Here is a 55,801-nt window from a genome sequence, read left to right as displayed (position 1 = left end):
CTTCGAGCGCGTCGTCTGTGACGCAGGGGACCATCGGATGCACGTCGGGGCGCGCGCCACGGATAACCTGGCTCCCATGATCCTGCGTATGTCCCAGCTCTTCGTCCGCACATTGCGCGACGACCCGAACGACGCCGAGGTGCCGAGTCACCGGCTGCTGGTGCGTGCGGGCTACATCCGCCGGGCCGCGCCCGGCATCTACACCTGGCTCCCGCTGGGCCTGCGGGTGTACCGCAACGTGGAGCGGATCGTGCGCGAGGAGATGGACGCGATGGGCGCCCAGGAGCTGCAGTTCCCGGCGCTGCTGCCCCGCGAGCCCTACGAGGCGACCGGCCGGTGGACCGAGTACGGCGACGGGCTCTTCCGCCTCCAGGACCGCAAGGGCGCGGACTACCTGCTGGGCCCGACCCACGAGGAGATGTTCACCCTCGTCGTCAAGGACCTCTACTCGTCGTACAAGGACCTGCCCGTCTGGCTCTACCAGATCCAGACCAAGTACCGCGACGAGGCGCGTCCCCGCGCCGGTCTGATGCGCGGGCGCGAGTTCGTGATGAAGGACTCCTACTCCTTCGACACCACCGACGCCGGCCTCGAGGCCTCCTACAACGCCCACCGCGAGGCCTACGTCAAGACCTTCGACCGGCTCGGCTTCGACTACGTGATCGTCAAGGCCACCAGCGGCGCGATGGGTGGCTCGCGCTCGGAGGAGTTCCTGGCCCGCTCGACGGTCGGCGAGGACACGTTCGTGCAGTGCACCACGTGCGACTACGCCGCCAACGTGGAGGCGGTGACCGTCCCCGCCCCCGCCCCCCGCGGCTACGACGACGTCCCGGCCGCGCACGCCGAGCAGACGCCGGACACGCCGACGATCGACACGCTGGTGGACCACCTCAACGAGAAGTTCCCCCGCGACGACCGGCCCTGGGCGGCCGGCGACACGCTGAAGAACGTCCTCGTCGTGCTCAAGCACCCCGACGGGACCCGCGAGCCGCTGGCCATCGGGCTGCCCGGCGACCGCGAGGTCGACCAGAAGCGGCTCGAGGGCCAGCTCGAGCCGATCGAGGTCGAGGCGATGGACGAGACGGAGCTGCGCAAGCACCCCGAGCTGGTCAAGGGCTACATCGGCCCCCGCGCGCTCGGCGAGGAGTCGCCCTCGGGCATCCGCTACCTCGTCGACCCGCGCGTGGTCGAGGGCACTCGCTGGGTCACCGGCGCCGACGTGGCCGGGCAGCACGTGCTCGACCTCGTCGCCGGGCGCGACTTCACCCCGGACGGCACCATCGAGGCCGCCGAGGTCCGCGACGGCGACGCGTGCCCGCAGTGCGCCCCGGAGGGCCGCCAGGGCACCCTGGAGACCGCTCGCGGCATCGAGATGGGCCACATCTTCCAGCTCGGCCGCAAGTACGCCGAGGCGCTGGGCCTCAAGGTGCTCGACGAGAACGGCAAGCTGGTCACCGTCACCATGGGCTCCTACGGCATCGGCGTGTCCCGGGCAGTGCCGGTGATCGCCGAGGACAACCACGACGAGCTGGGCCTGTGCTGGCCGCGCGAGGTCGCGCCGGCCCAGGTGCACCTGGTCGCCGCCGGCAAGGACCCCGCGCTGTTCGCCGAGGGCGAGCGGATCGCCGCCGAGCTGAGCGCGGCGGGCGTGGACGTCATCTTCGACGACCGGACCGGCAAGGTCAGCCCGGGCGTCAAGTTCAAGGACGCCGAGCTCATCGGCGTTCCCACCATCGCGGTGGTCGGCAAGGGCCTCGCGGATGGCACCGTCGAGGTCAAGGACCGTCGGAGCGGGGAGCGTCTCGACGTCCCCGTCGCCGATGTCGTCGCCCATCTCATGTCCGTCGTCCGGCCCTGATCCTCGGGTCACCCATCTCACGGGAGCACGTATGTCACGCATCAGCTGTCCGTCGCTGGCCACCAAGGTCACGACCCCCGAGGCCGCGGCCGAGTTCATCCACCATGGCAACTCCGTGGGGATCAGCGGCTTCACCGGAGCCGGTTACCCCAAGGCGATCCCGCAGGCGCTGGCCCGCCGGATCGAGGCGGCGCACGCGCGCGGCGAGGAGTTCACCATCGGGCTGTGGTCCGGTGCGTCGACCGCCCCCGAGGTGGACGGTGTGCTCGCCTCGGTGCACGGGCTGGACAAGCGGCTGCCCTACAACTCCGACCCCACGCTGCGGGCGCTGATCAACTCCGGTGAGGTCGACTACGTCGACACCCACCTGAGCCACTCGGCCCAGCACATGTGGTTCGGCTTCTACGGCCCGCTCGACGTGGCGGTCGTGGAGGTCACCGCGATCCTGCCCAACGGCCTGCTGGTGCCCAGCAGCTCGATCGGCAACAACAAGACCTGGCTCGACCGCGCGGACCGCGTGATCCTCGAGGTCAACAGCTGGCAGCCCCGTGAGTTCGAGGGCTTCCACGACGTCTACTACGGGGCGGCGCTGCCCCCGCACCGCAGCCCGATCCACCTGACCCAGCCGATGCAGCGGATCGGCGACCCGTACCTGCGCGTCGACCCGTCCAAGGTGGTCGCGGTGGTGGAGACCAACAGCCCCGACCGGAACACCCCGCTGACCCCGCCGGACGCCCTGTCCGAGGCGATGGCCGACCACCTTGTCGACTTCCTGCGTCACGAGGTCGCCGCGGGCCGGATGCCGCGCAACCTGCTGCCCCTGCAGAGCGGGGTGGGCAACGTCGCCAACGCGGTGATGGCCGGGCTGGAGGTGAGCGAGTTCGACAACATGATCGCCTTCACCGAGGTGATCCAGGACGGTCTGCTCGACCTGCTCGACAGCGGCAAGCTGGTCGGCGTCTCCGCGACGTCGTTCGGCCTCTCGCCCAACGGCGTGCAGCGCTTCCTCTCCGAGGTGAGCTCGTACAAGGGCCGGATCCTGCTGCGCAGCGAGGAGATCTCCAACCACCCCGAGCTGGTCCGCCGTCTCGGCGTGGTGGCGATCAACGGGATGATCGAGGCCGACATCTACGGCAACGTGAACTCCACCCACATCATGGGCTCGAGCATCATGAACGGGATCGGGGGCAGCGGCGACTTCGCCCGCAACGCCTTCTTGAACTTCTTCGTCTCGCCGTCCACCGCGAAGAACGGGGCGATCTCGGCGATCGTGCCGATGGTCAGCCACGTCGACCACACCGAGCACGACGTGCACGTGCTGGTGACCGAGCAGGGGCTCGCCGACCTGCGCGGGCTCTCGCCGACCGACCGGGCCGACCGGGTCATCGCCAACTGCGCGCACCCGGACTTCCGCGACCAGCTCCAGGACTACGTCGACCGCGCCAAGGCCGCGCGACCGACCGCGCGCCACACGCCGCACCTGCTCGACGAGGCGCTCAGCTGGCACAGCCGGTTCCTCGAGACGGGTCACATGTGAGCGGTCCGGACGTCGAGGCGGTCATCTTCGACTGGGGCGGCACGCTCACCCGCTGGAGCGACGTGGACTTCCACGCCGAGTCGCTGGCACTGGCCCAGGCCGTGGTCGGTACCGACCACGACCTGGACTCCGCGAGCAGACGCCTGCATGCCGCGGGAGACGCGGTCTGGGGGCGCTCGCGCGACCACCAGCGCAGCGCCACCGTCGCGGATCTGTTCGACGAGGCGGGGCTGGAGCACGACCCGGAGCTGCTGCACGCCTACTACGAGTTCTGGGAGCCGCACACGGCGACCGACCCCGACGTGCGGCCGGTCTTCGAGGCGCTGCGCGAGCGCGGCGTCAAGGTGGGCGTGCTGTCGAACACCATCTGGCCGCGGGAGTGGCATCGGGGGTTCTTCGAGCGAGACGGCGTCCTCGACCTGATCGACGGCGACGTCTACACCAGCGAGATCGAGTGGACCAAGCCGTCTCCGCGGGCGTTCGGCGCGGCGATGGAGGCCGTGGGCGCCCGTGACCCCGGTCGCTGCGTCTACGTGGGCGACCGGCTCTTCGACGACGTCTGGGGGGCGAAGAACGCCGGGCTGCGCGCCATCCACGTGCCGCACAGCCGCATCCCTGCCCAGCAGGTGGGCCACACCGAGGGCGAGCCAGACGCGGTGGCGCACCGCCTTCTCGATGTTCTCGACATCGTGGCCGGCTGGTCGCGTCGGGGCTGAGGGCGTCCACCGCGGCCGGGCGAACTCCTGCAACTTGCTGCATTGCAAGGACATGCAGTCTGTAAGTGCTGGCCTTCTGTCGCTCCGTATTGCATTGTTTTGCACGGCAGGTTGTTCGGGCAACCCGCCGCAGTTGAACCGGTGACCGGCGTCTGCGCCGCCGATCACCACCAGGTGCCGCGCTGACCGGCTCCGTCTCATGGTCCGCGAACACGTCCACTCGGGGAAGATCTCGGGACTTCCTTGGATGTCGTGTTCGCGGACCGAGGCCATTTCGGGGCAACTCGGGTCGGCGGCCCACCTCACCCGCTCTGCGGTCTGGGCCGGCTGGCGGCCTCGCTCCTCGGCCCTTCGGCTTCCGTACGTCCCCCTGCGGTGGGGGCTGGCACCGCCACGGGTAGCGACTGCGCCGGGCTGGACGGTGTCTGTGTGCCGGGGCTGTTCCGCTGGCCGCGTGGCCGCGTAGGCGGCGCCTCGCCCTCATCGTCCGCTGGCCGCGTGGGGGAGTGCTTGGCGCGCGTTCCTCCAGGTGGTGCCCGCGCGTGCCGCTGGCCCCGCCGGGCGGTGCCTGGGCGGGGTGCGGGACGGAGCAGCTACTGGTCGGGTGGCGGCAGGTCGGTTGACGTCGCGGCGGGTTGCTGAGGCGGGTGCGGATCGTCCGGGTGCTGCGGGGTGTGCCGTCGGCGGTCCCGGGAGACGTCGAGGGTGCCGGTGTGGTCGCGCAGGTACTGGTAACCCTGAGGGCTGGTCCAGAGGTAGCAGCCCTTGTCGAGGTGCGTGTAAGTCCAGGGGCTGTGGGTCTTGTGACGGTGATGTCGTCGGCAGAGCGGGGCGAGGTTGCATGAGCAGGTGGTGCCGCCGGTGGCGTGGTCTTGGATGTGGTCGCAGTCGGCGCGGTGCTGCTCGGGGGTGAGCCTTCGGGCGGGTCGGGTGCACCAGGGGAACACGCAGGTGTGCTCGATCAGCGTGAGGCGTTCGACGAGGCGGTCGGGGGTCTCGTAGGCGTTGACGTGGACGTGGTCCTCGAGGTCGATGACCGGCTTGATGGTGATCTGGGTGTCGGGGGTGGCGCACCAGTCGCGGACCTGGTCGGCGGAGACGAAGGAGGCGGTGTTCTCCACGCGGGCCAGGTGTACGCCGGTGTCGTCGAGGCCTCGGGCGCGTAGCGCGTCGTGGGAGAGGTGGACGTAGAGCACGACCTGACGCGGTCGTCGGGCCGCTGCATTCGACCGGGGGGCGGCAGTACCCGCGTCATGCGGGTTGTGCGGTTGATCGGAAGCACCTGGTGCGTCGGATCCACCGCACTGACCTGCGCCCGGCCCTTCGCCTGCGCCCAGGTCGAGGGCGAGTTGACGCCGGGCGAGGTCCCCGGCGGCCTTCGCCCGCCGCACCCCGAGCGGGTCCACCGAGCCCAGCGCCTGCTGCTGCGCCGCACCGGCGGCGACGGCGGCGTCGAGGTCGAGCGCGTCGGCGAGGTCGAGCTCCCCGCGCACGGTCATGGTGCCGTCGTAGGAGACCTGGTCGGTGTCGATGTCGAAGCACCGCCCGTCCGCAGCGGCCCGGCGCCGTTGCTCGGCCTCCTCGGGCTGGAACCGGACCCGCGCCTCTTCGATGAGCCGGTCCAGGGCGGCGAGACCGATCTTGTGTGCGACTGCGGCGACGTGGGTGTCCACGAACCCCGCACCCGCTGGCACCAGGCTCATCGTGGCGTCCGCGATGCGCCGGGCTTTCCACGCCACGAGATCACCGCTGACGACCTGCGCCCAGACCTTGGGGAGGCGGTGGCGCAGCTCCAGGGCCTGCCCGACATACCGGCGCCCGGCGTCGGTGGACATGCCGATCGCGAGGGCGAACTCGGTGACCGCGAACTCCGCCACCAAGGGCGCCCCGGGTCCGGCGACGGGGATCCCGTGGTCGCCGTACGGCCCGTGGATGACCGCGGCCGCTTCCAGGGACTCCACCGAGTGCATCGCGGCCCAGTCCACCGCCAGCTGCAGCTGCTCGGCCTCCGCGCGGTCCGCGGTGGTGCGCCGTACTCGCGCGGCGTCCAGCACCGCACGGGCGGTGTCAGGAGTCGCGGTCCGGGTCATGGATCCACTCAAGCAGGCGCCACCGACAGTCCTGCCCCCAGAAACCGCCACGACACGCGGACTGTGGAGAACTCATTCGAGTTGATCCTGAGGACGCCCCCTCGCGCTCGCCCCTCGGCGATCCGAGTCCAGCTCCGCCGGCGCCCGGACTACTTCGAGGGCTCGGGGACGGTGCAGTCGACCTTGGGGTTCACCCCGAGGTAGTTCAGCGGCCCGGCCACGATGGTGAGGACGGTGTCACTGGTGGTCTTGCAGTTCACCTTGCGATCGTCGGAGAAGTAGTCCCGCTGGTAGGCGGCCAGGGCGCCGATCACCAGCCAGACCACGATCAGGGCGCTGAGCAGACTGCTGACGGCTTTCATGGAACGTCTCCTGTCACTGTGCGGGTCTGTGCCGGGACCCGATACCCCGTTCTGCGGACCGCAGTCACCGGGCGGGCGAGCTCACTCGCCGGGGAAGTCCTGGGGCGCCCCGCCCAGGCGGACCCGGCGCACGGCGGCGTCCACCAGCGCCGAGACGGCCCAGGCCCGCTGCGCGCCGACGCTGTTCGCGACCAGTGCGGCGTACGTCGCGGCGCAGCCGTCCTCGATCTCGATGGCCGCCTCGCGGCGCTGCTGGGAGGTGCGCAGCGGGGCGGGGATCTCGTAGGCCGAGGCGGCCGCGACCGGCTCCTGGCCCAGGTCGCGCAGCGCCCGGGAGAGCTCGTCGCGCCGGGAGCGGTGCAGGGCGTAGCCCCGCGTCAGCTCCGCGTTCAGCTCCGCCTCCGCCGAGGCCGACGTCCGTGCGCCCAGCACCGCGTAGAGCCACGCCGCGGCGTGCTCCGCGGCCAGCGTGCGCTGCAGGGCCTCCGGCGTGCTCACGAGGTCTCCGCCGATCCCGGCGAGGCCGGCAGCGCGACTGGAAGAGCCGCCAGGTGCTGGGCCACCGAGGCCGCCATCATCGCGAGCAGCCGGGCGAAGGTGCCGCTGTCGGCCTGCTCGGCGAGCGAGCCGAGGTCGCTCTGCAGCGCCTGCTCGCGGCGCCGCAGGCCGGCCCAGGCCCGGGCGGGGTCGGCCGGGCTGGTGGCGCTGGCAGGCGGCGCGGGGTCGGGGACCGCCTCGCTGAGCAGGTCGCGGTGGGCCTGCTGGGCCTGGGTCAGGGGGGCGAGCAGGCCCGCGGCTGAGCGGTGGCGCGCGGCAACCGCCACGACGAGGGCGAGGGCGGCGTCGATGCGCTCGAGCGCCTGGGCGGCCAGGCTCTCGTCGAGGACGGCCTCGTCGGAGGGGGAGCTGTCGGGGGACGGTGAGCCGGAGGGCTCGGGGCTGGCGCCCGGGGTGTCGCAGGCCGTGAGTGCCGTGACGCCGACCGCGAGTACGCCGCCGCGCAGCGCCGCCCGGCGGGTCGTCTCGCGCCGTCCCCATGGGACCAGGTCGTGCGCCGGGCGGGCGAGGTCGGTGCTGGACACGCCGACGACCCTATCGCCGCGCGTCGGGACGGCGCCGACGACGCCGCCGGGACGCGCAAACGGCGATGGTCGGGAAGGCCTTCGCAACGGCTAAGGTGGAGGCTCTACAACAGCACAAGGAGGTAGCTATCCCCGTGAGTACCGCCCGTCAGGACGCCACCCGGGACCGCATCGAGTCCGAGCTCTCCGGACCCCTCAGTGCGCTGGGTCTCGATGTCGAGGCCGTCGAGATCACGCCCGCCGGCAAGCGCCGCGTGCTGCGCGTCGCCGTGGACACCGATGGGGGTGTGACCCTCGACGACGTCGCGGACGCGACCCGTGCCATCTCCGAGGTGCTGGACGAATCCGACGTGATGGGGGAGATGCCCTACACGCTCGAGGTCACCTCGCGCGGCGTCGACCGCCCCCTCACCCTGCCGCGCCACTGGCGCCGCAACGCCGACCGGCTGGTCAAGGTCACCCTCCTCGAGGAAGGTGAGCTCACCGGTCGCATCACCACCAGCGACGAGACCTCCGTCACCCTCGACATCGACGGGGAGAGCCACGAGATCGCCTACCGCGACATCGCCAAGGCCCTCGTCCAGGTCGAGTTCAACCGCAAGGCCCGAAAGGACGACGACGCCTGATGGACATCGACCTGAGCATCCTGCGCATGCTCGAGCGCGAGAAGGAGATCTCCTTCGACGTGCTCGTCGAGGCGATCGAGCAGGCCCTCCTCACGGCCTACCACAAGTCCCCGGGAGCCCGAGCCCGGGCGCGGGTCGAGCTCGACCGCAAGTCGGGCCACGTCACGGTGATGGCCACCGAGGTCGACGACGACGGCAACGAGATCGGCGAGTTCGAGGACACCCCGGCCGGCTTCGGTCGGATCGCGGCGACGACGGCCAAGCAGATCATGCTGCAGCGCCTGCGCGATGCCGAGGACGAGCTCAAGTTCGGCGAGTTCTCCGGACGCGAGGGCGACGTGATGTCCGGCGTGATCCAGCAGGGCCGCAACCCCGACGACGTGCTGGTCGACCTGGGCCGGCTCGAGGCGCTGCTGCCCGTGGGCGAGCGGGTCCCCGGCGAGAAGTACGAGCACGGCAGCCGGATCAAGTGCCTGGTGGTCTCGGTGCGCAAGGGGATGCGCGGCCCCCAGGTCACGCTCTCGCGCTCGCACCCCAACCTGGTCAAGAAGCTGTTCGCCCTCGAGGTGCCCGAGATCGCCGACGGCACCGTCGAGATCACCGCCATCGCTCGTGAGGCGGGACACCGCACCAAGATCGCGGTGCGCTCCACGATCCCCGGCGTGAACGCCAAGGGTGCCTGCATCGGCCCGATGGGCCAGCGGGTCCGCAACGTGATGGCCGAGTTGCACGGCGAGAAGATCGACATCGTCGACTGGTCGCAGGACCCCGCCCAGATGGTGGCCCACGCGCTGTCGCCCGCCCAGGTGCGCTCGGTCGAGATCGTGGACCTGGCGGCCCGCTCCGCGCGCGTCGTGGTGCCGGACTTCCAGCTGTCGCTGGCGATCGGCAAGGAGGGCCAGAACGCCCGCCTGGCGGCGCGGCTGACCGGCTGGCGCATCGACATCCGCTCCGACGAGGCGCCGGCGCCACGCTGAGTGCGCCGCGGCCACATCGGGCCGCCCGGTTCGGTGAACGACGCCCGAAGGAGTAGTGTTGTTGCCAGTGGCACGCGAACTCACCCCTCCCGCACGCCCCGATCACCGCCGTACGCCCGCTGGCTCATCGCCCGCTGGTGGCGGGGGACCGGTCAGGACGTGCGTCGGGTGTCGGGAGCGGGCCACGAAGAGCGAGTTGTTGCGAGTGGTCGCTGGCTCGGACGCCTGGGGCTCACCAGCCCTGGTGCCCGATCCCGGGGCCACTGCACGCGGCCGAGGGGCGCATCTGCATCCCCGCGCCGAGTGCTTCGACCTCGCGGTGCGGCGCAAGGCATTCCCTCGGGCCCTTCGGGTCCAGGGAGCGCTCAGTGCCGAGCCGGTGAGGGCCTACCTCGACTCGCTCCGCGTGTTGATAAGCCAGCGTGACGAAGACCATGCGTTGACTCGCAGAGTCGCTGACATGACCGACGTGTGACCTACAGGAACTGGAGCAGCAGCTCATGAGCACTCGATGAGTACTTCCCGATGAGCATGCACAACCACTAACGGTCCGCAGCACCCCTTGAGACGGGGCTCGGGCCAGAAGGAGCAGCGTGGCTAAGACCCGAGTCCACGAACTCGCAAAAGAGTTCGGCGTCGAGAGCAAGTTCGTTCTCGAGAAGCTCAAGGAGATGGGGGAGTTCGTCAAGTCGGCATCGTCGACGGTCGAGCCCCCGGTCGAGATGCGTTTCAAGAAGCAGTTCGGCGAGCAGTTGAAGACTGCTGCGCCGGCACAGGCAGCCGACCAGGCCGCCCCTACAGCACCCAGCACGAGCGCCCCCAAGGCGCCGGGCACTCCCGGCCCGCGTCCCGGCCCCAAGCGGGCCGCGGCACCGGCACCCGAGGCCCCGGCAGCCGTCGAGGTCCCGGCAGCGCCGCAGGCTCCGGCAGCGCCGGCCCCCGCGCCTGCTGCCCAGGCTCCGGCCGCAGCTCCCGCACCGGAGGCGCCCGCCGCTCGCGCGGCTCAGCCCCCGGCCGGTGCGCCGCGCCCCGGTCCCAAGCCCGGTCCCCGCACGCCCTCGGCTCCCGAGCCGCAGGCGGCTCCCGAGGCTCCGGCAGCTCCGGCCGCTCCGGCCGCTCGAGCCGGTGGCCCGACGCCGAAGGCGCCCGCGCCCAAGTCGCCGGCACCCCGACCGGTGGGCCGTCCCGGCTCGCCGCGCCCGGGCAACAACCCCTTCTCGCCCAGCCAGGGCATGGGACGTCGACCGTCCGCTCCGCGTGACGGTGGCGCGCCCGGCGCCGGCGCCGGTGCTCCCGCAGGCGCTCCCGGCGCCTCCGGTGGCGACCAGCGTCCGCCGCGTCCGCCGTCGGCACGCGACGGTGGCGCCCCCGGGCGTCCCGGCATGCCGCGCCCCAACCCGGCGATGATGCCGAAGTCCCCGGCCGCCTTCGGTGCCGGCCCCGGCGGCCGCGCCAGCGGTCCGGGTCGTCCCGGCGCCCCCGCCCGCGGTGGTGCCGGTCGTCCCGGCGCGCCCGGTCGCGGTGGCCCCGGCGGTGCCCCCGGTGGTCCCGGCGGCTTCGCCGGTCGCCCCGGCGGCGGTGGCCGCCCCGGCGGCGGTCGTCCCGGTCAGCGCGGTACCACGCAGGGTGCCTTCGGGCGTCCCGGTGGCCCCTCGCGTCGTGGTCGCAAGTCGAAGCGCGCGCGTCGTCAGGAGTTCGAGGCCATGCAGGCGCCCACCATCGGTGGTGTGCGCGTCCGCAAGGGCAACGGCGAGACCGTGCGTCTGGCCCGCGGCTCCTCGCTGACCGACTTCGCCGAGAAGATCGGCGTGGACGCGGCAGCGCTGGTCCAGATGCTGTTCAGCCTGGGCGAGATGGTCACCGCGACCGAGTCGGTCAACGACGAGACGTTCGAGCTGCTCGGCGAGGAGCTCAACTACGACGTCGTGGTGATCTCTCCCGAGGACGAGGACCGCGAGCTCCTGGAGTCCTTCGACCTCGAGTTCGGTGAGGACGAGGGCGACGAGTCCGACCTGTCGGCGCGTCCGCCGGTCGTCACGGTCATGGGCCACGTCGACCACGGAAAGACCAAGCTCCTCGACGCCCTGCGCAGCGCCAACGTGGCGGCGAAGGAGGCCGGTGGCATCACCCAGCACATCGGTGCCTACCAGGTCGCCACCGAGGTCGACGGCGACGAGCGTCTGATCACGTTCATCGACACCCCGGGTCACGAGGCCTTCACCTCGATGCGTGCCCGTGGTGCGCAGGCCACCGACATCGCGGTCCTGGTGGTCGCGGCCGACGACGGCGTCATGCCGCAGACGATCGAGGCGCTCAACCACGCCAAGGCCGCCGGCGTGCCGATCGTGGTCGCGGTCAACAAGATCGACAAGCCCGACGCGGACCCGACCAAGGTCCGTGGCCAGCTCACCGAGTACGGCCTGGTCCCCGAGGAGTACGGCGGCGACACGATGTTCGTCGACGTCTCCGCGAAGTCCGAGCTCAACCTCGACAAGCTGCTCGAGGCGATCGTGCTCACCGCCGACGCGTCCCTGGACCTGCGGGCCAACCCCAACCAGGACGCTCAGGGTCTGGTCATCGAGGCGCACCTGGACCGCGGTCGCGGCCCGGTCGCCACGATCCTGGTCCAGCGCGGCACGCTGCGCGTCGGTCAGTCCATCGTCGCGGGTCCTGCCTACGGCCGGGTCCGGGCGATGCTCGACGAGCACGGCGACAACATCACCGAGGCCGACCCGTCGCGCCCGGCGATGGTCCTGGGTCTCACCGCGGTTCCGGGTGCGGGCCAGAACTTCATCGTCGTCGACGACGACCGGATGGCACGCCAGATCGCCGAGAAGCGCGAGTCGCGTGAGCGGGCGGCCATGCAGGCCAAGCGCCGCGTGCGTCGTACGCTCGAGGACTTCATGGCCTCCATGGAGAAGGGCGAGACGCAGGAGCTCAACCTGATCCTGAAGGGCGACGTGTCCGGCTCGGTCGAGGCCCTCGAGGACTCGCTGGCCCAGATCGACGTCGGCGACGAGGTCAGCCTGCGGGTCATCGACCGCGGTGTCGGTGCGATCACCGAGACCAACGTCGACCTCGCCGCCGCCTCCGACGCCATCATCATCGGCTTCAACGTCCGGCCCCAGGGCAAGGCGAGCCAGATGGCCGACAAGGAAGGTGTCGAGATCCGCTACTACTCGGTCATCTACCAGGCGATCGAGGAGATCGAGGCGGCGCTCAAGGGCATGCTCAAGCCGGAGTACGAAGAGGCGGTGCTCGGCCAGGCCGAGATCCGCAACATCTTCCGCTCCAGCAAGATCGGCAACATCGCCGGCTGCATGGTCACCTCGGGCACGATCCGGCGCAACGCCAAGGCGCGTGTGCTCCGCGACGGCGCCGTGGTGGCCGACAACCTCGACCTCGCCTCGCTCAAGCGGGAGAAGGACGACGCGTCGGAGGTCCGCGAGGGCTTCGAGTGCGGTCTGGTGCTGAAGAACTACCAGAACATCCAGATCGGGGATGTTGTGGAGTCCTTCGAGATGCGCGAGATCCCGCGCAGCTGATCCAGGCAACGCGGCCGGGCGTCCCCCTTCGGGGGCGCCCGGCCGTTCTGCGCATAATGGCGGGGGCGTGACCACGCGCCCCGCCCCACGTTCGAACCAGGGAGAAGTCATGGCCAGCCCACGTGTCCGCAAGATCGCGGACCGGATCCAGGTGATCGTCGCGGAGATGCTCGAGCGGCGGATCAAGGACCCGCGGCTCGGGTTCGTCACCATCACCGACGTCCGGCTGACAGGTGACAGCCAGCACGCGACCGTCTACTACACCGTGCTCGGCGACGAGGACGACGTCACCGCGAGCGCGGCCGCCCTGGAGTCGGCCAAGGGCGTCCTGCGCGCCGAGGTCGGCAAGCAGCTCGGTATGCGCACCGTGCCCACGCTCACCTTCGTCCACGACGCGCTGCCCGAGAACGCGCGTCAGATCGAGGACCTGCTGGCCAAGGTGCGTGAGTCGGACGCGGCCGTGGCCGCCGCCCGCGAGGGCGCCCAGCCGGCCGGCGAGGCGGACCCCTACCGCAAGCCGCACGAGGAGGACCAGCTCGAGGACGAGCCGGACCCCTCGCCCGAGGACGCCGCCGAGGGCACCCGCGGGGCGTGAACGCCCCTTCGCCCTCGGGCCTCGTCGTCGTCGACAAGCCCGGCGCCCTCACCTCCCACGACGTGGTCGCCCGGGTGCGCCGCCTGGCGGGCACCCGCAAGGTCGGTCACGCGGGCACGCTCGACCCGATGGCCACCGGGGTGCTCGTCCTCGGCGTCAACCGCGCCACGCGGCTGCTGGGCCACCTGATGCTCACCGAGAAGGCGTACGCCGCCACGATCCGGCTCGGGGTCAGCACCGTCACCGACGACGCCGAGGGCGACGTCCTCGCGCGGTCCGCAGCCGAGCACCTCGGCGACGACGAGATCGCGCAGGCCCTGCAGCGCTTCGTCGGCGACATCGAGCAGGTCCCGACCGCGGTCTCGGCGATCAAGGTCGACGGCAAGCGTGCCTACCAGCGGGTGCGCGAGGGCGAGCAGGTCCAGCTCAAGGCCCGCCCGGTGACGGTCCACGAGCTCACCGCCGGCGTCCCGCGCCGCGGGGACGGCGTCGTCGACGTGGACGTCGAGCTGCGCTGCTCCAGCGGCACCTACGTCCGGGCACTGGCCCGCGACCTCGGCTCGGCCCTGGGCGTCGGCGGGCACCTCACCGCGCTGCGCCGCACGGCGGTGGGCGGGTTCTCCCTCGACGTGGCCAGCAGCCTCGAGCAGCTGGCCGAGGAGTTCACGATGATCCCGATCGCCCAGGCCGCGCGCGCCAGCTTCACGTCGTACGACCTGGGGGAGGAGCAGGCGGCCGACGTGCGCGTCGGCCGGGCCCTGGAGCTGGAGCTGCCCGACCGGCCGACGGCGCTGTTCGACCCCTCCGGGGAGTTCCTGGCCCTCTACGAGCAGCGCGGCGCGCAGGCACGTGCCGTCGCCGTCTTCGTCTGAAGGCGCACTCCATGCCCGCCAGCGCAGCCGCTGTGAAAGGCTGACCCGCGATGATCCAGCAGCACAGGAAGGCCGGTGGGCCGATGCGCGTGTGGCGCTCCCTCGACCAGGTACCGGCCGATCTCGGTCGCACCGTGGTCACCATCGGCAACTTCGACGGTGTCCACCTCGGTCACCAGCACGTCGTACGCCGCTCGCGCGAGGTCGCCGACGCCCTCGGCGTCGAGGGCGTGGTGGCGGTGACCTTCGACCCGCACCCGATCGCGGTGCTGCGTCCCGAGCACGCGCCCCCCACACTCACCACGATCGACACCCGACTCGACCTGCTCGCCCGAGCCGGTGTCGACGACGCCCTGGTCGTGCCGTTCGACCGCGACATCGCCAGCTGGGCGCCCGAGGAGTTCATCCAGCGGATCGTGGTCGAGGCGCTGCACGCGCGCGCCGTGGTCGTCGGAGCCAACTTCCGCTACGGCAAGCGGGCCGCCGGCGACGTGGCGCTGCTCCAGCGGGTCGGCGCCGACAGCGACTTCGTCGCGGAGGGGATCGCCCTGGACGGCGGACCGCAGGTGTGGTCCTCGACCTACGTGCGCAACTGCCTGGCCGCCGGTGACGTCGAGGGCGCGGCCGAGGCGCTGGGGCGCAACTTCTCGGTGCGCGGAGCCGTGATCCGCGGCGACCAGCGCGGACGCGGGCTGGGCTACCCCACGGCCAACGTGCCGACCAGCGGGATGGCAGCAGCCCCCGCCGACGGTGTCTACGCCGGCTGGATGCGCCGCCTCGACACCGGCGAGGTGCTGCCGGCGGCGATCAGCGTGGGCACCAACCCCACCTTCGACGGAGAGCGGGAGCGGCGGGTGGAGTCCTACGTGCTCGACCGCACCGACCTGGAGCTGTACGGCGTCGAGGTCGAGGTCTCCTTCGTCGCCCGGCTGCGGGGGATGGTCCGCTTCGCCGACGTCGAGGCGCTCGTCGAGCGGATGGGCGACGACGTCGCCCGGGCCCGAGAGCTGCTCGGGTCGTGAGCTCGCGGATCCACGAGGCCGACACCCTGCGCTCGACCGAGGCCTGGTTCCTGCGCAACGGGCTGCCCTACTTCGTGCCCGCCGAGCGCGAGGCCGCGCGTGCGGCCCTGCATCCGCGCAAGACGCTGCCGCTGGTGCTGCTGGTCGGCCTGGTGGCCGCGGGGGCCGGGTGGGCCCTGGCCTGGGTCTCGGAGGATCTCGCCTTCGCCCCCGCCACGCTGTTCTCGATCGGGGTGGCGGCGGCCGGGTTCTACGGCGTCACCGCGCTGCGGGCGCGACCGCTGCTGGGCTGGGCGCTGGGCCGCACCATGTCCAGCCTGCGGATGCTGATGCCGATGGTGGTCCGGGCGCTGCCGCTGCTGCTGCTGTTCGTGACGTTCCTGTTCATCAACGCGGAGGTCTGGGAGGTCGCCGCCAGCTGGACCGGCGGCGTGCTGTGGCTGACCGTGCTGCTCTTCTGCCTGATGGGCGCCGGCTTCCTGCTCGGTCGGCTGCCCGAGGAGGTGGACCGCACCGACGACTCCGTCGACGACCGCCTGCTGCTCACGGCGTGCACCGGCACCCCGCTGGAGGCCGCCGCGCGTGACCTGGTCGCCGATCCCGACAGCGACCCCGCGTCGTACGCGACCGTGACCGGCTACGAGCGCTGGAACCTGATCCTGGTGCTGATGATCGTCCAGGCCGTGCAGGTGCTGCTGCTGGTGCTCTCGGTGTTCGCGTTCCTGATGGCGTTCGGCTCGCTGGCGATGACCAACGACGTGGTGCTCGTCTGGGCCGACGAGGCCGCCGGCGACGTCGGGCACCTCCCGGGCCTGCCGAACACCTCGCTCCCGCTGCTGAAGGTGGCCACCTTCCTGTCCGCCTTCTCCGGGCTGTACTTCACGGTCTCGGCGCTCACCGACGAGACCTACCGCGCCCAGTTCTTCTCCGGCGTGCTGCGCGAGATGGAGCGCGCCGTCGGAGTGCGGGCGGTCTACCGGGCGCTGCGCGCGCACAGCGGGCAGACGCTGTAGGGCGCCGCCCGCTGCGGTGGGTGGTGAGAGCCGTTGGCGGGGCTCAGGCGTCGAGGTCCTGCTCGACCATCGCGGCGATCTTGTCGACCGCCGTCTGGTCGTCGCCGGAGACCTCGACCTCGGCCCCGTTCCCGGCGCCCAGGGTCATGATCATCAGCGCCGAGCTCGCGTCCACGGGGTCCCCGCCGGGCATCGAGATGAACACGTCGCTGCCGAGCTCCCCGGCCGCCTCGGAGATGAGCGAGGCGGGACGGGCGTGCAGGCCGACGGCGGATCCGACGATGACGGTCTTGCTGGGCATGTGAGCTCCTTCGAGGGGGTGGGGTGCGTGGCTGGGCTGCTCAGAGGGCAACGGGAGTCGCGGCCTTCGTGTCGGCGTACTCGTCGGCCGGGGTGCGGCCGAAGCTCTTCAGCACGATCACGGCGAGGGCGGCGACCAGCACGCCGGCGGCCAGCGAGATCAGGTAGCCCAGCACGTTGTCGACGGCGAAGAGCACGAACACACCGCCGTGCGGAGCCCGCAGCGCCACGTCGAACGCCTGGGACAGTCCACCGGTGACGCCGCTGCCGAGCATGATCGCCGGGATCACCCGCAGCGGGTCGGCCGCGGCGAACGGGATGGCGCCCTCGGTGATGAAGGAGGCGCCCATCAGCCAGGCCGCCTTGCCGTTCTCCCGCTCGGCCGGGGTGAAGAGCTTGGGACGCAGCACGGTGGCCAGCGCCAGGGCCAGCGGCGGGACCATGCCGGCGAGCATCACCGAGGCCATGATCTTCAGCTCGGGAGCGTCGGTGGCGGTGGCCGCGGCGCCCAGCCCGGCGGTGGCGAAGCCGTAGGCCGTCTTGTTCAACGGCCCACCCATGTCGAAGGCCATCATCAGTCCGAGCACGACGCCGAGGATGATCGCGGAGCCGCCGCTCATCGAGTTGAGGCCGTCGGAGAGCGCCTTGGTCAGTGCGGTGAGCGGCTTGCCGAGGACCGCCAGCATGACCACGCCGGAGATCAGCGTGGCGCCCAGCGGGATCACCAGGACCGGCATCAGGCCGCGCGCCCAGACCGGGACCTTCCACGAGGAGATCCAGTAGGCGACGAAGCCGGCGAGCACACCGCCGACCAGGCCGCCCAGGAATCCGGAGTTGAGGGTGTCGGTGGCGATCCAGCCCATCACGAAGCCCGGCGCGATGCCCGGCCGGTCGGCCATCGCGTAGGCGATGTAGCCGGCCAGGGCGGGGACGAGGAAGGTGAAGGCCGCCTGCCCGAGCACCAGCAGGAGCGCCCCGATGTAGGTCAGCAGCGGTCCGCGGGCCAGCTCGGACTGGTCGAGGTCGTACGCCGAGGGGTCGGGCAGGTCGAAGATCGTGGAGTTGGTGACGATGTGCTTGGCGACGTTGACCTCCTCCCCGTTGAAGGTGCCGGCGAAGTTGATCGCGTAGCCACCGAACAGGAAGCCGAGCGCGATCAGCAGGCCGCCGGCGGCCACGAACGGGATCATGTAGGAGACGCCGGTCATCAGCACCCGGCGGACCCGCGCCCCCCAGGACTCGCCGGCCCCGGCCGTGCTGGCCTCCTCGGCGCTGCCCTCGACGCGCGGCGCCGAGGGGTCGTCGACGGCCCGCAGCGCCTCGGCGATCATCTGGTCGGCCTCGTCGATCGGGCGCTTCACGCCGGAGCGGACCACGGGCAGCCCCGCGAACCGGCCGCGGTCGCGCACCCCGACGTCCACCGCGAAGATGGCCGCCCCGGCTCGGGCGATCACGTCGGCGGGCAGCGGCGAGGCGCCGGCCGAGCCCTGGGTCTCCACCGCGATCTCCACTCCGGCGCGCTGGGCGGCGGCCTCGAGGGCCTCGGCGGCCATGTAGGTGTGGGCGATGCCGGTCGGGCACGAGGTGACCGCGACCAGGCTGGGCCGCTCGGCCCCGGCGTCGCCCGCAGCGTGAGCCGGCGTTGTGGGGCTGGCGCCGGTGGCCGGGGGCGCGGGCGTGTCCGCCGCGTGCGCCCCACCGGGGGCGCCGGTGCTGGTACCGGCTGCCGGGGCGGCGTCGGGGAAGATCCCGGAGACGATCGCGACGACCTCCTCGGCGCTCGCCGCCGAGCGCAGGGCGCTGGTGAAGTCGGGCTTCACCAGGGCCCGGGCCAGCTGGGTGAGCAGCTGCATGTGGGTGGTGTCCCCGCCCGCGGGCGCGGCGATCAGGAAGGCGATGTCGGCGGGTCCGTCCTTGGCGCCGAAGTCGACCGGTGGGCTCAGCCGCGCGAAGGCGAGGGTGGGGGTCTCCACTCCCGAGGTGCGGCAGTGCGGGATGGCGATGCCGCCGGGCAGGCCGGTGGCGGAGGTGGCCTCGCGGGCCAGCGCGTCCGTCACGAGCTGGGCGGTGTCGGTGGCGCGTCCGGCGTCGTGGACGACGTCGGCCAGGGCACGGATGACGTCGTGCTTGTCGGTGCCGAGGTCGGCGTCGAGCCGGACCAGGTCGGCGGTGAGGAGGGCGGTCACGGGTGGCCTCCAGGTATCGAGGGGAGAGCGAGCGAGCGGACGTGCACCAGCTCGGGGTGGACCAGGGACGGGTCAGGGACGCCCGTCCCCGGCAGGCTCGCCGCCGCGCTGCCGTAGGCCACGGCGAGGGCGAGGCGATCGGCCGGCGACTTGTCGGTGATGTCGCCGAGCATGTAGCCGAACAGGCTGGCGTCGCCGGCCCCGACCGTGCTGGCCAGCACGGTCGGTGGGGGAGTGGCCTGCCAGACGCCGTCGGCCCGGACGAGCACGGCGCCTTCGCCGCCGAGGGTGACGAGCACGGACCCCACCCCGCGCGCGACGAGACCCTGCGCTGCCTGGGCGGCCGCGGCCGGGTCACTCTCCAGCGACTGCGCGGAGAAGCCGGTCAGCGAGGCCAGCTCCTCGGCGTTCGGCTTCATCAGATCGGGGGCGGCGCGGTCCAGGCCGGCGACCACGGCGGAGAGGGGCTCCCCGCTGGTGTCGACCGCGATCTTGGCGGAGCCGCGGGCCAGGGCGGCCACGAGCTCGGCGTACCAGGTCACCGGCGCCCCGGGCGGCAGCGAGCCGGCCAGGACCACCCAGTCGGCGCTGTCGGCGCGGCGCAGCAGCGCGTCGCGCAACCGGCCCAGCGACTCGGGCGTGGCCACCGCCCCGCGGGTGTTGAGCTTGGTGGTGGTGCCGTCGGGCTCGGTGATCGTGAGGTTGACCCGGATCGGGCCGGTCGGCTCCTCGGGGCGGCAGTCGACACCCACGGCGAGCAGCTCGGTCACGTAGGGGTCTTCCCTGTCGGCGGGCAGGACCGCGATCGAGGGGATGCCCGCGGCCACCGCCGCACGGGAGATGTTGACGCCCTTGCCACCGGACTGCGAGAGGCCGGACTCCACGCGCAGCACGCCGCCGCGCTCCAGGGGGCCGTCGAGGTTGACGGTGCGGTCCACGCTCGGGTTGGGGGTGAGGGTGACGATCATGCGACCACCACCTCGACGCCGGCTTCCTCGAGGGCGGCCCGGTCGAAGGTGGTGATCGCGTCGTCGGTGACCAGGACGTCGACGTCCGAGATCTCCGCGAAGCGCAGGGTCCGCTCCTGGCCGATCTTCGCGGAGTCGGCCAGCACCACGACCCGCTGCGCGGCGGCGACCATCGCGCGCTTGGCCGCGGCCTCGGCGTCGTCGGGAGTGGACAGCCCGTGCGAGACCGAGATGCCGTTGGTGCCCAGGATCGCGATGTCGGCCCGGATCCGGCCGAGCGCCTCGACGGTCTCCGCGCCCACCGCGGCCTGCGTGGTCGCGCGGACCCGACCGGGCAGCAGGTGCAGCTCGACGTTGGGTTGGCTGGCCAGCCTGGCGGCGATCGGGACCGCATGGGTGAAGACGGTGAGGGGACGCTCACGGGGGATCAGGGCTGCGAACCGTCCGGTCGTGCTTCCCGCGTCGATGAGCACGGTCGACGCGGCGCCGGGCAGCAGGTCGATCGCGGCCGCCGCGATCCGCTCCTTGGCCTCGGGATTGGCCGCGTCCCGGTCGCTGAGGGCCACCTCGATCACCGTGAAGGTGTCGGCCGGCACAGCGCCCCCGTGCACGCGGCGCAGCAGGTTCAGCCGCTCCAGGGCGGACAGGTCACGGCGCACGGTCTCGGTCGTGACGTCGAACTCGCGGGACAGGTCACTGACCGACACCCGACCCTGACGGGTGACCAGCTTGACCATCGCCTGCTGGCGTTCCTCGGCATACATTCGGCCTCCATCCCTGGACCGTCCCCCACGATCTGCGTTTATGTTGTTTTAGTCCCCGTTTGTGTTGACTGTCAAGGGTACGGCGGGTTTCATGGGAGGCATGACCAGCCAGACCGACACCAGCCGCGGCTCGCGGCACCTGCAGGGCACGCCTGTCGTCGCGGGGGTCGTCGTCGGCCCCGCCGTCCACGTGATCGGCACCGTGGAGCCGAGTCTGGTCGAGGCGTTCGGCACCGGCGGCTTCGAGGACGCCGAGCAGGCGCTCGCGGCGTACGACGCGGCGGTGCAGGAGGTGGCTCAGGGATACGCGCGCAAGGCGGAGTCGGCGTCCGGCTCGGCCTCCGAGGTGCTGGCCGCCAGCGCCGGACTCGCCCGCGACAAGGGGCTGCGCACGGCGGTGCGCAAGCACCTGGGCCAGGGCGAGGTCGACCTCCTGGCCGCGGTCGGCGCGGCGGTGCAGCAGTTCGCGAACGTGTTCGCCGACATGGGTGGGCTGATGGCCGAGCGGGTCACCGACCTGCACGACATCGAGCGCCGGGTGGTGGCCCACCTCGTGGGGGCCCCGGAGCCGGGTGTCCCCACGCCCGACGAGCCGTCGGTCCTCCTCGCCGCGGACCTGGCCCCCTCCGACACCGCGGGGCTCGACCCCGCCCGGGTGCTGGCCCTGGTCACCGAGCGCGGGGGCTCCACCAGCCACACCGCGATCATCGCCCGCCAGCTGGGCATCCCGTGCGTCGTCGGCTGCTCCGGGGTGCGGGAGATCCCCGGCGGCACGCCCGTGCTCGTCGACGGCACCACGGGGATCGTCGAAGCCGAGCCCGACGAGGCCGACTCGCAGCGCCGGGTGGCGGCCGACCGTGAGCTGCGGGCGTCGCTGGAGGCGTGGACCGGGCCGGCGAAGACCCGGGACGGCTCCGCGGTGAAGGTGCTGGCGAACGTGGCCGACGCGGAGTCCGCCCGTCTCGCGGCTCAGGCCCCGGTGGAGGGGGTCGGGCTGTTCCGCACCGAGCTGAGCTTCCTCGGACGCCGCGAGGAGCCCTCGGTCGAGGAGCAGGCCGAGCTCTACGCCGAGGTGCTGGCGCCGTTCGCGGGTGCGGGGCGCCACGTCGTGGTGCGCACCCTCGACGCGGGATCGGACAAGCCGATCGCCTTCGCCACCCACGAGGGCGAGGAGAACCCGGCGCTCGGGGTGCGGGGGCTGCGACTGGCCTTCGACAACCCCGGCCTCCTGGAGCGCCAGCTGGCGGGCATCGCGCTGGCCGCCGAGCGCACCGGGGTGGAGACCTGGGTGATGGCCCCGATGGTGGCCACCGTGGCCGAGGCGCGCGAGTTCGCCACGATGGTGCGCGGCCACGATCTCAAGGCGGGGATCATGGTCGAGGTGCCCAGCGCGGCCCTGCTGGCGCACCGGATGCTCGAGGTGGTCGACTTCCTCTCCATCGGCACCAACGACCTGACGCAGTACACGATGGCCGCGGACCGGATGGAGACCGACCTGGCTCACCTCACCGACGCCTGGCAGCCGGCGGTCCTCCAGCTGATCGCGATCACCGCCGCCGCGGGTCGCCAGGCGGGCAAGCCGGTCGGAGTGTGCGGCGAGGCCGCTGCCGACCCGCTGCTGGCCTGCGCCCTGGTGGGCATGGGGGTCACCTCGCTGTCGATGGCCGCCGCCGCGGTGCGTCCGGTGGGGGCGCGCCTGTCCCTGGTCACCGCGACCGCGTGCGAGGAGGCCTCCGAGGCGGCGCTGGCCGCGGACAGCCCGCTGGCGGGGCGCGCGGCCGCCCGCGTCGCGCTCGGCCTCTGAGCGGCGCGCGCCGCGCCCTGGTGCCGCCTGCCTAGCGCCCGGCCGCCGTCACGGTGACCGGGACCCCGCTCAACGCGGCGTTGCCGCTCACGTCGAGCAGGTCCGGGTCGGTCAGGTCGTTGATCGACACTCCGGGCACCTGCCCGGCGTGCTGCATCCGGGCGCCCTGGCGCTGGGCCTGCTGGTGGCCGTAGCCGTGCGGGAGACTGACCACGCCCGGCATCATCTCGTCGCTGGCCCGCACCTCCACCTCCACGGACCCCACCCGCGAGGTGACGCACACCGCGGCGCCCTCGGCGAGGCCACGGGCGGTGAGGTCGTCGGGGTGCATCAGCAGCTGGTGGCGGGCGCGGCCGCGGGTCAGCCGCTCCACGTTGTGCAGCCAGGAGTTGCAGTCGCGCTGGTGACGCCGGCCGATCAGGACCAGCGCGTCACCCGACCCCTCGTCAGCGGCCGCCACGGCTGCCGCGTGCAGGCGGTCGAGGTCGGCCAGGACCAGGCCGGGCGCCGCGTCCACCCGCTTGCTGCGGTGCGGCAGCCGGTCCGGCAGCTGCCCGGGACGCAACGGCCCCAGGTCGATGCCGGCGGGGTTCGCCCGCAGCCTGCGCAGGGTGACGCCGGAGCGGCCGCGGCGCAGCAGCGCGGCGACCAGGAGGGTGGGGCTGGTCGAGAGCCGCAGTCGCTGGCGCAGCCGCACCTTGCGCGGTGCCGGGCTGTTCAGCCGGCGCTGGATGCGCACCGCGAGCTCGCGGTAGATCTGCCAGTCGTGCAGGGCGTCCTTCGGCTTGGCCAGCACCGCGGGGGTGAAGCGCGCGGTGTTGCGGACCGCGAGGACGTGGAAGACCAGGTCGTAGTGGTCGCGCTCCAGAGCGGTGGTCGGCGGCAGGATCACATCCGCGTGCCGGGTCGTCTCGTTGAGGTAGATGTCCACGCAGGCCATGAAGTCGAGGCCGGCCAGCGCCCGGTCCAGCCGGGCGCCGTCGGGGGTGGACAGCACCGGGTTGCCGGCCAGGACCAGCATCGAGCGGATCTGGGCGTCACCGGGAGTCTCGATCTCCTCGCGCAGCGCCGCCACCGGCAGCTCGCCGCCGAACTCCGACAGGCCGCGGACCCGGCTGCGCCACGCGTCGTGGTGGCCGCGCCCGATCAGGCCGGTGCCCACCGCGTCGATCGCCGGGGTGGTCAGCATCGCGCCGCCGACCCGGTCGAGGTTGCCGGTCAGCAGGTTCAGCAGCTGCACGGCCCACTGGCACACGGTGCCGAAGGCCTGGGTGGACACGCCGATCCGGCCGTAGGCCACCGCACTCCGGGCCGCCGCGAAGTCGCGGGCGATCCGGCGGATCTCCGCGGCGGGGACGCCGCTGAGCGCCTCGGCGCGCTCCGGGGTGAAGCCGGTGACCGCCTCGCTCACGGCGTCCAGCCCGTCGACGTACGGCGGGGGAGTGGCGAGCCCCTCGGCGAGGAGCACGTGCACCATCGCCAGCAGCACGTGCGCATCCGAGCCGGGACGCACGAAGTGGTGCTCGTCGGCGACCCGGGCGGTCTCGCTGCGCCGGGGATCCAGGACGACCATCCGCCCGCCGCGCGCCTTCAGCTCGCGCAGGCGCGCGGGGAAGTCCGGCACCGTCATCAGCGAGCCGTTGGAGGCCATCGGGTTGGCCCCCACCACCAGGAAGTACGACGTGCGGTCGATGTCCGGGATGGGCAGGAACAGCTGGTGGCCGTACATCAGGTACGCCAGCAGCTGGTGGGGAAGCTGGTCGACCGACGTCGCGCTGAACTTGTTGTGCGTGCGCAGGGACTTCACCAGGGTCGTCCCGTGGGTCAGCGACCCCAGGCTGTGCGCGTTGGGGTTGCCGAGGTAGACGCCGAGCGCGTCCTTGCCGTGCTCGTTGATCGTGCGCGCCAGGCCCTCCGCCGCCGCGTCCAGCGCCTCGTCCCACTCGACCTCGCGCCAGTGCGGGCTGCCGTCCGGCTCGGTGCCCACCCGGCGCAGCGGCCGGCGCAGCCGCTCCGGGTCCGCGTGCACGTCGGCCAGGGCGATGCCCTTGGGGCAGACGTGGCCGCGGGAGAGCGGGTCGGCGGGGTTGCCGCGCACCGAGGTGACCACGCCGTCGGTGAGGGTCAGCTCGAGGCCGCAGATCGCCTCGCACAGGTTGCACACGCCGATACGCTTCTGCTCGCCGGTGGCGGCCCCTGGCCTCATCCGGGCATCCTCACACCGATCGGGCCCCCGGGGAACCGCCGGCGTGCACCGATCCGGTTGGGCGCTCGCGCCACCTGGCGAGGGTCGGGAGGCGGCAGGATTCGCCGCTGCGGTCGCGACGCTGATAATCTTGCGCGGTTGCCCGGACCCGGCCTCGCCGGATCCGACAGGGTGACGACCAGTACACCGCCGTAGGAACGGCCGCGGATCCAGAGTGCCCGGGTGAACAGGCCCCGGCGCGCCGCGCAGCGAATCGAAAGGAGCCCCCGTATGTCGATCGGTACCGACGCGGAGACCAAGAAGAAGATCATCGCCGAGTACGCCACGGCCGAGGGCGACACCGGTTCGCCCGAGGTGCAGATCGCGCTGCTGAGCCACCGCATCTCGCACCTGACCGAGCACCTCAAGCAGCACAAGCACGACCACCACAGCCGTCGTGGTCTGCTGCTGCTGGTCGGCCAGCGCCGTCGCCTGCTGAACTACCTGCAGAAGACGGAGATCGCTCGCTACCGCTCGATCGTCGAGCGCCTCGGCCTGCGTCGTTGATCTGCCTGACGTCTCTGTGAGGAGCGGTCGCCACCTGGTGGCGGCCGCTTCTCGCGCTCTCGGGGCCTTTCGCGGTAGCGATGCCCCGGACCAGGACGCCGGCGGGTTTCGGCTCGCGGGCCCGATTCGTTAGTGTCGGTCTCAGACCTCACCGCTGAACCCCACAACTCCACATTGAACACATCACCAGGAGCGACCCGCAGACGCCGGCCCGGTCCTCGGTAGTGGCTTTCGGAGCAGGGCTCCGCGAGCCTCGATCGAAGACCGGCCCCTCCCTCGAACGGGAGGGCACACCCAGGCGGGACACCTTCGATGCCCCGCCGACAGGCGGACCTGCGGATCGCTCCGCGAAGAGAAAAGGGATGAACCCTTGACAGACTCCACTCCGGCCGGACCGGTCATCTCCGCGGTCGAGACCGTTCTCGACAACGGCAAGTTCGGCACCCGCACCGTCAAGTTCGAGACCGGGCTGCTGGCCCGGCAGGCCGCCGGCTCCGTGACGGCCTACCTCGACGACGACACCATGCTGCTCTCGGCCACCACGGCCGGCAAGCACCCCAAGGACCACTTCGACTTCTTCCCCCTGACGATCGACGTCGAGGAGCGGATGTACGCCGTGGGTCAGATCCCCGGCTCGTTCTTCCGCAGCGAGGGTCGTCCCGGCGAGGACGCCATCCTCACCTGCCGGCTGATCGACCGGCCGCTGCGCCCGACGTTCAAGAAGGGGCTGCGCAACGAGGTCCAGGTCGTCATCACCGTGATGGCGCTCGACCCCGACCACCCCTACGACGTGCTGGCCATCAACGCCGCGTCGCTGTCGACCCAGCTCTCCGGCCTGCCGTTCTCCGGCCCCGTCGGCGGCGTCCGCGTCGGCCTGATCGAGGGTCAGTGGGTGGCGTTCCCGACCCACAGCCAGCTCGAGAACGCCGTCTTCGACATGGTCGTCGCCGGACGCGTCACCGACACCGGCGACGTCGCGATCATGATGGTCGAGGCCGAGGCCACCGAGCAGACCTGGACCCTGGTCCAGGGCGGCGTGCAGGCGCCGACCGAGGAGATCGTCGCCTCCGGTCTGGACGCCGCGAAGCCGTTCATCAAGCAGCTCTGCGAGGCCCAGGCCGAGCTGGCCAAGGAGGCCGCCAAGCCGGTCCAGGAGTTCCCGATCTTCCTCGACTTCGAGGACGACGTGTACGCCGCCGTCGAGGCCGCGGTCAAGAGCGACACCGCTGCCGCGATGACCATCGGGCCCAAGCAGGAGCGCGAGGACAAGCTCGACGAGATCAAGGCCTCGCTGCTGGAGAAGCTCGGCGAGCAGTTCGCCGGTCGCGAGAAGGAGATCGGCGCGGCGTTCCGCGCGCTGAACAAGCAGCTGGTCCGCGAGCGGGTGCTGCGCGACAAGGTCCGCATCGACGGCCGCGGGCTGGCCGACATCCGGCCGCTGCACGCCGAGGTCGGCGTGATCCCGCGGGTGCACGGCTCGGCGCTGTTCGAGCGCGGCGAGACCCAGATCCTGGGTGTCACCACGCTGAACATGCTCACCCTGGAGCAGAAGCTCGACACGCTCTCCCCGGAGAAGACGCGTCGCTACATGCACAAGTACGTCTTCCCGCCGTTCTCCACCGGCGAGACCGGCCGCGTGGGCTCGCCCAAGCGTCGCGAGGTCGGCCACGGGGCGCTCGCCCGCCGGGCGCTGCTGCCGGTGCTGCCCACCCGCGAGGAGTTCCCCTACGCGATCCGCCAGCTCTCCGAGGCGATGGGCTCCAACGGCTCCACCTCGATGGGCTCGGTCTGCGCCTCGACGCTGTCGCTGCTGCAGGCCGGCGTGCCGCTGCGCGCCCCCGTCGCCGGCATCGCGATGGGCCTCATCACCGGTGAGGTCGACGGCGAGACCCAGTACGTCGCGCTGACCGACATCCTCGGCGCCGAGGACGCGTTCGGCGACATGGACTTCAAGGTCGCCGGCACCAAGGAGTTCGTCACCGCGCTGCAGCTCGACACCAAGCTCGACGGCATCCCCGCCGACGTGCTGGCCGGCGCGCTGACCCAGGCCCGCGACGCCCGCCTGGCGATCCTCGAGGTGATGAACGAGGAGATCGCCGCGCCCGAGGAGATGTCGGTGCACGCGCCGCGCATCATCACGGTCCGCATCCCCGTCGACAAGATCGGCGAGGTCATCGGCCCGAAGGGCAAGGTGATCAACCAGATCCAGGACGACACCGGGGCGTCGCTGTCCATCGAGGACGACGGCACCATCTACATCGGTGCGACCAACGGCGAGGCCGCGGAGGCGGCTCGCCAGGCGGTCAACGCGATCGCCAACCCGACCATGCCCGAGGTCGGCGAGCGCTACCTCGGCACGGTCGTGAAGACGACCAACTTCGGCGCCTTCGTCTCGCTCATGCCCGGCAAGGACGGCCTGCTGCACATCAGCAAGCTGCGCTCGCTGGCCGGCGGCAAGCGCGTGGACGCCGTCGAGGACGTCGTCTCGGTGGGCCAGAAGGTCCAGGTCCAGATCGCCGAGATCGACGACCGCGGCAAGCTCTCGCTGATCCCGGTGGTCGAGGAGTCGGCCGACGAGACGGCCGAGGCCGAGGCTCCGGCCGAGGACTGAGCATGACCCCTCCCCTCACGGGGCCAGACACGGCAGCCGGCCAGCAGACTTCTGCTGGCCGGTTGGCCGTTTCTCAGCCCGTCGGCAGCACCCGCACCCTGCAGACCGTCACCGACGACTCCGGGGCGGTGACCTCCCAGATCCGGCGCACCGTCCTGCCCGGCGGCCTGCGGGTCGTCACCGAGCAGATGGCCGGCGTGCGCTCGGCCAGCATCGGCGTCTGGGTCGGGGTCGGCTCGCGTCACGAGACGCCCAGCCTGCACGGCTGCTCGCACTTCCTCGAGCACCTGCTGTTCAAGGGCACCCGCGAGCGCTCCGCGATGGACATCTCGGTGCAGCTCGACGCGGTGGGCGGTGAGTCCAACGCGTTCACGGCCAAGGAGTACACCTGCTTCCACGCCCGCGTGCTCGACGTCGACCTGCCGCTGGCCGTCGACGTGCTCGGTGACATGGTGACCGGCTCCACGCTGCTCGACGAGGACGTCGAGGCCGAGCGTGACGTGATCCTCGACGAGATCGCGATGCACGACGACGACCCCGACGACGTGGTCCACAACCTCTTCGCCCGCCAGGCCTGGGGCGACTCCCCGCTGGGGCGCGACATCGCCGGCACCGAGGAGTCGATCGCCGCGCTCACCCGCGCCCAGATCGTCCGCTTCTACCGGACCCACTACCGCGCCCCCAACGTGGTGGTGGCCGTGGCCGGCAACGTCGACCACGCCGCCGTGGTGCGCCAGGTCCGCACGGCCTTCGCGCGCAACGGGTTCCTCAGCGGCACCGACGCCCCCGTGCGGCCCGCCCCGAGCCGTGGGGTCCGGCGGGTGACCCCGGGGACCGTCACCGCGGTGCGGGCCCTGGAGCAGGTCAACCTGGTGCTGGGGATGAAGGGGATCTCCCGCAACGACGAGCGGCGCTTCGCCCTGGGCGTGCTCAACACCGCACTCGGGGGAGGGACGTCCTCACGGCTCTTCCAGGAGGTCCGCGAGCGGCGGGGACTGGGGTACTCGGTGTACTCCTTCGCCTCCCACCACGCCGACGCCGGACTGGTCGGGGTGTCGGTCGGCTGCCTGCCCGCCAAGCTCGACGACGTCCTGGCCACCGTGCGCGAGCAGCTGGCGCTGGTGGCCGCCGAGGGCATCAGCGCCGAGGAGCTGGAGCGCGGCAAGGGCCAGCTGCGCGGCGGGCTGGTGCTGGGCCTGGAGGACTCCGGCTCGCGGATGTCGCGGCTGGGCAAGGCCGAGCTGGTCTACGACGAGATGCTCAGCCTCGACGAGGTCATCGCCCGCATCGACGCCGTGACGCTCGAGGAGGTGCGCGCGCTCGCGGCCGAGATCTTCACCCAGCCCGAGGTGCTGGCCATCGTCGGCCCGGTGCCCGGGGGCGCGGAGCCGGCCTAGCGGCGTCCGATGATGCCGACCACGGGCGGGGCCTTCTGCTCGACCAGCGACACCCGGAAGCCCCCGTCCACGAGCGACTTCGAGGCCTTCTCGATCATGTGCGGGATCCGCTCGCGGTTGACCGCCTCGTAGAACAGGAAGATGGCTCCGCCCGGGACCAGCCGCTCGTGGAGCAGGGCGATCTCGTCGGCGCACTCGCGCACCCAGAACAGGTTGACGTTGAACGCGAAGACCTTGTCGAGCCGCTTGACCGGCACCCGCAGCGTGGCGAGGTCGATCTGACGCACGGTCAGGCGCCCGGCCTGGACGTACTTCGCGTTGCGGCGCTTGGTGCGGTCGACGCCGGACTCGGAGCGGTCGATCGCGAAGAGCTTGCCTGTCTCGAGGCGCTCACAGATCAGCTCCGCCCCCGCGCCGGGTCCGCATCCGATCTCCAGAACGGAGTCATCGGGACGGACGTCCATCACGTCGACGGCCCATCTGATTCGCGCCGGTATCGCCTGTGCCATGGGAGACAGCCTGCCACTACCCGGTCCGAGAGTCAGGCACCGGGACGCGTCTGGGACGCAGCGAGGATAGGTTAGGGGGCGTGAGTGCATCAGGCGAGACGTCGCAGCCCCGGTCCAGCGAAGACGCCCAGGACGCGCCAGGAGCCTCGCCGGGCGCCCGGCTGAGGGTCGGGGTCCTCGGGGCCCGCGGCAAGGTCGGCAGCGAGGTCTGCGCGGCCGTGGAGGCCGCGGACGACGCCGAGCTGGTCGCGCAGATCGACGCCGACGACTCGCTGGAGGAGCTGCTCGCCGCGGGGGCCGAGGCGGTCGTCGACTTCACCCACCCCGACGTGGTGATGGACAACCTCCGCTTCTGCGTCGAGCACGGCATCCACGCGGTGGTGGGCACCACCGGCTTCGACGAGTCACGGCTGGCGACCCTGGGCCGGTGGCTGGAGCGGGCGCCCGAGGTCGGCGTGCTGATCGCTCCCAACTTCTCCATCGGCGCGATCCTGATGATGCGCTTCGCTGCCGCCGCCGCCCCGTTCTACGAGTCGGTCGAGGTGATCGAGCTGCACCACCCCGGCAAGGCAGACGCGCCGTCGGGGACGGCGCGCCGCACCGCGCAGCTGATCGCCGCCGCCCGCCGCGAGGCCGGTCTCGGCGCCCAGCCGGACGCGACCACCACCGAGCTGGACGGGGCCCGCGGCGCCGACGTGGACGGGGTGCGCGTGCACGGCCTGCGGATCCGCGGGCTCGTCGCCCACCAGGAGGTGATCCTCGGCGGGGTGGGGGAGACCCTCACCATCCGGCACGACTCGCTGGACCGGGCGTCGTTCACCCCGGGTGTGCTGGCCGGTCTGCGCGCCATCCGGTCCCACCCCGGGCTCACCGTCGGCCTGGAGGAGTTCCTCGACCTCGAGTGAGCCCGGCGCCACCGCGGCGCGCCGGCCCGCTCACGGCTCCACGGTCACCTTGATGGCCTCCCCCCGAGCCACGATGTCGAAGGCGTCGAGCGCGCGCTCGAGGGGCAGCCGGGCGGTGATCAGGTCCTTGACGGGGACCTTGCCGGAGGCGATGTACTCCAGCGCCCGCTTGTTGTGCGAGGGCGCGGAGCCGTTGGCGCCCATGATCATCAGCTCGCGGTAGTGCACGAGGTTGGAGTCGCAGGCGATGATCGGCTTGTCCTTGGGCAGACCCCCGAAGAACGAGATGCGCCCACGCCGGGCCGCCATCCGGATGGCCTGCTCCTGGGCGATGCCGGCCGCGGTGGCGGTGATCACCACGTCCGCGCCGCGGCCCTCGGTCAGCTCCATCACGCGCTGCACGACGTCGACCTCGGCCCCGTTGAGGGCCTCGTCGGGACCGACCGCCTTCGCGGACATCTCCAGGCGCTCCGCGTTCACGTCCACCAGGAACACCCGCGCGGCGCCGTTGGCGCGGGCCAGCCGGATGTGGATGCAGCCGATCGGGCCGGCACCGAAGACCACCACGGTGTCGCCGTCCCCGACGTGGATGAGCTCCTGGGCGTTGATCGCGCAGGCGAACGGCTCGGCCGCGGAGGCCTCGTCGAAGCCGACCCCCTCGGGGATCCGGTTCAGCCCGTCGACGGCGAGCACCTGGGGCGGGACGATCAGATACTCCGCGAAGCCGCCGTCGTACTGGTAGCCCACCGAGGTCTGGTTCTGGCACACCGCCATCCAGCCCTTGCGGCACTCGTAGCAGTGTCCGCACGGGACGGCGGCGATGATCTGGGCCCGGTCGCCGATGTCCCACCCGCTGACCTCGGCGCCGACCTCGACGACCTCGCCGGCGACCTCGTGTCCCATGGTGCGCGGCGGGGTGATGTTCTGGTGGCCGTTGTTGCGGATCTTCACGTCGGTGCCGCAGGTCGAGCAGTTCCTGACCCGCAGCTTGACCTCGTCGGGGCCACAGGTGGGCTCCTCGACGTCCTCGATGCGTACGTCGCCGGGGGCGTAGAAGCGAACGGCCTTCATCAGTTGTCCTCCTCGGCCCGGGGCGCCAGCAGCGCCAGGACCGCGTCGATGTCGTGGGTGGTGCGCAGCTGGGCCGCGGCGTCCGGGTCGCTGAGGACCAGGGCGAGCGACTGCAGGATCGAGATGTGCTCGTCGCTGCGTGAGGCGATGGGGATGCAGACGTGGCAGGTCTTTCCGTTCCAGTCCACGCCGTCGGGGAACTGCAGGAACGCCAGGGCGGCGCGGTGGATGTGCTCGCGACTCTCGTCGGTGCCGTGCGGGATCGCGATGCCCTCGCCCATGTAGGTGGAGACCGAGCGCTCGCGCTCGAGGATCGCGTCGGCGTACACCGAGTCCGCCGCGCCGATCTCGACGAGGACCTCGCCGCACTGGCGCAGGGCATCCGCCTTGTCGACCGCCCGCAGCCCGAGCCGCACGGCGTCGGGTGCGAGCACCTGGGCGGCGTCAGGACTCAAGGACTCCACCGTCCTTGATGGCGCTCTCGACCTTGGCGAAGGCGGGGTCGCCCATGAACACCTGGAAGGGCACCACGACGGCGTCGGGGTTGATGCCGGTGGCGCGCTGGGCCAGACCGGCGTGGCAGAGCACCACCTGGGCGTCGGCGGGGATGGAGTTCACCGGGGTGTGCTCCACGGCGACGCCGTACTTCTTGAGCTTCTTCTTCATCGTGCTGGCGACCATGACGCTGCTGCCCATCCCGGCGTCGCAGGCGATGATCACCTTCTTGACGTCCGATCCGTTGACCTTCGGCATCTCGAGTCTCCTGTCCTGTGGGGTTGGTGCGTGCGGTGTCGTGCGTGCGCCTGCGGGTCCAGGGCAGCGCCTCAGCTGCCGACCACCACCTCGTCCTCGGGCAGTCGAGCCTCGTCGGGCTCGCGCTCCCCGCGGCCGAAGCCGAGCAGCACCGAGGCCGCCGCGAAGGACACCGCCGCGGCCACGATGATCGAGGCGAGCACCGGGAAGTAGCCGCCCTTGGGGGTCACCGCGAGGTAGGCGAAGATGCTGCCCGGTGAGGCGGGCGCGACCAGCCCGGCGTCGAGGATGGTGCCGGTGAGGATGCCCGCGGCGCCGCCGGCGATCGCGGCGAGCACCAGCTGGGGCTTCATCAGCACGTAGGGGAAGTAGATCTCGTGGATGCCGCCGAGGAACTGGATGATGATCGCGCCGGGCACCGTCGGACGCATCACCTTGGGGCCGAAGAACATGAACGCGAGCAGGATGCCCAGGCCGGGGCCGGGGTTGGACTCCACCATGAACAGGATCGACTTGCCGGTCTCGCTGGCCTCGTTGGCCCCCAACGGGGAGAGCACCCCGTGGTTGATCGCGTTGTTGAGGAACAGGATCTTGGCGGGCTCCACGATGACCGACGCGAGCGGCAGCAGGTTGTTGTCGACGAGGGTCTGGACGCCGTCGCCGAGCCACTCCACGACGTTGGAGACGACGGGGCCGATCGCGAGCCGTCCCAGGCAGGCGAAGACGCCGCCCACGATGCCGGCGGTGAAGTTGTCGATGAGCATCTCGAAGCCGGAGGGGACCCGGTCCTGGATGGCGTTGTCGACGAGCTTCATGAAGTACGCCGCGAGCGGGCCGATGATCATCGCGCCGAGGAACATCGGCACGTCGGAGCCGACGATGACACCCATGGTGGCGATGGCGCCCACCACGGCGCCGCGCTGGCCGTGGACCATCCGTCCGCCGGTGTAGCCGATCAGGATCGGGAGCAGGTACTTGATGATCGGGTCGACGAGCTCGGCCAGGTCGGCGTTGGGTGTCCACCCGTCCTCGATGAACAGCATGGTGATCAGGCCCCAGGCGATGAACGCCCCGATGTTGGGCATGATCATCCCCGCGAGATAGCCGCCGAAGCGCTGGACGCGGGCGCGTACTCCGCTTCCCTCGAGGTTCTTGTTGGCAGTTGCGTCTGGGATGGCCATGGTTCCTCCAAGAAGAAGGCTGTGAGGCTCCTCACATCTGTGTTTACCTTTATATGGACCCGATCATGTGGCGTCAAGAGATGGTCGGTCGATTTCTATGCCGGAAACCCAGATAAACGGGGGTGCCCGGATGAGGGCCTCGGGCTCAGAGCCGGAGCAGGGCCGCGGTGGCGGCGGCGCCGAGCACCACCACCAGGAACGGCGCGCGCAGCACCAGCAGTGCCACGGCCGCGGCGAGTCCACCGGCGCGGGCGTCGAGCGCCAGCGCGCCCGGGTCGCCGAAGACCTGTACCGCCACCAGGGCCGCGAGCAGGGCGACCGGGAGCAGGTCGGCGACCCGCTGCACGAGCGGGCGCTCGAGCACGGCGGGCGGCACCGCCAGCCCGGCGAGCTTGAGCAGCCAGCACCCCACGCCGGTCGCCACGATGACCGCCCACATCATCGGGGTCCTCGGGTCGTGGCCGGGGTCGAGCGCAGCACGACCCCCGCGAGCAGGGCCACCCCTCCGGCGGCGAGCACCGGCACCCCCGCCGCGGTGAGCGGGACCAGGCACAGCGCCGCGCCGGCGGCGAGGGCCGCCACCAGCTGGTTGCGGCGCTCGCGCAGGCGCGGCCAGAGCAGCGCCAGGAACGCCGCTCCGACCGCCGCGTCCAGGCCGTAGGTGCGAGGGTCGCCCAGCGCCTCACCGGCGAGCGCGCCGGCCAGCGTGGCGATGTTCCACAGGCCGAACACGCCGAGGCCGGTGGTGAGGAACCCCAGCCTGGCCGCGCTCGTGGACTCGCGGGTGATGGCCATCGCCGTCGACTCGTCGATGACCAGCTGAGCGGCCGCGGTGCGGCGCCAGCCCCTCCAGTCGAGCAGCGGAGCCAGTCGCAGGCCGTAGAGCGTGTTGCGACTGCCCAGCAGCAGAGCGGTGAGCGCCCCGGAGAGGGGAGTGCCGCCGGCGGCGAGGACTCCGGCGAAGGCGAACTGGGAGGCGCCGGTGAAGACCAGCAGTGAGAGCGCGCACGCCTGGGCGGGGGAGAGGCCGGAGGCGACCGCGACGGCGCCGAACGAGACGCCGTACGTGCCGGTGGCCAGCGCCACGGCGAGACTGTCGCGGATGATCGCGCGACGCTGCGAGGGCGTCATCTCGTCGGTCATGCCGAGACCTCGGCGCCCCTCGGACGACCCGAGCGCCCGCCCCCCGGTGGCCGGGACGGGAGGCTCAGTGCCGTCGAGGGCTGTGCCGGGCCGGGCTGCGGTGTGCCGCGTGGGCGGAGAAGTCGTGGACCAGCAGGTACGCGGCCACCAGGCCGACGGCGGCGCCGACCCCGGCACCCACCGAGGCCATCACTGGCAGCGCGGTGACCTGGGCGAGCCAGGCCCCGACGCCCAGGAATGCCACGACGGCGACGACGGCGAGAACGAAGCGGTACAGGCGCGGCAGTGGACCGAGCACGGGTGCCTCCCTTGGCGCGTGCGGACCCACGAGGCTGGGGCCCGCCCGGCGCCGTGAGGCGCCGGTCACACCATGGTGGCGCGTGGCTGGCGGAAAGCAAAGAGGTCTAGACGAGGGAGGTGTGCAGGCGCACCTCGCGCACGACGGTGGTGCCGGCGCCGTCGAGGTCGAGCTCGCGGTGCGCTCCGTCGGGGGACCAGCCGGCGGCCTCGACGAACGCGCGCAGCGTGTCGTCGGTGGAGAGCACCCAGGTCAGCGCGCGCTGGAAGCGGTCGGCGACCATGGTGTCGGCGGCCGCCTGGAGCAGCCGCGATCCGTGTCCCTTGCCGCGCTCGTCCGGGTCCACGGTGAACTCCCGGAGCTCGCCGTCGGCGATCGGGTCCCGGTCGGGGTCGCCGGTCGGTCCGGTGATCGCGAAGCCCACCACCCGGTTGCGCTCCAGGGCGACCAGCACCCGGTTGCGGGCGTCGCCCGGCTTGGCCAGCGCGCTGCGCCAGGTGGCCGCGAGGGCGGCCGGGTCGCTGGCCAGCAGCTCGTCGGGCAGCAGTCCCTGATAGGCCACGCGCCACGCCCGCAGCTGCACCGCCGCCACCGCGTCGGCGTCGTCGGACCAGGCGACCCGCACCGAGACGTCGGCGCTGGGTCCGCTGGGCGGGCTGCTGGGAGGGGGAGTGCTCATGGCGCCATCCTGACACCGCCGGCCGGCGGCCCGGACGGGGCGTCGCCCGGTGCTCCCGCCCGGCTCACCCAGATGGCGCCGACGGTCGCCAGCAGCAGCCCCGCCACCACGCCCGCGGACCATCCCGCACGGACGCCGTCACCCAGGAGCAGGATGCCCGCCAGCGCCGGCACGAACGTCTGCGCGACGATCATCGGGGCCGTCGAGGAGGTGACCGCGGCTCGCTCGAGACCCAGCGAGTAGAGCCAGAAGCCGAGCAGACCGAAGGCCGGGACGGCCAGGCCCGCCGCGACGTCGGCCGGATCGAGGGCGGCGTCGAAGCCCCGCACCGCGATCGCGGAGCCGGCGTAGGCGAGGCCGGCCAGCCAGCCGAGGGAGGCGCCCGCGCTGCGGCGTACGAGGAAGCCGAGCACGGCGATCGCGACCACCGCGCTCCACAGGGCGAGGGCGAAGCCGTCCGAGGAGCGCACCTCCCCGACAGCCCCGCTCCCGACGGCGAGCAGGACCAGGCCGGCGGTGACTGCGGCGATGGCGAGCCAGCGTCGGCGCCCCACCGGCTCGCGCAGCAGCGCCGCGGAGAGCACGGCGGTGACCGGCATCGACATCGATATCGTCGCCTGGGCCAGGTAGAGGGGCAGGTACCAGATCGAGACGGCGTGCAGCACGAACCCGAGCAGGTAGGCCGCCACCACCACCATCAGCCAGCGGTTGCGCAGCGCCGAGGCGACGAAGCCGACCAGGTCCTGGCCGCCGGTGGGAAGCCGGCGTACCGCGTGGGCCTGCAGGACCGCGCTGGCGCCGAAGAGCAGGGCCGCGGCCAGCGCCGCGACCAGGCCGACGATCACCGGTAGTGCTCGGGCAGCTCCTGGCCGATCCTCACCTGCGGCTTGGGCAGGCGCAGGAACCTCATCTGCAGGGCCCGGATCAGGGCGTAATAGGTGGTGCCCTTCAGCGGCGCCTCCGGGAAGCGCCGGCGCAGCTCACGGCGCAACCGCAGACGCAGGACGACGACGTCGATCAGCACGACCGCGAAGACGCCGAACATCAGGGTGTTGCCGATCCCGGCCAGCCGGGCGCTGCCGGAGTAGCCCAGGAACATCGTCAGCAGCAGCAGCGGCAGCACCAGCTCGGTGAACGAGAAGCGGGTGTCGACGAAGTCGCGGATGAAGCGCTTGACCGGGCCCTTGTCGCGCGGCGGCAGGTAGCGCTCGTCGCCGGTCTTCATCGCCGCGCGCATCTTCTGGCTCGACTCGCTGCGCGAGCTGCGCTGGGCGCGGGCCAGCTCCTTGCGCGAGCGGGGCGTCTTGGCCCGGGCGCGCGCGGCCGCCTCCGCCTCCCGTCGGCTGGGGGTCGGCCGCCCCTTCCCGTCCCGCTTGACCAGGTCCGGGGTCGTGGGAGTGACGATGGGGCTCTCGGTCTTGCTGCGACGGAACAACGATGCTGCCTTCGTGAGCGAGGAGTGTGGGATCCAGACTATAGGGTGGGCTGACCAGCACCGACGCCCGACAGTACGAGGAGGGGCCGCATCCCCATGAGTCTCATGAAGCGCATCAGTCTGATCTTCCGATCCAAGGCCAACAACGCGCTCGACCGCGCTGAGGACCCGCGCGAGACGCTGGACTACAGCTACCAGCGCCAGCTCGAGCTGCTCACCAAGGTACGGCGCGGCGTGGCCGACGTCGCGACCAGCCGCAAGCGCGTCGAGCTCCAGGTCAACCAGCTCGTCCAGCAGTCCACCAAGCTGCAGGACCAGGCCGAGAAGTCGATCGCGATGGGCCGCGAGGACCTCGCTCGTGAGGCGCTGACCCGCAAGTCGGGGCTGACCAACCAGATCAACGACCTCAAGGCGCAGCACGCCCAGCTCCAGGGTGAGGAGGAGAAGCTCACCCTCGCCCAGCAGCGCCTGCAGGCCAAGGTCGAGTCCTTCCGGACCCGCAAGGAGACGATCAAGGCGACCTACACCGCGGCCGAGGCCCAGACCCGCATCAACGAGGCGGTCTCCGGGATCGGCGAGGAGATGGGCGACGTCGGGATGGCGATCCAGCGCGCCGAGGACAAGACGGCCCAGATGCAGGCGCGTGCCGGCGCGATCGACGAGCTGATCTCCTCCGGCGCCCTCGACGACGTCACCGCGGTCGGGGCCGGTGACGACATCGCCCGCGAGCTGGAGTCGATGAGCTCCCAGGCCGACGTCGAGGCCGAGCTCGCCCGGCTCAAGGGCGGCAGCGCGCCGCAGGCCCTCGAGTCGCAGGACATCCTCGGCGTCGAGGGTCGCAAGCAGGAGGGCCAGGCGTGATCGTCCGGATCATGGGGGAGGGACAGTTCGACGTCCCCGAGACCAGCGTCGAGCACCTCAACGAGCTCGATGCCGCGGTCGAGGCGGCCGTGGAGTCCGGGGACCTGGCCCGTTTCAGCGAGGTGTTCGGCGCACTGCTCGACGGTGTGCGCCGCGTGGGCACCCCGCACCCGGCGGATGCGCTCGACGAGTCCGACCTGATCCTGCCGCCGGCCGACGCGAGCATCGACGACGTGCGCGCCCTGCTCACCGGCGACGGTCTGATCCCAGGCTGAGTGTCGTGGCTCGCTCGCGCTTCATCAAGGACACCGGACTGACCGTCCGGATGACCCTGGTCATGTTCCTGCTCGGCGCGCTCTTCGTGGCGCTGGTCGTGGGGCTGATGTATGCGGTGGGGGCGAGCGCGGCGCCGCTGATCGGGCTGCTGGGGCTGGGCGTCGCGTTCTACCAGTGGTGGAGCTCGGACAAGGTCGCGATGCGGGCGATGCGGGCCCGCGAGGTCTCCCCTGCGGAGGCCCCCGAGCTGCACGGCATGATCGACCGGCTGTGCGCGCTGGCCGACATGCCCAAGCCGCGGGTCGGGATCGCGAACCTGGCCGTGCCCAACGCCTTCGCCACCGGCCGGTCCCCGAACCGCTCGGTGGTGTGCGTGACCACCGGCATCCTGCACACGCTGGACGCCGAGGAGCTCGAGGCGGTCCTCGCCCACGAGCTCTCGCACGTGGCCCACCGCGACGTGCTGGTGATGACGGTCGCCTCCTCGGCGGGGATCGTGGCCGGGATGCTGACCCGCGGGGCCCAGTACGGCGGGTTCGCGATGACCCGCGGCAGCAACCGGGACGGCAACGGAGGCGCGCCCGCCTTCCTCATCGCGCTGCTGATCAGCCTGGTCGTCTACGCGGTCAGCTTCGTGCTGCTGCGGGTGCTCTCGCGCTACCGCGAGCTCAGCGCCGACCGGGCGGGCGCCTACCTGACGATGAAGCCGGCCGCGCTCGCCTCGGCCCTGCAGAAGATCACCGGCGAGATCAACACCATCCCCAAGCGCGACCTGCGCTCCTCGGCGGCGATGAACGCGTTCTTCATCGCCCCCGCGGTCAGCGGCGTCTCGCTGCGGACGCTGACCTCGACCCACCCGTCCCTGGAGCAGCGGCTCGAGCAGCTCGCCCGGATCCAGGCCGAGCTCAGCCGCCCCGAGGGCTGAGCGGTGGGTCTCTGGGACGTCATCACCGGACGCAGCCGCCCCAAGCGGGCGAACCTCGACGCGCTGTTCGCGGTGCCCAACGCCGCGCTCACCCTGGAGAGCGCGGCCGGTCTGCGGCCCACCGGGCTGGGGTCGGTCTGCTTCCGGGCGGCCGGCGGTGCCGCGTTCGCCCAGACCCAGGCCGACGTGGTCGCGCTGCTGAACGGCGATCCCCAGGCGCCCGACGTCGAGCTCAGCACCGACCGGTTCGGGTTCACCTGGCTGGTGGTGCACCGCGACCCCAGCGACACCGCCGGGCTCTGCACCGACCTGCACGCCGTCAACACCACGCTCGAGGCACAGGGCTTCGGCACCGGCCTGCTCTGCTCGGTGGTGCCGTTCGCCGACACCGCCGGGCACAAGGTGGGCCTCGTCTACCTCTACAAGCAGGGCACCTTCTACCCGTTCGCGCCGCGTGCCGGCGAGCAGCGAGACAACCTGCTCGAGCTCGGCGTGCGCGACGCCCTGAAGGGCGAGCTAGCGATGGAGTCCGACCTCGGTCGCTGGCTGGCCCTGTGGGGGGCCCCGGGCCTGTGAGCGCCGCCGATCGCAGCAGCGCAGGCACGATGGCCGCCGACCGGCCCGCCGACGGGGTGCGCCGGACCCGCGCGATCGAGGACTACGGCGTGCTGCAGGGGGGCCCTCGCCCCGAGCTCCAGTCGATCGCGGAGCTGGCCGCCCACCTGTGTGGGGTGCCGATGGCGGCGATCAACCTGCTCACCGACTCCGAGCAGCACCAGGTCGCGACGTACGGCTTCGACGCCGCGGTCCTCCCTCAGGAGGACACGCTCTGCGCGGTGACGGTGCGCACCGCGGAGCCGGTGGTCATCAGCGACGCCAGCGCCGACCCACGGCTGCGCGACAACCCCTTCGTGAACGGCGACCTGGACCGGGTGCGCTTCTATGCCGCCCACCCGCTGCTCACCCCCGCGGGCGTCGTCATCGGCACCCTGTGCGCCTTCGACGTGGTGCCCCGCGAGCTGGACGCGCGCGAGCGCGAGCTGCTGGCCTCGTTGGCGCAGCGGGTGGTCGAGCTGCTGGAGCTGGAGCGGCGCACCCGCGACCTCGCCGCCACCGTCGAGGAGCTCCGGGCGGCGCAGGCCGAGCTGGAGCGCTCCAACGAGCAGCTCGCCTCGTTCGCCGGGCAGGTCGCCCACGACCTGCGCAATCCGCTGACCGCGATGGGCATGTCTCTGCAGCTGCTGCGCGAGGAGGTCCAGCAGGGGGCCGGCGACCGCGAGGAGCTGCTGTGGCTGGCCCAGCGCGCGATCAGCGGAACCGAGCGGATGCAGGCCCTGGTCGACGAGCTGCTCGACTTCGCGCGCCTCGGCGCGGGCCTCGCCGTGGCGGAGGTGGACCTGGCCGGCCTGCTCGAGGAGATCCGCGCCGACCTGGCGCCGGCGCTGGGCGGGGCCACCCTCGAGGTCGGCGACCTGCCGAGGGTGCGCGGGGACCGGGTGCAGCTGCGGATGCTGCTGCAGAACCTCCTCGCGAACGCCGTCAAGTTCACCCGCCCCGGCGAGCCGCCGCGGATCGAGGTGGACGCCCACCGCGACGCCGACCGGTGGCAGCTGGAGGTCAGGGACCACGGGATCGGGATCCCGCCCGAGGACCGCGTCCGGGTCCTGGAGCCGTTCGTGCGTCTGGACCAGCGGGTGGCGGGCTCGGGGATCGGTCTGGCCACCTGCAGCCGGGTGGTGCGCGCGCACGGTGGCTCGATCGAGCTGGACGAGACCCCCGGCGGTGGCACGACCGTGCGGGTGCGACTGCCGGTGACGCCCGACGCGTCGCCGGCGCGCTGAGCAGCCCGCCCTCAGAGCAGCGAGCCGTGGTGCAGGTACGGCGCCGGCGGGGCCATGCCTCGCAGCGCCAGGTAGCCCCGCTGGTGCAGCGAGAGCCGGGCCGCCATCCCCACCTCGATCGCCCATTGGTTGGCCGCGGTGACGTGAGGCAGGCTGACGGTGCCCTCGGGCGGGGCCGAGGCGAGGGCCTCCCAGAGCAGGTCGGTGGCGGTGCGCCGGTTGGTCGCCGCGACCAGCTGCGGTGAGCCGTCCGCGTCCACGTAGGCGTAGCCCGAGCCGGTGCTGCGGTCGCACACCAGCAGCCGGAACGTGCCCGCCAGCACCGGGTGGTCGACCAGGTGCGCGGCCCCGCGGGTGCGGCGGTCCACCGAGTCCATCAGCTCGAAGTCGGCGGCCGTCCCCTCGCGGACCCGCTCGACGATCGGCAGCGCGGCGCGGTCGAGGACGCCGGTGAGGAACATCTGCGGGTGCAGGGCGAACCCGGCCGCCCGGTACCGGCGCGCCGCGCGCGGGTCGGCGGAGGCGGAGAGCATGCCGCGCAGGCACCCCCGCCCGTGCTGCAGGGCGGCCTCAAGCAGCACCCGGCCGACCCCGCGCCCCTGCAACCCCGGGCGCACGGCGTACGAGGCGAGCAGCCACATCAGCTCGCGCACGTAGGAGACGGCGAACCCGACGATCTCGCCCTCCTGCTCGGCGACCCAGCAGCCGGCCGGGTCGGTGCGCACCAGGTGGGTGGTGCGGGCGATCCACGCCGCGGCCCGGTCCGGCGGGCGCAGCTGCGGGTCGGGCCAGTCGCGCTGATGGGTGCGGCTGTCGAGCTCGTGGAACCCCTGCGCCGAGAGCCGCTCCACGACGGGCACGTCCGCCGGCAAAAGGGGTCGTATCCAGGTGCTCACCATGCGACCCTAGCGAGGGTGAGGGAGATGATCCGGGCGGACGGCCTGGTCAAGCGGTACGGCGACGTGGTGGCGCTCGCCGGCCTCGACCTGAGCGTTCCCGAGGGCACCGTGCTCGGTCTGCTGGGGCCGAACGGGGCGGGCAAGACGACCGCGGTGCGCATCCTGACCACGCTGCTGCGCCCCGACGCCGGCAGCGCCCAGGTGGCCGGCGTCGACGTGGCGCAGGACCCGCAGGGAGTCCGGGCGCGGATCGGCCTGTCGGGGCAGTACGCGGCCGTCGACGAGCACCTGACCGGCTACGAGAACCTGGAGATGGTGGGCCGCCTCTACGGGCTGGGGAGGGTTCGCGCCCGCGTCCGCGCCCGCGAGCTGCTCGAGCGCTTCGACCTCGCCGACGCGGCGGACCGCCCCTCCAAGACCTACTCCGGTGGCATGCGCCGGCGCCTCGACCTGGCCGGCGCACTGGTCGCCGAGCCGGCCGTGCTGGTCCTGGACGAGCCGACGTCCGGGCTGGACCCGCGCAGCCGGATGCAGATGTGGGACGTCATCCGCGAGCTCGTCTCCCACGGGGGCACGCTCCTGCTCACCACCCAGTACCTCGAGGAGGCCGACCGCCTCGCCGACTCCATCGTCGTGATCGACCATGGCCGGGCGATCGCCCGCGGGACCGCGGACGAGCTCAAGCGCGAGATCGGCGGGGAGCAGATCGAGCTGTCGGTCCTCCACCGTGACCAGGCCGAGGTGGCGCGCCGGGTGTTGGCCAGAGTCTCGGGGGCCGAGGTCCGCGTCGGCGACACCGGCCGTGAGCTGTCGACGCCGGTCGAGGGCGGAGCCAGGGCGCTGCGGGAGGTGCTGGCTCTGCTCGAGGCCGAGCAAGTGGCGGTGATGGATGTCGGTCTGCGCCGGCCCACGCTGGACGACGTGTTCCTGGCGCTGACCGGCCACGCCAGCCAGGACGACGCGGGCGCGGAGCGCACGGAGGCCGCCCGATGAGCACCATGTCGCGGATGGCGAGCGACTCCTGGGTGATCTCCAAGCGCAACCTGATCAAGATCAAGCGGGTCCCCGAGGTCCTGGTGTTCGTGCTGATCTCGCCGATCATGTTCGTGCTGCTGTTCGCCTACGTCTTCGGCGGGGCGATCGACCCCGGCGGCGGGGTGAACTACCGGGAGTTCCTGATCGGCGGGATCTTCGCCCAGACGGTGGTCTTCGGCTCGACGTTCACCGGGGCCGGGCTGGCCGAGGACATGCAGAAGGGGATCATCGACCGGTTCCGCTCGCTGCCGATGTCGCGGGCCGCGGTGCTGGTCGGCCGGACCTTCTCCGACATCGTCTACAACCTGCTCTCGATCGTGATCATGGCCCTGACCGGACTGCTCGTCGGCTGGCGGGTGCGTGGCTCGGTCCTCGACGCGCTCGCGGCCTTCGCGCTGCTGCTGCTGTTCGCCTACGCGTTCAGCTGGGTGATGGCGCTGGTGGGGCTGCTGGTGCCGAGCGTCGAGGTCATCAACAACGCCTCGTTCATCGTGATCATGCCGCTGACCTTCGTCTCGAACGCGTTCGTGCCGCTGGAGAGCTTCCCCTCGGGGCTGCGGGTCTTCGTGGAGTGGAACCCGGTCTCGGCGGTCACGCAGGCCGTGCGCGAGCTGTTCGGCAACACCAACCCCACCGTGCCGGTGCCCGACGTGTGGTCCATGCAGCACCCGGTGCTGTACACGCTGGCCTGGGTCGTGCTGATCCTGGTGGTGTTCGTGCCGCTGTCCGTCAGGCAGTACCGCCGCGCCGCCGGCTGAGCCGTGCGGCGAGGATGGGCCCATGCGCGTCCTGATCGCCCCTGACAAGTTCGCCGGCACCCTGACCGCGGTCGAGGCGGCCGAGGCCATCGCCGAGGGCTGGCACCGCCACGCGCCCGACGACGAGCTCGACCTCGCCCCGATGGCCGACGGCGGGCCGGGCTTCGTCGACGTGCTGCACGTGGCGCTGGGCGGCCGGCTGCTGGCGCGCACCGTGCGCGGGCCGCTGGCCGAGCAGGTGCCGGCGGCGGTGCTGCTGGTGGGCGACACGGCGTACGTCGAGAGCGCCCAGGCATGCGGGATCCAGCTGACCGGCAGCCGGCCGGGGGCGGCCGAGCGCGCCACCACCTACGGCGTGGGGGAGCTCCTCGGGCACGCCGTGGACGCCGGCGCGCGCCGCGTCGTGGTGGGCCTGGGCGGCAGCGGCAGCAACGACGGGGGAGCCGGCCTGCTCGCCGCGCTGGGCGCGGAGGCGGACGTCCCGCTCGACCGGGGGGCGCTGGGCCTCGAGGGGATCGGGCGCCTCGACTCGTCCGCCGCCCGGGCCAGGCTCGCGGGCGTCGAGGTGGTCGCGGCCAGCGACGTGGACAGCCCGCTGACCGGGCTGTTCGGGGCGACCAAGACGTTCGGCCCGCAGAAGGGCGTGAGCGAGGACCGGATCGCGGCGGTGGACGGGCTTCTGGAGCGGTTCGCCGTCGTGGTGGACCGCAGGCTCTCGCTGGAGAAGGGCGCCGGCGCGGCCGGCGGGCTCGGCTTCGCGCTGCTGGCGCTGGGCGCGCGGCGCACCCCGGGGGTGGCCCTGGTCGCCGAGGCAGTGGGCCTGGAGCGCCGGGCACGCGAGGCGGACCTGGTGGTGACGGGGGAGGGTGCCTTCGACTTCTCCAGCCGCTCGGGCAAGGTGCCCTACGGGGTCGCGGAGCTCGCCGCGCAGGCGCTGCGGCCCTGCATCGCGCTGGCCGGTCGGGTGCTGGTCGGCTCGCGGGAGATGCGGGCGCTGGGGGTGGAGTCCGCCTACTCCGTGGTGGACCTGGTCGGGGAGGAGGCGGCCCTGGGTCGGCCCCGCGCCGCCCTGGCGGACCTGGCCGCCCGCGTGGCCAGGTCGTGGTCGCCCCGCACGCCTCGGTGATCCGGCGAGCCGATGGCTGCCGAGCGGTGGGGAATAACCGTCGGTGTGCGACCATTGGGAACGGATATGACCGGTGCCGTCCAGCGCCGGGCGACCGAATCTCTAGCCTTTCTTCCAGGGAGCGAACATGACCGAGCAGGTCGAGACCACCGAAGAGCGCCGCACCGACCAGATCAACCTGAGCTCGGTCGCGTCGAGCAAGGTGAAGAGCCTCCTCGAGCAGGAGGGGCGTGACGATCTCGCCCTGCGCATCTCGGTGCAGCCGGGTGGCTGCTCGGGTCTGCGCTACCAGCTCTTCTTCGACGAGCGCACCCTCGACGGCGACGTCACCACCGACTTCGACGGCGTCACCGTCGTGGTGGACCGGATGAGCGTCCCCTACCTCAACGGCGCGACGATCGACTTCGTCGACACCATCGAGAAGCAGGGCTTCACCATCGACAACCCCAACGCCACCGGCTCCTGCGCCTGCGGCGACTCCTTCCACTGAGCGCGCGGCGCCGGGACCTCTGAGCCCGGCGCCCCGCTCGCCCGGCCCCGCTCGCGGGTGACCCGGAACCCACGAGGCCCCCTGCCAAGCGTATTGGCAGGGGGCCTCGTGGCTCCCGAGACGGGAAGCGGTGGGGGTCAGTCGAGATGCAGGTGCAGCGCGCCGGCCAGCCGGGCGGCGGCCTCGCTCACCTTGATCTCGCGCTTGGCGATCTCCCGGGGGAAGTCGGCGTAGTGCAGGCTGGGCGCCCCGGCGACCGCGGCCCGCGCCGCGTGCTGCAGGCGGGGGCTGACGTGGAGGTTCTCGCCGGCCGCGCGGCAGGCGCCGTACAGCTCCTCGGGGGACTCGAAGTCGTCGTAGGCGAGACGGGTGGAGCGGCCGTGCGCTTGGGTCGCGGAGATCATGACCCTGAGATTAGGGGCTACTCCCGGGTACCGACAGCGGTACCGACCGGTAGTGTTGCCAGGCATGTCGCTGCTCATCACCGGATCGATCGCCACCGACCACCTGATGTCCTTCCCGGGACGCTTCTCGGACTCGCTGGTCGTGGACCAGCTCGACAAGCTGTCGGTGTCGTTCCTCGTCGAGGACCTCGAGGTGCGGCGCGGGGGATGCGCGGCCAACATCTGCTTCGGCCTGGGCAACCTCGGCATCGAGCCGGTGCTCGTCGGCGCGGTGGGGGAGGACTTCGTCGACTACCGGGCCTGGCTCGAGCGGCACCACGTCGACTGCAAGGGCGTGCACGTCTCCGAGACGCGTCACACGGCGCGATTCGTGTGCACCAACGACTCCTCGATGGCCCAGATCGCGTCGTTCTACGCCGGCGCGATGAGCGAGGCGCGCGAGATCGAGCTCAAGCCGATCGTGGACCGGGTGGGGGAGCCGGACTTCGTGCTGATCGGGCCCAACGACCCCGAGGGCATGCTGCGCCACACCGAGGAGTGCCGCCAGCGCGGCTACCGGTTCGTGGCCGACCCCTCCCAGCAGCTCGCCTTCGGGGACGGCGCGATGATCCGGCCGCTGATCGACGGCGCCGAGATCCTGTTCTCCAACGAGTACGAGGCCTCGCTGATCACCCAGAAGACCGGCTGGAGCCGCGAGGACGTGCTCTCCCGCGTCGGCACCTGGGTGGTCACCCTCGGGGCCGCCGGGGTGCGCATCGACCGCGAGGGCGCGGTGTCGATCACCGTGCCCGCCGTCCCCGAGATCGCGAAGGTCGAGCCGACCGGGGTCGGCGACGCCTTCCGGGCCGGCTACCTGGCCGCCCTGGCCTGGGGACTCGGCCCTGAGCGAGCCGGGCAGCTCGGCTGCCTGCTGGCGGTCTACGTCGTCGAGCAGGTCGGCACCCAGGAGTACTCGCTCTCGCGCGCGGCCTTCCTCCAGCGCTGCCTCGACACCTACGGCGAGGACGCCGTCGCGGACTTCGAGCCGCACCTGAAGACCTTCCGTCCCTGAGCCTCCCGGCGTGCCCGCGGCAGCGGTGAGCCCCAACGGGCGCCACTGCCAGGGGCGAAGGTCACAGACCCGGCCCTTACGGGTCCCCACCGAGTCATCCGACCCACACTTCGGATAGGGTTTCGCCTATCCGTGATCTTTGAGAGAGAGGCTCGTTCGTGGGTCTGCAGCTCCCCAAGCGCGCGACCAAGTCGGTGAAGCGGCTTGCGCTCAGCGTTGCGCTGGGCACAAGTCTCCTACTGGTCGGCGCGTGCTCGGCCGAGGACGAGGACCAGATCCGTCGTCTGGCCATGCCCGAGCCGGTGACCGAACAGGCACCGGCAATCTTCGACCTCTGGCGTTATGCGTGGCTTGCCGCCATCATCACCGGCATCATCGTCTGGGGCCTGATCTTCTGGGTGATCCGACGCTACCGGCGTCGCCACGCCGACGAGATCCCCGTGCAGACGCGCTACAACCTGCCGCTGGAGATCTTCTACACCATCGCCCCGATCCTGATGGTGATCGTGTTCTTCTACTGGACCGTGACGGTCCAGAACGAGGTCCTCGACGAGGTCCCCGAGCCCGACCGGACCATCGAGGTGGTCGGTCAGCAGTGGTCGTGGACCTTCAACCACGGTCTCGGCGAGCCGGACTTCGACGTCGCTGACGACGAGCCGCGCTACTCCGAGTACGTCGCCGTCGTCGGCACCGGCTCCGAGATCCCCACGCTGGTCCTGCCCGAGGGCGAGACCGTCCAGTTCAACCTGCACTCCCCGGACGTCATCCACTCCTTCTGGGTGCCCGGCTTCCTGATGAAGCTGGACGTCGTCCCCGGACGCATCAACCACTTCCAGGTCACTCCGAACAAGGAGGGCATCTACGCCGGGAAGTGCGCCGAGCTCTGCGGCGTCTACCACTCGCGGATGCTCTTCAACGTCGAGGTCGTGTCGCCCGACGAGTACGAGGACTACCTCGCTGACCTCGAGGAGGTCGGACCGGTCTACTCCGAGCCGCTCCTGGGCGGCTCCGAGCTCAAGACGCAGGACGGCCTGGACACCGAATCTGACGCAGAGGGAGGTCACGAGTGACCACCACAGCAGCACCGGTGCCTCAGAGCGCCGCCGTGCCCGTCCGTCGTAAGACCCTGGGCCAGCACGCGGTCACGCTGATGACCACGACCGATCACAAGCTGATCGGCAAGATGTACCTCGTCACCTCCGTCGTCTGGTTCCTCCTGGGCGGCCTGATGGCTCTGGTGATCCGCTCCGAGCTCGCGTTCCCCGGCCAGCAGGTCGTGAACGAAGAGCTGTACAACCAGATGTTCACCATGCACGGCACGATCATGCTGCTGCTGTTCGCGACGCCGCTGTTCTTCGGCTTCTCGAACGTGATCATGCCGATCCAGATCGGCGCGCCCGACGTGGCGTTCCCGCGGCTGAACATGTTCAGCTACTGGCTCTACCTGTTCGGCGGCCTGATCGCCGCCGCCGGGTTCCTCACCCCGCAGGGCGCGGCCAGCTTCGGCTGGTTCGCCTACACGCCGCTCTCCGACGCCGTGCGCTCGCCCGGCATCGGTGGCGACCTGTGGGTGATGGGCCTGTACATGGCCGGTGTCGGCACCATCCTCGGTGCGGTCAACTTCATCACCACGATCATCTGCATGCGTGCGCCCGGCATGACCATGTTCCGGATGTCGATCTTCACCTGGAACACGCTGATCACCAGCATGCTCGTGCTGATGGCGTTCCCGATCCTCGGTGGCGCGCTGCTGATGCTCGAGGCCGACCGGATGCTCGGGGCACACGTCTTCGACGCGGTGCACGGCGGACCGATCCTGTGGCAACACCTGTTCTGGTTCTTCGGCCACCCCGAGGTGTACATCATCGCGCTGCCGTTCTTCGGCATCGCCAGTGAGATCCTGCCGGTCTTCAGCCGCAAGCCGATCTTCGGCTACGTGGGTCTGGTCGGCGCCACCCTGGCGATCGCGATCCTGTCGGTGGCCGTGTGGGCCCACCACATGTTCGTCACCGGGGCGGTGGACCTGCCCTTCTTCTCGGGCATGACGTTCCTGATCGCGGTGCCCACAGGAGTGAAGTTCTTCAACTGGATCGGCACTATGTGGGGCGGGTCGGTAAGTCTCGACACGCCCATGCTGTGGACGATCGGCTTCCTGACGACGTTCCTCTTCGGTGGCCTGACCGGTGTCATCCTGGCCTCGCCCCCGCTGGACTTCCACGTCTCGGACTCGTACTTCGTGGTGGCGCACTTCCACTACGTGGTCTTCGGCACCGTGGTGTTCGCGATGTTCGCCGGCTTCTACTTCTGGTGGCCGAAGTTCACCGGGCGGATGCTCGACGAGCGGCTGGGCAAGATCCACTTCTGGCTGCTGTTCATCGGCTTCCACCTGACCTTCCTGGTCCAGCACTGGCTCGGCGTCGAGGGCATGCCCCGTCGCTACGCCGACTACCTGCCCCAGGACGGCTTCACCACGCTCAACCAGATCTCCACGGTGGGCGCGTTCCTGCTCAGCCTCTCGATGCTGCCGTTCTTCTACAACGTCTACGTGTCGCGCAACGCCCCGCTGGTGGGCGTGGACGACCCGTGGGGCTGGGGCCGCTCCCTGGAGTGGGCCACCAGCTCGCCGCCGCCGCGGCACAACTTCCACTCGCTCCCGCGGATCCGCTCGGAGTCGCCGGCCTTCGACCTCCACCACCCGGAGATCGCGGTCATGGAGCTGCGGACCAACGCGGCAGAGGGCACGAGCACGCCGTCGGACTCCCCTGAGGTGTCCGGTCGCGAGGAGATGCTGCAGGAGCGCCTCGCCGGCAACACCGACGAGCGCGGCACGGAGGAGAAGAACTGATGAAGGCCGAAACCTGGATCTTCGGGATCACCACGATCTTCTTCGCACTGGTCGCGCCCGCGTACTGGTTCATCAGCGGCGACTGGACCGGGACCTCGGCCCTGGTCATGGCCTTCCTGCTGGTGGCGATGATCACCCTGTACCTGGGCTTCCACGCCTCCCGGATGGACGCCCGTCCGGAGGACCGCAAGGACGGCGACATCGCGGAGGGCGCCGGCGAGCTCGGCTTCTTCCCGCCGTACTCGTGGTGGCCGCTGTGGTGCGCCCTGGCCTTCTCCACGGTGACGCTCGGCGTCGTCGTCGGATGGTGGCTGGCGATCATCGGCAGCGCCTTCGGCGTGATCACGCTGGCCGGCTGGGTCTTCGAGTACTACCGCGGGGAGCACGCTCACTGAGCCCTCCCGGCGCCGCCACGGCCCCGACCGACACCCCCAGGGGTGACGGTCGGGGCCGTGTCTGTTGGGGGTGCGGCCGCTACCCTGGGTGAGGCACTGCTCGCTCCTCCCGGGGGAACCCACATGATTCGAGCTCGAGCCCTTCGCGGCACCTCTGCTTCTGCGCGCCCCACTCGGGCGCCGGCGACCGTCCTGGCGGGGGTGCTCTGTGTCGTCCTGACGGCCTGCTCAGGCAGCTCCGGCTCCGACGGCGACTCCCCGGACGGCGGCCCTGCCGCCAGCCCCGAGGCGGCGCCGGTGGAGGTCACCACCGACGTCGGCAAGGGCACCGCCGTGCCGGTCGACCACCTGGTGACGGTGCGCGCCGAGGGGGGCACGCTGCGTTCCGTGGTGGTCCGCGGTGGCGGCGACCGGGTCGCGGGCGAGCTGGCGAAGGACGGTGCGTCCTGGAAGGCCACCGAGCGCCTGGAGCCGGGCACGTCGTACGTCGCCCGCACGGTGGTCGAGCGCACGGACGGCAGCACCGAGCGCGCGCGCTCCCGCTTTCGCACCGTCGACCTGACGCTGGACCAGCAGACCTACCCCTCGGTGGCGCCGTTGGCGGGGGAGACCGTGGGCGTGGGGATGCCGGTGATCGTCACCTTCGACGTCGCGGTGCGCGACAAGGCCTCGATCGAGCGTCACCTGAGCGTCACCAGCTCGCCGCGCCAGGCCGGAGCGTGGCACTGGATCAGCGACACCGAGGTGCACTGGCGCCCGCGGGCCTACTGGAAGCCCGGGACCGAGGTCAGCGTCGACGTGGACGTCAACAGCGTCCCGGCGGGCGGCGGCGTCTACGGCCAGGAGAGCCGCAGCGTCGCGTTCACCGTCGGCGACTCGGTGGTGCACAAGATCGACGTGGCCGGCCACCAGATGCGCACGCTGGTCAACGGTGAGGTCGCCCGGACGATCCCGATCAGCGGGGGCAAGCCTGGCTTCGAGACCCGGTCCGGGACCAAGGTGATCATGGAGAAGCACCGCACCAAGCGGATGGACGCCGCCACCACCGGCATCGACGAGAGCGACCCGGAGTACTACAACATCGAGAACGTCGAGTACGCCCTGCGGGTCACCCACTCCGGCGAGTTCCTGCACGCCGCACCCTGGTCGGTCGGCTCCCAGGGTGCCGCCAACGTCAGCCACGGCTGCGTGGGGATGAGTACCTCCGACGCCGCCTGGGTCTATGAGATGACCAATCGGGGGGACGTCGTCGAGGTCACCGGCACCCAGCGCCAGATGACTCTGGAGAACGGCTACGGCGACTGGAACCTCCCCTTCAGCGAGTACAAGAAGGGCTCCGCCCTCAGCTGACCCCCAGCCACGCCACCCACACCCCAGCTGGTCCCCAAGTCCCCATCTGACCCCCAAGCCCCCCAGCTGGCCCCCAAGCCCCCCACCTGGCCCCCAAGCCCCCCAGCTGGCCCCCCAGCTGGACCCCAAGCCCCCAGCTGGACCCCAAGGCCCCAGGTGGGCCCCAAGGCCCGCGACCCGTCATTCCCTCGACCAGACACGCCGGGGTTGGCGTAGCGAGTGACGGGTCGGCGGGCCTGGGCGCTGGTGCATGGACCCGAGCGGCGTGGACTCCTCTCACAGCCGGCCAGGGTGCTCCCGGGGTGCGTGGCCATGCGCACACGGGCGGTGGTGCACATCGCCACGTACGGCGCGCGCGGACGTCGCCAGGTCCACGTCGGCGAGGCGTGGCGCCGTGGCGCGCCGTACGCCGGCGGTGGTGAGAACGCCAGGGTGACGAGAGTGCCTGACGCGCCATAGGGGACAGAACGGGCCTGCCTGCTCGACAGGCTCCATGGGCCCCGCTGCCGACGGCTTACCCCCACTCACGGCCCGTGAGCCGTCACTCGCGCCGGCAGGTACGGCGTGTCTGGTCGAGGGAGTGACGGGTCGCGGTGGGGGAGGGGTGGGGGGGTGGGGGTGGGTGGGGATGCAGAAGGGCCCCGGACGCTGGTGCGTCCGGGGCCCTTCTGTGGTGGAGCGGTGGATCAGTGCTTGCGGAGCTCCTCGCCCTTCACCGGGTGGTGGCCGTCGAACTGGTGGCCGTCGACCACGCGGTCCTCGTAGGGCGCCTCGAGCTCGTGCTCGTGGTCGACCTCGTGGTGCGCCGCCTCGAGCTCGGCCCGGGTCGGCTTCTGCACGTTGTCGGCGTACATCAGGCGGGAGAGCCGGCCCCGGAGCTTGTCGAAGCGCTTCGGGGGAGCGGCCACGCCGTTGGCGTCCGTGGTCGCACCGGGCACGTAGACCTCTTCGCGATCGCGGGCGGTCATCGTGTAGGTCCGCGCCACGTCGAGCGGCTCGTGACGCTCGGAGTAGCTGCCCTCGGGCGAGCGCATGATGATGCCGGTCTCGTAGCCGTGGAGCAGGTCCTCCTCGTCCTTGCGCTGCAGGGAGATGCACCAGCGGCGGGTGATCCAGAACGCGATGACCGGACCCAGGAAGACCATCACCCGCATGAAGTAGGTGATCTGGTTGATGCTCAGGTCCATCTTGATCGCGATGATGTCGTTGCCGCCGGCGGCCCAGAGCAGACCGTAGAAGGTCATCAGGGCGACCATCACCGCGGTGCGGGTCGGCGCGTTGCGCGGGCGCTGGAGCAGGTGGTGCTCGCGCTTGTCACCGGTGATCCACGCCTCCAGGAACGGCAGCAGGATCAGGATGACCAGCATCAGAACCGGGAGGATCAGGATCGGCAGCATGACGTTCCAGCTGAGCGTCACGCCCAGGAACTCCGACTCCCAGCCCGGGATGATCCGCAGCGCACCGTCGGGCCAGCCCATGTACCAGTCGGGCTGGGAGCCCGCGGTCACCTTGGACGGGTCGTAGGGGCCGTACTTCCAGACCGCGTTGATGGTGGTGGTCGCGCCCATCACGGCGATGACACCGAAGACGATGAAGAAGAAGCCGCCGGCCTTCGCCATGTAGACGGGCAGCATCGGGAAGCCGACCACGTTCTTCTCGGTACGGCCGGGGCCGGGCCACTGGGTGTGCTTGTGGTAGACGAGCAGCAGCATGTGGGCGGCGATCAGGGCCAGCAGCAGGCCCGGGATCAGCAGCACGTGCACGATGTAGAGCCGCGGGATGATCGCGTCACCGGGGAACTCGCCGTCGAACAGGAAGAACGACATGTAGGTGCCGACGATGGGCGCGGACTTCATGAACCCGTCGGCCGCCCGGACGCCGGTGCCGGAGAGCAGGTCGTCGGGCAGGGAGTAGCCGGTGAAGCCCTCGAGCGTGCCGAGCAGCAGCAGCAGGCAGCCGATCACCCAGTTGAGCTCACGGGGCTTGCGGTGCGCGCCGGTGAAGAACACGCGCAGCAGGTGGATCATCATCGACGCCACGAAGATCGTGGCCGCCCAGTGGTGCATCTGGCGCATCAGCAGGCCGCCGCGGACGTCGAAGGAGATGTCCAGGCTGGAGGCGAAAGCCTCCGACATGTGCAGGCCGCGCAGCTGGTCGTAGCTGCCCATGTACTCGACCTCGGCCATGCTGGGCCGGAACCACAGCGTCAGGAAGACGCCGGTGAGGAGCAGGACCACGAAGCTCCACAGGGCGATCTCGCCCAGCATGAAGGACCAGTGGTCGGGGAAGACCTTGCGGAGGTTCTTCTTGGCCATCCCGGCCAGGCCGAGACGCTCGTCGGCCCAGTTGGCGACCGCGGCGCCCTTGCCGGGCTTCTTGACGGTTGCCGCCGTAGTGGCGTTGGTCTTTGCGACGGACATGATCAGCCACGCTCCCAGAAGCTCGGGCCCACGGGCTCGGTGAAGTCGCTCTGCGCGATGAGGTAGCCCTCCGAGTCGACGGCGAGCGGCAGCTGCGGCAGCGGACGCGCCGCAGGTCCGAAGACCACCTTCGCGGAGTCGGCGAGGTCGAACGTGGACTGGTGACAGGGGCAGAGCAGGTGGTGGGTCTGCTGCTCGTAGAGCGAGATCGGGCAGCCCACGTGGGTGCAGATCTTCGAGTAGCACAGGATGCCCTCGACCGACCAGTTCTCCCGGCCGGGGCCGGGGATGATCTCGTCGGGCTCCATACGCACCAGGACGATCGACGCCTTGGCCTTGTGGACCTGCAGCTCGACGCCTTCGATGTGCTCGGTCCACAGCGCGATCGGCTGACCGTTGATCAGGTCGCCGATCTCCATGTCCGAGACCTTGATCGGGGTGCCGAGGACGTCGCGGGCGACGCGCATCCCCTTGTCCCAGATCGTGTGGTAGAGGCTGTCACCGGGCAGCGGGCCGAGGTCGCGAAGCGCGACGACGGCCGGGATGCCGAGCATGCCCAGCGCACCCAGCAGGGTGTTGCGCACCAGCGGGCGGCGGCCGATGCCGGACTCCTCGAGCCCGTCACTGAGCGCCTGGAGCGTGGCGGCGCGGTCCTCCTCGGAGGAGGCGGCCGGGTGACGCATCTCGACCATCTCGTGGTCGGCCATGAGCTTGCGGGCCCACTGGATGATGCCGATGCCGATACCCAGCAGGGCGCCGGCCAGGGTCAGGCCCAGGGCGAGCGTCGAGGCGCCCATCCCCAGGAACGTGGTGGGGTCCTCGCCGATGTCGATGGTGAAGTAGGCGACGACGAACAGGATGGCGCAGATCATCGAGAAGACGAACAGTGCAGCCACCTGGCGCTCGGCGCGCTTCTCGGCCCGGGGGTCGACGTCGGTCGGGCGCCACTGGTGTGGCGGTAGACCGGGGTCGGCGATCGGGTCCGGGGCCGGGACGGCCGGAAGGGTTTCGTCGTGGGTGCTCACGATGCCAGCTTGTCCTTCTTAGAGCGGGTGGTGTGGGCAGCGATCCAGACGGCGAAGGCGACCAGGCCACCGATACCGAAGATCCAACCGAAGAGGCCCTCGGTCACGGGACCGAGCGAGCCCAGGGTGAAGCCGCCGTAGTTGGGCTCTGCCTCGAGGGACTTGAGGTAGGCGATGACGTCGCGCTTGTCCTCGGGGGCGAGGTTGCCGTTGGAGAAGACCGGCATCTGGGTCGGCCCGGTGAGCATGGCCTCGTAGATGTGCTTCTCGTCCACGCCGGACAGCTTCGGCGCGTACTTGCCGCGGGGCATCGCCCCGCCGGCGCCGGCATAGTTGTGGCAGGCGGTGCAGTTGGTCAGGAAGATCTGGCCGCCGTTGACGATCGCGGCTTCGCGCTCGTCGTCGGTGAGGCCCTCGATGCTGTAGTCGGCCTCGTCGGGGATGTCCGGTCCGACGCCGAGGGAGGCGACGTAGGCGGACAGGGCCTCGCGCTCCTCGTCGTTGTACACGGCCGGCTTGGCAGGTGCCTGGACGCCCGGCTGCACCAGCGGCATCCGGCCGGTGCCGACCTGGAAGTCGACGGCGGCGGCGCCCACGCCCACCAGGGACGGGCCGATCTGGTTGCCGTTCTGGGTGAGGATGCCCTCGCCGTTCTTGCCGTGGCAGTAGGCACAGCCCACCAGGAAGAGCTCGCGCCCCTCCTCGACCAGTGCTGGGTCGGCCTCGGCCTTCTCCGCCTGAGCGGGGGAGAACGCGGTATACAGCCCACCGGTGAGCACCAGTCCGAGCAGCATGACGATCAGGCCCGCCAGACGACCGCGGCGATGCCGCGAGATTCGTCCGACTGAGCGGTTCAAGAGACGCACATTGAGTCCTAGCTTGAGCAGGGTCGGGCTGTTACTTGATCAGGTAGATGGTCGCGAACAGACCGATCCACACCACGTCCACGAAGTGCCAGTAGTACGACACGACGATCGCGCTCACGGCCTGCTCGTGGGTGAACTTGCGGGCCAGGTAGGTCCGCCCGAGCACCAGGAGGAAGGCGAAGA

At 71.5% G+C, this 55,801-nt stretch carries 56 protein-coding genes (1 of these 56 only partly in view); 30 read left to right on the top strand and 26 right to left on the bottom strand.

Annotation, left to right across the window (positions count from 1 at the left end; genetic code table 11):
- Positions 1–76: 76 nt before the first annotated feature.
- Genes AC6EH9_RS07835 through AC6EH9_RS07825 form a run of 3 tightly spaced genes read left to right on the top strand, consistent with a single transcriptional unit; the run spans position 77 to position 4,111 of the window.
- Entirely contained in the window at positions 77–1,858 is a 1,782-nt protein-coding gene (locus AC6EH9_RS07835) for a proline--tRNA ligase (protein WP_498421962.1), read from the top strand.
- A 31-nt stretch (positions 1,859–1,889) separates the two neighbouring features.
- Positions 1,890–3,395, top strand: coding sequence for a succinyl-CoA:acetate CoA-transferase ScpC (gene scpC, locus AC6EH9_RS07830; RefSeq protein WP_498421960.1), 1,506 nt, complete (start codon positions 1,890–1,892; stop codon positions 3,393–3,395).
- A complete protein-coding gene (locus tag AC6EH9_RS07825) occupies positions 3,392–4,111 on the top strand; it encodes an HAD family hydrolase (RefSeq protein ID WP_498421958.1) in 720 nt (239 codons plus the stop codon). The genes scpC and AC6EH9_RS07825 overlap by 4 nt, the downstream gene beginning before the upstream one ends.
- A 593-nt stretch (positions 4,112–4,704) precedes the next feature.
- Here AC6EH9_RS07825 and AC6EH9_RS07820 read toward each other — a convergent pair.
- From AC6EH9_RS07820 to AC6EH9_RS07805, 4 genes are all read right to left on the bottom strand, one after another.
- The gene (locus tag AC6EH9_RS07820; protein WP_498421957.1) at positions 4,705–6,201 is read right to left on the bottom strand and encodes an HNH endonuclease; all 1,497 of its coding nucleotides are present in this window, start codon (positions 6,199–6,201) and stop codon (positions 4,705–4,707) included.
- A gap of 149 nt (positions 6,202–6,350) precedes the next feature.
- Complete coding sequence (locus AC6EH9_RS07815) at positions 6,351–6,563, bottom strand: hypothetical protein (protein ID WP_498421955.1); 213 nt, start codon at positions 6,561–6,563, stop codon at positions 6,351–6,353.
- An 81-nt stretch (positions 6,564–6,644) separates the two neighbouring features.
- A complete protein-coding gene (locus AC6EH9_RS07810; protein WP_498421953.1) occupies positions 6,645–7,061 on the bottom strand; it encodes a DUF4439 domain-containing protein in 417 nt (138 codons plus the stop codon).
- Positions 7,058–7,645, bottom strand: a complete 588-nt coding sequence (locus tag AC6EH9_RS07805; protein WP_498421951.1) for a hypothetical protein — start codon at positions 7,643–7,645, stop codon at positions 7,058–7,060. Before AC6EH9_RS07805 ends, AC6EH9_RS07810 begins: the two co-directional genes overlap by 4 nt.
- A gap of 134 nt (positions 7,646–7,779) precedes the next feature.
- Here AC6EH9_RS07805 and rimP point away from each other — a divergent pair, with 134 nt between their 5' ends.
- The 8 genes from rimP (at position 7,780) to AC6EH9_RS07765 (ending at position 16,295) form a co-directional block, all read left to right on the top strand.
- On the top strand, positions 7,780–8,271 hold the full coding sequence (rimP, locus tag AC6EH9_RS07800) for a ribosome maturation factor RimP (RefSeq protein ID WP_498421949.1): 492 nt from the start codon (positions 7,780–7,782) through the stop codon (positions 8,269–8,271).
- Positions 8,271–9,248, top strand: a complete 978-nt coding sequence (gene nusA / locus AC6EH9_RS07795; protein WP_498421947.1) for a transcription termination factor NusA — start codon at positions 8,271–8,273, stop codon at positions 9,246–9,248. Before rimP ends, nusA begins: the two co-directional genes overlap by 1 nt.
- A gap of 55 nt (positions 9,249–9,303) precedes the next feature.
- Positions 9,304–9,723 (top strand): YlxR family protein, encoded by a 420-nt coding sequence (locus tag AC6EH9_RS07790; RefSeq protein WP_498421945.1) that lies wholly within the window; start codon positions 9,304–9,306, stop codon positions 9,721–9,723.
- Positions 9,724–9,841: 118 nt separating this feature from the next.
- The gene (gene infB / locus AC6EH9_RS07785) at positions 9,842–12,793 is read left to right on the top strand and encodes a translation initiation factor IF-2 (protein ID WP_498421943.1); all 2,952 of its coding nucleotides are present in this window, start codon (positions 9,842–9,844) and stop codon (positions 12,791–12,793) included.
- Between the two features lie 109 nt (positions 12,794–12,902).
- Positions 12,903–13,388, top strand: coding sequence for a 30S ribosome-binding factor RbfA (gene rbfA, locus AC6EH9_RS07780; RefSeq protein ID WP_498421941.1), 486 nt, complete (start codon positions 12,903–12,905; stop codon positions 13,386–13,388).
- Positions 13,385–14,260 (top strand): tRNA pseudouridine(55) synthase TruB, encoded by an 876-nt coding sequence (truB, locus tag AC6EH9_RS07775; protein ID WP_498421940.1) that lies wholly within the window; start codon positions 13,385–13,387, stop codon positions 14,258–14,260. The genes rbfA and truB overlap by 4 nt, the downstream gene beginning before the upstream one ends.
- 83 nt (positions 14,261–14,343) lie before the next feature.
- Complete coding sequence (locus tag AC6EH9_RS07770; protein WP_498422266.1) at positions 14,344–15,282, top strand: bifunctional riboflavin kinase/FAD synthetase; 939 nt, start codon at positions 14,344–14,346, stop codon at positions 15,280–15,282.
- Positions 15,279–16,295, top strand: coding sequence for a hypothetical protein (locus AC6EH9_RS07765; RefSeq protein ID WP_498421938.1), 1,017 nt, complete (start codon positions 15,279–15,281; stop codon positions 16,293–16,295). The genes AC6EH9_RS07770 and AC6EH9_RS07765 overlap by 4 nt, the downstream gene beginning before the upstream one ends.
- A gap of 43 nt (positions 16,296–16,338) precedes the next feature.
- Here AC6EH9_RS07765 and AC6EH9_RS07760 read toward each other — a convergent pair whose 3' ends face one another.
- From AC6EH9_RS07760 to AC6EH9_RS07745, 4 genes are read right to left on the bottom strand one after another with little or no spacing between them, the layout of a single operon-like run.
- Positions 16,339–16,596: an HPr family phosphocarrier protein gene (locus AC6EH9_RS07760; protein ID WP_498421936.1), complete on the bottom strand. Its 258-nt coding sequence runs from the start codon at positions 16,594–16,596 to the stop codon at positions 16,339–16,341.
- 40 nt (positions 16,597–16,636) lie between these two features.
- Positions 16,637–18,781, bottom strand: a complete 2,145-nt coding sequence (locus tag AC6EH9_RS07755; RefSeq protein ID WP_498421935.1) for a PTS fructose transporter subunit IIABC — start codon at positions 18,779–18,781, stop codon at positions 16,637–16,639.
- Positions 18,778–19,749 (bottom strand): 1-phosphofructokinase family hexose kinase, encoded by a 972-nt coding sequence (locus AC6EH9_RS07750; protein WP_498421933.1) that lies wholly within the window; start codon positions 19,747–19,749, stop codon positions 18,778–18,780. The genes AC6EH9_RS07755 and AC6EH9_RS07750 overlap by 4 nt, the downstream gene beginning before the upstream one ends.
- Positions 19,746–20,513: a DeoR/GlpR family DNA-binding transcription regulator gene (locus AC6EH9_RS07745; protein ID WP_498421931.1), complete on the bottom strand. Its 768-nt coding sequence runs from the start codon at positions 20,511–20,513 to the stop codon at positions 19,746–19,748. The genes AC6EH9_RS07750 and AC6EH9_RS07745 overlap by 4 nt, the downstream gene beginning before the upstream one ends.
- A 100-nt stretch (positions 20,514–20,613) precedes the next feature.
- On the opposite strand from AC6EH9_RS07745, the gene ptsP reads away from it, so the two are divergent.
- Positions 20,614–22,317, top strand: coding sequence for a phosphoenolpyruvate--protein phosphotransferase (gene ptsP / locus AC6EH9_RS07740; protein ID WP_498421929.1), 1,704 nt, complete (start codon positions 20,614–20,616; stop codon positions 22,315–22,317).
- Positions 22,318–22,348: 31 nt separating this feature from the next.
- On the opposite strand, the gene AC6EH9_RS07735 is transcribed toward ptsP, so the two are convergent.
- Positions 22,349–24,523: a molybdopterin-dependent oxidoreductase gene (locus AC6EH9_RS07735; RefSeq protein WP_498421927.1), complete on the bottom strand. Its 2,175-nt coding sequence runs from the start codon at positions 24,521–24,523 to the stop codon at positions 22,349–22,351.
- A gap of 270 nt (positions 24,524–24,793) precedes the next feature.
- Between AC6EH9_RS07735 and rpsO the strand changes: the two genes are divergently transcribed.
- The 3 genes from rpsO to AC6EH9_RS07720 all read left to right on the top strand — a co-directional run bounded on the left by rpsO (position 24,794) and on the right by AC6EH9_RS07720 (position 29,077).
- The gene (rpsO, locus tag AC6EH9_RS07730; protein WP_498421925.1) at positions 24,794–25,069 is read left to right on the top strand and encodes a 30S ribosomal protein S15; all 276 of its coding nucleotides are present in this window, start codon (positions 24,794–24,796) and stop codon (positions 25,067–25,069) included.
- A gap of 370 nt (positions 25,070–25,439) precedes the next feature.
- Positions 25,440–27,680, top strand: a complete 2,241-nt coding sequence (locus AC6EH9_RS07725) for a polyribonucleotide nucleotidyltransferase (RefSeq protein ID WP_498421924.1) — start codon at positions 25,440–25,442, stop codon at positions 27,678–27,680.
- Positions 27,681–27,742: 62 nt separating this feature from the next.
- Positions 27,743–29,077, top strand: a complete 1,335-nt coding sequence (locus tag AC6EH9_RS07720; RefSeq protein WP_498421923.1) for a M16 family metallopeptidase — start codon at positions 27,743–27,745, stop codon at positions 29,075–29,077.
- Here the strand turns inward: AC6EH9_RS07720 and AC6EH9_RS07715 are convergent.
- Positions 29,074–29,586 carry a class I SAM-dependent methyltransferase gene (locus AC6EH9_RS07715; RefSeq protein ID WP_498421922.1) on the bottom strand — a complete coding sequence of 171 codons (513 nt, stop codon included), beginning with the start codon at positions 29,584–29,586 and terminating at the stop codon, positions 29,074–29,076. The genes AC6EH9_RS07720 and AC6EH9_RS07715 overlap by 4 nt on opposite strands.
- 161 nt (positions 29,587–29,747) lie before the next feature.
- On the opposite strand from AC6EH9_RS07715, the gene dapB reads away from it, so the two are divergent.
- Positions 29,748–30,491, top strand: coding sequence for a 4-hydroxy-tetrahydrodipicolinate reductase (gene dapB / locus AC6EH9_RS07710; protein WP_498422265.1), 744 nt, complete (start codon positions 29,748–29,750; stop codon positions 30,489–30,491).
- A gap of 30 nt (positions 30,492–30,521) precedes the next feature.
- On the opposite strand, the gene AC6EH9_RS07705 is transcribed toward dapB, so the two are convergent.
- The 10 genes from AC6EH9_RS07705 to AC6EH9_RS07660 all read right to left on the bottom strand — a co-directional run bounded on the left by AC6EH9_RS07705 (position 30,522) and on the right by AC6EH9_RS07660 (position 37,051).
- Positions 30,522–31,562 carry a zinc-dependent dehydrogenase gene (locus AC6EH9_RS07705; RefSeq protein ID WP_498421921.1) on the bottom strand — a complete coding sequence of 347 codons (1,041 nt, stop codon included), beginning with the start codon at positions 31,560–31,562 and terminating at the stop codon, positions 30,522–30,524.
- Positions 31,562–32,017 carry a PTS mannitol transporter subunit IIA gene (locus AC6EH9_RS07700; RefSeq protein ID WP_498421920.1) on the bottom strand — a complete coding sequence of 152 codons (456 nt, stop codon included), beginning with the start codon at positions 32,015–32,017 and terminating at the stop codon, positions 31,562–31,564. Before AC6EH9_RS07700 ends, AC6EH9_RS07705 begins: the two co-directional genes overlap by 1 nt.
- On the bottom strand, positions 32,007–32,315 hold the full coding sequence (locus tag AC6EH9_RS07695) for a hypothetical protein (protein ID WP_498421919.1): 309 nt from the start codon (positions 32,313–32,315) through the stop codon (positions 32,007–32,009). The genes AC6EH9_RS07700 and AC6EH9_RS07695 overlap by 11 nt, the downstream gene beginning before the upstream one ends.
- Before the next feature lie 71 nt (positions 32,316–32,386).
- Positions 32,387–33,496 (bottom strand): mannitol-specific PTS transporter subunit IIC, encoded by a 1,110-nt coding sequence (mtlA, locus tag AC6EH9_RS07690; RefSeq protein ID WP_498421918.1) that lies wholly within the window; start codon positions 33,494–33,496, stop codon positions 32,387–32,389.
- A gap of 145 nt (positions 33,497–33,641) precedes the next feature.
- Positions 33,642–33,935: an AzlD domain-containing protein gene (locus AC6EH9_RS07685; protein ID WP_498421917.1), complete on the bottom strand. Its 294-nt coding sequence runs from the start codon at positions 33,933–33,935 to the stop codon at positions 33,642–33,644.
- On the bottom strand, positions 33,935–34,639 hold the full coding sequence (locus AC6EH9_RS07680; protein WP_498421916.1) for an AzlC family ABC transporter permease: 705 nt from the start codon (positions 34,637–34,639) through the stop codon (positions 33,935–33,937). Before AC6EH9_RS07680 ends, AC6EH9_RS07685 begins: the two co-directional genes overlap by 1 nt.
- Before the next feature lie 64 nt (positions 34,640–34,703).
- On the bottom strand, positions 34,704–34,937 hold the full coding sequence (locus tag AC6EH9_RS07675) for a hypothetical protein (protein WP_498421915.1): 234 nt from the start codon (positions 34,935–34,937) through the stop codon (positions 34,704–34,706).
- 106 nt (positions 34,938–35,043) lie between these two features.
- Positions 35,044–35,616 (bottom strand): GNAT family N-acetyltransferase, encoded by a 573-nt coding sequence (locus AC6EH9_RS07670; RefSeq protein WP_498421914.1) that lies wholly within the window; start codon positions 35,614–35,616, stop codon positions 35,044–35,046.
- Positions 35,613–36,461: a DMT family transporter gene (locus AC6EH9_RS07665; protein WP_498421913.1), complete on the bottom strand. Its 849-nt coding sequence runs from the start codon at positions 36,459–36,461 to the stop codon at positions 35,613–35,615. Before AC6EH9_RS07665 ends, AC6EH9_RS07670 begins: the two co-directional genes overlap by 4 nt.
- Positions 36,458–37,051 (bottom strand): DUF3043 domain-containing protein, encoded by a 594-nt coding sequence (locus AC6EH9_RS07660; protein ID WP_498421912.1) that lies wholly within the window; start codon positions 37,049–37,051, stop codon positions 36,458–36,460. Before AC6EH9_RS07660 ends, AC6EH9_RS07665 begins: the two co-directional genes overlap by 4 nt.
- Positions 37,052–37,147: 96 nt before the next feature.
- Here AC6EH9_RS07660 and AC6EH9_RS07655 point away from each other — a divergent pair, with 96 nt between their 5' ends.
- The 5 genes from AC6EH9_RS07655 to AC6EH9_RS07635 are packed head-to-tail and all read left to right on the top strand — an operon-like array spanning position 37,148 to position 40,954.
- Positions 37,148–37,912, top strand: a complete 765-nt coding sequence (locus AC6EH9_RS07655; protein ID WP_498421911.1) for a PspA/IM30 family protein — start codon at positions 37,148–37,150, stop codon at positions 37,910–37,912.
- Positions 37,909–38,187 (top strand): PspA-associated protein PspAA, encoded by a 279-nt coding sequence (pspAA, locus tag AC6EH9_RS07650; protein WP_498421910.1) that lies wholly within the window; start codon positions 37,909–37,911, stop codon positions 38,185–38,187. Before AC6EH9_RS07655 ends, pspAA begins: the two co-directional genes overlap by 4 nt.
- 5 nt (positions 38,188–38,192) lie before the next feature.
- Positions 38,193–39,113, top strand: coding sequence for a zinc metalloprotease HtpX (gene htpX, locus AC6EH9_RS07645; RefSeq protein WP_498421909.1), 921 nt, complete (start codon positions 38,193–38,195; stop codon positions 39,111–39,113).
- 3 nt (positions 39,114–39,116) lie between these two features.
- Positions 39,117–39,689, top strand: coding sequence for a PspA-associated protein PspAB (gene pspAB, locus AC6EH9_RS07640; protein WP_498421908.1), 573 nt, complete (start codon positions 39,117–39,119; stop codon positions 39,687–39,689).
- Positions 39,686–40,954 carry an ATP-binding protein gene (locus tag AC6EH9_RS07635; RefSeq protein ID WP_498421907.1) on the top strand — a complete coding sequence of 423 codons (1,269 nt, stop codon included), beginning with the start codon at positions 39,686–39,688 and terminating at the stop codon, positions 40,952–40,954. Before pspAB ends, AC6EH9_RS07635 begins: the two co-directional genes overlap by 4 nt.
- Positions 40,955–40,965: 11 nt before the next feature.
- Here AC6EH9_RS07635 and AC6EH9_RS07630 read toward each other — a convergent pair whose 3' ends face one another.
- A complete protein-coding gene (locus AC6EH9_RS07630; RefSeq protein ID WP_498421906.1) occupies positions 40,966–41,850 on the bottom strand; it encodes a GNAT family N-acetyltransferase in 885 nt (294 codons plus the stop codon).
- 27 nt (positions 41,851–41,877) lie between these two features.
- Here AC6EH9_RS07630 and AC6EH9_RS07625 point away from each other — a divergent pair, with 27 nt between their 5' ends.
- From AC6EH9_RS07625 to erpA, 4 genes are all read left to right on the top strand, one after another.
- A complete protein-coding gene (locus tag AC6EH9_RS07625) occupies positions 41,878–42,846 on the top strand; it encodes an ATP-binding cassette domain-containing protein (RefSeq protein ID WP_498422263.1) in 969 nt (322 codons plus the stop codon).
- Positions 42,843–43,646 carry an ABC transporter permease gene (locus tag AC6EH9_RS07620; protein ID WP_498421905.1) on the top strand — a complete coding sequence of 268 codons (804 nt, stop codon included), beginning with the start codon at positions 42,843–42,845 and terminating at the stop codon, positions 43,644–43,646. Before AC6EH9_RS07625 ends, AC6EH9_RS07620 begins: the two co-directional genes overlap by 4 nt.
- Before the next feature lie 22 nt (positions 43,647–43,668).
- Positions 43,669–44,772, top strand: coding sequence for a glycerate kinase family protein (locus AC6EH9_RS07615; protein ID WP_498421904.1), 1,104 nt, complete (start codon positions 43,669–43,671; stop codon positions 44,770–44,772).
- 127 nt (positions 44,773–44,899) lie between these two features.
- Complete coding sequence (gene erpA / locus AC6EH9_RS07610; RefSeq protein WP_498421903.1) at positions 44,900–45,262, top strand: iron-sulfur cluster insertion protein ErpA; 363 nt, start codon at positions 44,900–44,902, stop codon at positions 45,260–45,262.
- Positions 45,263–45,399: 137 nt separating this feature from the next.
- On the opposite strand, the gene AC6EH9_RS07605 is transcribed toward erpA, so the two are convergent.
- On the bottom strand, positions 45,400–45,666 hold the full coding sequence (locus AC6EH9_RS07605; RefSeq protein WP_498421902.1) for a hypothetical protein: 267 nt from the start codon (positions 45,664–45,666) through the stop codon (positions 45,400–45,402).
- 64 nt (positions 45,667–45,730) lie between these two features.
- On the opposite strand from AC6EH9_RS07605, the gene AC6EH9_RS07600 reads away from it, so the two are divergent.
- From AC6EH9_RS07600 to AC6EH9_RS07580, 5 genes are all read left to right on the top strand, one after another.
- Positions 45,731–46,717, top strand: a complete 987-nt coding sequence (locus AC6EH9_RS07600; protein WP_498421901.1) for a carbohydrate kinase family protein — start codon at positions 45,731–45,733, stop codon at positions 46,715–46,717.
- A gap of 158 nt (positions 46,718–46,875) precedes the next feature.
- Complete coding sequence (gene ctaC / locus AC6EH9_RS07595) at positions 46,876–47,787, top strand: aa3-type cytochrome oxidase subunit II (protein ID WP_498421900.1); 912 nt, start codon at positions 46,876–46,878, stop codon at positions 47,785–47,787.
- On the top strand, positions 47,784–49,562 hold the full coding sequence (ctaD, locus tag AC6EH9_RS07590; protein ID WP_498421899.1) for an aa3-type cytochrome oxidase subunit I: 1,779 nt from the start codon (positions 47,784–47,786) through the stop codon (positions 49,560–49,562). The genes ctaC and ctaD overlap by 4 nt, the downstream gene beginning before the upstream one ends.
- Positions 49,562–49,957, top strand: coding sequence for a cytochrome c oxidase subunit 4 (locus AC6EH9_RS07585; RefSeq protein ID WP_498421898.1), 396 nt, complete (start codon positions 49,562–49,564; stop codon positions 49,955–49,957). The genes ctaD and AC6EH9_RS07585 overlap by 1 nt, the downstream gene beginning before the upstream one ends.
- A 201-nt stretch (positions 49,958–50,158) precedes the next feature.
- Complete coding sequence (locus AC6EH9_RS07580) at positions 50,159–51,307, top strand: L,D-transpeptidase (RefSeq protein WP_498421897.1); 1,149 nt, start codon at positions 50,159–50,161, stop codon at positions 51,305–51,307.
- A gap of 686 nt (positions 51,308–51,993) precedes the next feature.
- On the opposite strand, the gene qcrB is transcribed toward AC6EH9_RS07580, so the two are convergent.
- The 4 genes in view from qcrB to ctaE are tightly spaced (at most 31 nt apart) and all read right to left on the bottom strand, a layout consistent with a single transcriptional unit that may run on beyond the window.
- A complete protein-coding gene (gene qcrB, locus AC6EH9_RS07575) occupies positions 51,994–53,727 on the bottom strand; it encodes a cytochrome bc1 complex cytochrome b subunit (protein WP_498421896.1) in 1,734 nt (577 codons plus the stop codon).
- A gap of 2 nt (positions 53,728–53,729) precedes the next feature.
- Positions 53,730–54,752, bottom strand: coding sequence for a cytochrome bc1 complex Rieske iron-sulfur subunit (qcrA, locus tag AC6EH9_RS07570; protein ID WP_498421895.1), 1,023 nt, complete (start codon positions 54,750–54,752; stop codon positions 53,730–53,732).
- Positions 54,749–55,618 carry a cytochrome bc1 complex diheme cytochrome c subunit gene (gene qcrC, locus AC6EH9_RS07565; RefSeq protein WP_498421894.1) on the bottom strand — a complete coding sequence of 290 codons (870 nt, stop codon included), beginning with the start codon at positions 55,616–55,618 and terminating at the stop codon, positions 54,749–54,751. The genes qcrA and qcrC overlap by 4 nt, the downstream gene beginning before the upstream one ends.
- Positions 55,619–55,649: 31 nt before the next feature.
- Positions 55,650–55,801: the 3' portion of an aa3-type cytochrome oxidase subunit III gene (gene ctaE / locus AC6EH9_RS07560; RefSeq protein ID WP_498421893.1), read on the bottom strand. 496 nt of this gene lie beyond the right edge of the window; 152 of the gene's 648 nt are visible here — the last part of the coding sequence; the start codon falls outside the window, past its right edge — the gene reads right to left on this strand; the stop codon is at positions 55,650–55,652.

Source organism: Nocardioides sp. Z21_20 (genome assembly GCF_059766585.1).
This window is presented reverse-complemented; position numbering and strand designations above follow the sequence as displayed.

Bases quoted from the DNA above. Each gene is read 5' to 3' on its own strand.
- mtlA (WP_498421918.1), bottom strand. From the start codon at position 33,496: ATGGCCATCCCAGACGCAACTGCCAACAAGAACCTCGAGGGAAGCGGA.
- AC6EH9_RS07625 (WP_498422263.1), top strand. From the start codon at position 41,878: ATGATCCGGGCGGACGGCCTGGTCAAGCGGTACGGCGACGTGGTGGCG.
- AC6EH9_RS07705 (WP_498421921.1), bottom strand. From the start codon at position 31,562: ATGAAGGCCGTTCGCTTCTACGCCCCCGGCGACGTACGCATCGAGGAC.
- AC6EH9_RS07670 (WP_498421914.1), bottom strand. From the start codon at position 35,616: ATGAGCACTCCCCCTCCCAGCAGCCCGCCCAGCGGACCCAGCGCCGAC.
- AC6EH9_RS07770 (WP_498422266.1), top strand. From the start codon at position 14,344: ATGCGCGTGTGGCGCTCCCTCGACCAGGTACCGGCCGATCTCGGTCGC.
- AC6EH9_RS07600 (WP_498421901.1), top strand. From the start codon at position 45,731: ATGTCGCTGCTCATCACCGGATCGATCGCCACCGACCACCTGATGTCC.
- AC6EH9_RS07620 (WP_498421905.1), top strand. From the start codon at position 42,843: ATGAGCACCATGTCGCGGATGGCGAGCGACTCCTGGGTGATCTCCAAG.
- AC6EH9_RS07835 (WP_498421962.1), top strand. From the start codon at position 77: ATGATCCTGCGTATGTCCCAGCTCTTCGTCCGCACATTGCGCGACGAC.
- ptsP (WP_498421929.1), top strand. From the start codon at position 20,614: ATGACCAGCCAGACCGACACCAGCCGCGGCTCGCGGCACCTGCAGGGC.
- nusA (WP_498421947.1), top strand. From the start codon at position 8,271: ATGGACATCGACCTGAGCATCCTGCGCATGCTCGAGCGCGAGAAGGAG.
- AC6EH9_RS07750 (WP_498421933.1), bottom strand. From the start codon at position 19,749: ATGATCGTCACCCTCACCCCCAACCCGAGCGTGGACCGCACCGTCAAC.
- AC6EH9_RS07735 (WP_498421927.1), bottom strand. From the start codon at position 24,523: ATGAGGCCAGGGGCCGCCACCGGCGAGCAGAAGCGTATCGGCGTGTGC.
- AC6EH9_RS07685 (WP_498421917.1), bottom strand. From the start codon at position 33,935: ATGTGGGCGGTCATCGTGGCGACCGGCGTGGGGTGCTGGCTGCTCAAG.
- AC6EH9_RS07605 (WP_498421902.1), bottom strand. From the start codon at position 45,666: ATGATCTCCGCGACCCAAGCGCACGGCCGCTCCACCCGTCTCGCCTAC.
- AC6EH9_RS07585 (WP_498421898.1), top strand. From the start codon at position 49,562: ATGAAGGCCGAAACCTGGATCTTCGGGATCACCACGATCTTCTTCGCA.
- AC6EH9_RS07820 (WP_498421957.1), bottom strand. From the start codon at position 6,201: ATGACCCGGACCGCGACTCCTGACACCGCCCGTGCGGTGCTGGACGCC.
- AC6EH9_RS07760 (WP_498421936.1), bottom strand. From the start codon at position 16,596: ATGCCCAGCAAGACCGTCATCGTCGGATCCGCCGTCGGCCTGCACGCC.
- AC6EH9_RS07680 (WP_498421916.1), bottom strand. From the start codon at position 34,639: ATGACCGACGAGATGACGCCCTCGCAGCGTCGCGCGATCATCCGCGAC.
- scpC (WP_498421960.1), top strand. From the start codon at position 1,890: ATGTCACGCATCAGCTGTCCGTCGCTGGCCACCAAGGTCACGACCCCC.
- rbfA (WP_498421941.1), top strand. From the start codon at position 12,903: ATGGCCAGCCCACGTGTCCGCAAGATCGCGGACCGGATCCAGGTGATC.
- AC6EH9_RS07615 (WP_498421904.1), top strand. From the start codon at position 43,669: ATGCGCGTCCTGATCGCCCCTGACAAGTTCGCCGGCACCCTGACCGCG.
- AC6EH9_RS07695 (WP_498421919.1), bottom strand. From the start codon at position 32,315: ATGCCGAAGGTCAACGGATCGGACGTCAAGAAGGTGATCATCGCCTGC.
- rpsO (WP_498421925.1), top strand. From the start codon at position 24,794: ATGTCGATCGGTACCGACGCGGAGACCAAGAAGAAGATCATCGCCGAG.
- AC6EH9_RS07745 (WP_498421931.1), bottom strand. From the start codon at position 20,513: ATGTATGCCGAGGAACGCCAGCAGGCGATGGTCAAGCTGGTCACCCGT.
- qcrB (WP_498421896.1), bottom strand. From the start codon at position 53,727: ATGTCCGTCGCAAAGACCAACGCCACTACGGCGGCAACCGTCAAGAAG.
- AC6EH9_RS07655 (WP_498421911.1), top strand. From the start codon at position 37,148: ATGAGTCTCATGAAGCGCATCAGTCTGATCTTCCGATCCAAGGCCAAC.
- erpA (WP_498421903.1), top strand. From the start codon at position 44,900: ATGACCGAGCAGGTCGAGACCACCGAAGAGCGCCGCACCGACCAGATC.
- AC6EH9_RS07815 (WP_498421955.1), bottom strand. From the start codon at position 6,563: ATGAAAGCCGTCAGCAGTCTGCTCAGCGCCCTGATCGTGGTCTGGCTG.
- AC6EH9_RS07715 (WP_498421922.1), bottom strand. From the start codon at position 29,586: ATGGCACAGGCGATACCGGCGCGAATCAGATGGGCCGTCGACGTGATG.